This window comes from Microbacterium sp. oral taxon 186 str. F0373 (genome assembly GCF_000411455.1).
Lineage (GTDB): Bacteria > Actinomycetota > Actinomycetes > Actinomycetales > Microbacteriaceae > Microbacterium.
This window is the reverse complement of the sequence record NZ_KE150457.1, coordinates 500206-553743: the sequence shown is the minus strand read 5'-3', so window position 1 is coordinate 553743 and position 53538 is coordinate 500206. Positions and strand designations below refer to the sequence as shown.

General features: G+C 68.3%; 67 protein-coding genes, 1 pseudogene and 1 riboswitch (2 of these 69 cut by a window edge). Of the genes and pseudogenes, 54 read left to right on the top strand and 14 right to left on the bottom strand.

What is annotated here, in order from left to right:
- The 35 genes from rpsG to HMPREF1529_RS02440 all read left to right on the top strand — a co-directional run.
- Positions 1-78: the final stretch of a 30S ribosomal protein S7 gene (gene rpsG, locus HMPREF1529_RS02610; protein WP_005050524.1), read on the top strand. Its footprint begins 393 nt before the window's first position; only the last 78 of its 471 coding nucleotides appear in the window; its start codon lies beyond the left edge, outside the window; it ends in the stop codon at positions 76-78.
- Between the two features lie 83 nt (positions 79-161).
- Positions 162-2276, top strand: coding sequence for an elongation factor G (gene fusA / locus HMPREF1529_RS02605; RefSeq protein ID WP_005050523.1), 2115 nt, complete (start codon positions 162-164; stop codon positions 2274-2276).
- A 166-nt stretch (positions 2277-2442) separates the two neighbouring features.
- The gene (gene tuf, locus HMPREF1529_RS02600; protein ID WP_005050522.1) at positions 2443-3636 is read left to right on the top strand and encodes an elongation factor Tu; all 1194 of its coding nucleotides are present in this window, start codon (positions 2443-2445) and stop codon (positions 3634-3636) included.
- Positions 3637-3791: 155 nt separating this feature from the next.
- Positions 3792-4004 (top strand): Rv0909 family putative TA system antitoxin, encoded by a 213-nt coding sequence (locus tag HMPREF1529_RS02595; RefSeq protein WP_016463576.1) that lies wholly within the window; start codon positions 3792-3794, stop codon positions 4002-4004.
- Between the two features lie 921 nt (positions 4005-4925).
- Positions 4926-5234, top strand: coding sequence for a 30S ribosomal protein S10 (gene rpsJ, locus HMPREF1529_RS02590; protein WP_005050520.1), 309 nt, complete (start codon positions 4926-4928; stop codon positions 5232-5234).
- Positions 5235-5244: 10 nt separating this feature from the next.
- Entirely contained in the window at positions 5245-5904 is a 660-nt protein-coding gene (gene rplC / locus HMPREF1529_RS02585; RefSeq protein WP_005050519.1) for a 50S ribosomal protein L3, read from the top strand.
- Between the two features lie 2 nt (positions 5905-5906).
- Positions 5907-6569 carry a 50S ribosomal protein L4 gene (gene rplD / locus HMPREF1529_RS02580; protein WP_005050517.1) on the top strand — a complete coding sequence of 221 codons (663 nt, stop codon included), beginning with the start codon at positions 5907-5909 and terminating at the stop codon, positions 6567-6569.
- Complete coding sequence (rplW, locus tag HMPREF1529_RS02575; protein ID WP_005050515.1) at positions 6566-6868, top strand: 50S ribosomal protein L23; 303 nt, start codon at positions 6566-6568, stop codon at positions 6866-6868. Before rplD ends, rplW begins: the two co-directional genes overlap by 4 nt.
- Before the next feature lie 24 nt (positions 6869-6892).
- Positions 6893-7732: a 50S ribosomal protein L2 gene (gene rplB, locus HMPREF1529_RS02570; RefSeq protein WP_005050513.1), complete on the top strand. Its 840-nt coding sequence runs from the start codon at positions 6893-6895 to the stop codon at positions 7730-7732.
- Between the two features lie 12 nt (positions 7733-7744).
- Complete coding sequence (gene rpsS / locus HMPREF1529_RS02565) at positions 7745-8026, top strand: 30S ribosomal protein S19 (protein ID WP_005050512.1); 282 nt, start codon at positions 7745-7747, stop codon at positions 8024-8026.
- Positions 8027-8065: 39 nt separating this feature from the next.
- Positions 8066-8464: a 50S ribosomal protein L22 gene (rplV, locus tag HMPREF1529_RS02560; RefSeq protein ID WP_016463574.1), complete on the top strand. Its 399-nt coding sequence runs from the start codon at positions 8066-8068 to the stop codon at positions 8462-8464.
- Positions 8464-9225 carry a 30S ribosomal protein S3 gene (gene rpsC, locus HMPREF1529_RS02555; RefSeq protein WP_016463573.1) on the top strand — a complete coding sequence of 254 codons (762 nt, stop codon included), beginning with the start codon at positions 8464-8466 and terminating at the stop codon, positions 9223-9225. The genes rplV and rpsC overlap by 1 nt, the downstream gene beginning before the upstream one ends.
- Positions 9225-9644, top strand: a complete 420-nt coding sequence (rplP, locus tag HMPREF1529_RS02550; protein ID WP_016463572.1) for a 50S ribosomal protein L16 — start codon at positions 9225-9227, stop codon at positions 9642-9644. The genes rpsC and rplP overlap by 1 nt, the downstream gene beginning before the upstream one ends.
- On the top strand, positions 9644-9958 hold the full coding sequence (rpmC, locus tag HMPREF1529_RS02545) for a 50S ribosomal protein L29 (RefSeq protein ID WP_005050508.1): 315 nt from the start codon (positions 9644-9646) through the stop codon (positions 9956-9958). Before rplP ends, rpmC begins: the two co-directional genes overlap by 1 nt.
- Entirely contained in the window at positions 9958-10323 is a 366-nt protein-coding gene (gene rpsQ, locus HMPREF1529_RS02540; RefSeq protein ID WP_016463571.1) for a 30S ribosomal protein S17, read from the top strand. The genes rpmC and rpsQ overlap by 1 nt, the downstream gene beginning before the upstream one ends.
- 3 nt (positions 10324-10326) lie before the next feature.
- Positions 10327-10695, top strand: a complete 369-nt coding sequence (gene rplN, locus HMPREF1529_RS02535; protein WP_005050506.1) for a 50S ribosomal protein L14 — start codon at positions 10327-10329, stop codon at positions 10693-10695.
- Positions 10696-10700: 5 nt separating this feature from the next.
- Entirely contained in the window at positions 10701-11060 is a 360-nt protein-coding gene (gene rplX / locus HMPREF1529_RS02530; protein WP_016463570.1) for a 50S ribosomal protein L24, read from the top strand.
- Between the two features lie 2 nt (positions 11061-11062).
- The gene (gene rplE / locus HMPREF1529_RS02525) at positions 11063-11653 is read left to right on the top strand and encodes a 50S ribosomal protein L5 (RefSeq protein ID WP_016463569.1); all 591 of its coding nucleotides are present in this window, start codon (positions 11063-11065) and stop codon (positions 11651-11653) included.
- 87 nt (positions 11654-11740) lie between these two features.
- Entirely contained in the window at positions 11741-12139 is a 399-nt protein-coding gene (rpsH, locus tag HMPREF1529_RS02520) for a 30S ribosomal protein S8 (RefSeq protein ID WP_005050503.1), read from the top strand.
- Between the two features lie 6 nt (positions 12140-12145).
- Positions 12146-12682: a 50S ribosomal protein L6 gene (gene rplF / locus HMPREF1529_RS02515; protein WP_016463568.1), complete on the top strand. Its 537-nt coding sequence runs from the start codon at positions 12146-12148 to the stop codon at positions 12680-12682.
- A gap of 2 nt (positions 12683-12684) precedes the next feature.
- Positions 12685-13044: a 50S ribosomal protein L18 gene (gene rplR, locus HMPREF1529_RS02510; protein WP_005050501.1), complete on the top strand. Its 360-nt coding sequence runs from the start codon at positions 12685-12687 to the stop codon at positions 13042-13044.
- Between the two features lie 32 nt (positions 13045-13076).
- Positions 13077-13721, top strand: coding sequence for a 30S ribosomal protein S5 (rpsE, locus tag HMPREF1529_RS02505; RefSeq protein ID WP_269429743.1), 645 nt, complete (start codon positions 13077-13079; stop codon positions 13719-13721).
- Positions 13721-13906, top strand: a complete 186-nt coding sequence (rpmD, locus tag HMPREF1529_RS02500) for a 50S ribosomal protein L30 (protein ID WP_005050499.1) — start codon at positions 13721-13723, stop codon at positions 13904-13906. The genes rpsE and rpmD overlap by 1 nt, the downstream gene beginning before the upstream one ends.
- A complete protein-coding gene (gene rplO / locus HMPREF1529_RS02495) occupies positions 13906-14493 on the top strand; it encodes a 50S ribosomal protein L15 (protein WP_016463566.1) in 588 nt (195 codons plus the stop codon). Before rpmD ends, rplO begins: the two co-directional genes overlap by 1 nt.
- 109 nt (positions 14494-14602) lie before the next feature.
- Positions 14603-15940 (top strand): preprotein translocase subunit SecY, encoded by a 1338-nt coding sequence (gene secY, locus HMPREF1529_RS02490; RefSeq protein WP_016463565.1) that lies wholly within the window; start codon positions 14603-14605, stop codon positions 15938-15940.
- The gene (locus tag HMPREF1529_RS02485) at positions 15937-16527 is read left to right on the top strand and encodes an adenylate kinase (protein WP_005050496.1); all 591 of its coding nucleotides are present in this window, start codon (positions 15937-15939) and stop codon (positions 16525-16527) included. Before secY ends, HMPREF1529_RS02485 begins: the two co-directional genes overlap by 4 nt.
- Positions 16527-17357, top strand: a complete 831-nt coding sequence (gene map, locus HMPREF1529_RS02480) for a type I methionyl aminopeptidase (RefSeq protein ID WP_016463564.1) — start codon at positions 16527-16529, stop codon at positions 17355-17357. The genes HMPREF1529_RS02485 and map overlap by 1 nt, the downstream gene beginning before the upstream one ends.
- A gap of 387 nt (positions 17358-17744) precedes the next feature.
- Positions 17745-18422, top strand: coding sequence for a DsbA family protein (locus HMPREF1529_RS02475; protein WP_016463563.1), 678 nt, complete (start codon positions 17745-17747; stop codon positions 18420-18422).
- A gap of 167 nt (positions 18423-18589) precedes the next feature.
- On the top strand, positions 18590-18811 hold the full coding sequence (gene infA, locus HMPREF1529_RS02470) for a translation initiation factor IF-1 (RefSeq protein WP_005050493.1): 222 nt from the start codon (positions 18590-18592) through the stop codon (positions 18809-18811).
- A 73-nt stretch (positions 18812-18884) separates the two neighbouring features.
- The gene (rpmJ, locus tag HMPREF1529_RS02465; protein ID WP_005050492.1) at positions 18885-19001 is read left to right on the top strand and encodes a 50S ribosomal protein L36; all 117 of its coding nucleotides are present in this window, start codon (positions 18885-18887) and stop codon (positions 18999-19001) included.
- Between the two features lie 175 nt (positions 19002-19176).
- The gene (rpsM, locus tag HMPREF1529_RS02460; RefSeq protein ID WP_005050491.1) at positions 19177-19557 is read left to right on the top strand and encodes a 30S ribosomal protein S13; all 381 of its coding nucleotides are present in this window, start codon (positions 19177-19179) and stop codon (positions 19555-19557) included.
- A gap of 37 nt (positions 19558-19594) precedes the next feature.
- Positions 19595-19993, top strand: a complete 399-nt coding sequence (rpsK, locus tag HMPREF1529_RS02455; RefSeq protein ID WP_005050490.1) for a 30S ribosomal protein S11 — start codon at positions 19595-19597, stop codon at positions 19991-19993.
- 120 nt (positions 19994-20113) lie between these two features.
- Entirely contained in the window at positions 20114-21103 is a 990-nt protein-coding gene (locus HMPREF1529_RS02450; protein WP_005050489.1) for a DNA-directed RNA polymerase subunit alpha, read from the top strand.
- An 83-nt stretch (positions 21104-21186) separates the two neighbouring features.
- A complete protein-coding gene (gene rplQ / locus HMPREF1529_RS02445; RefSeq protein WP_005050488.1) occupies positions 21187-21765 on the top strand; it encodes a 50S ribosomal protein L17 in 579 nt (192 codons plus the stop codon).
- A gap of 113 nt (positions 21766-21878) precedes the next feature.
- Entirely contained in the window at positions 21879-22964 is a 1086-nt protein-coding gene (locus HMPREF1529_RS02440) for a GNAT family N-acetyltransferase (RefSeq protein WP_232212033.1), read from the top strand.
- Positions 22965-23001: 37 nt separating this feature from the next.
- Here the strand turns inward: HMPREF1529_RS02440 and HMPREF1529_RS02435 are convergent, their stop codons facing one another.
- On the bottom strand, positions 23002-24966 hold the full coding sequence (locus HMPREF1529_RS02435) for an acyltransferase family protein (protein ID WP_016463561.1): 1965 nt from the start codon (positions 24964-24966) through the stop codon (positions 23002-23004).
- 179 nt (positions 24967-25145) lie between these two features.
- Between HMPREF1529_RS02435 and HMPREF1529_RS02430 the strand changes: the two genes are divergently transcribed.
- From HMPREF1529_RS02430 to HMPREF1529_RS02410, 5 genes are all read left to right on the top strand, one after another.
- Complete coding sequence (locus tag HMPREF1529_RS02430) at positions 25146-26042, top strand: carbohydrate kinase family protein (RefSeq protein ID WP_016463560.1); 897 nt, start codon at positions 25146-25148, stop codon at positions 26040-26042.
- Positions 26043-26085: 43 nt separating this feature from the next.
- The gene (locus HMPREF1529_RS02425; RefSeq protein WP_005050484.1) at positions 26086-26397 is read left to right on the top strand and encodes a putative quinol monooxygenase; all 312 of its coding nucleotides are present in this window, start codon (positions 26086-26088) and stop codon (positions 26395-26397) included.
- Positions 26394-27269 (top strand): tRNA pseudouridine(38-40) synthase TruA, encoded by an 876-nt coding sequence (truA, locus tag HMPREF1529_RS02420; protein WP_016463559.1) that lies wholly within the window; start codon positions 26394-26396, stop codon positions 27267-27269. Before HMPREF1529_RS02425 ends, truA begins: the two co-directional genes overlap by 4 nt.
- 80 nt (positions 27270-27349) lie before the next feature.
- Positions 27350-28039, top strand: a complete 690-nt coding sequence (locus tag HMPREF1529_RS02415; RefSeq protein WP_016463558.1) for an endonuclease/exonuclease/phosphatase family protein — start codon at positions 27350-27352, stop codon at positions 28037-28039.
- An 87-nt stretch (positions 28040-28126) separates the two neighbouring features.
- Positions 28127-28978, top strand: coding sequence for a universal stress protein (locus HMPREF1529_RS02410; protein WP_016463557.1), 852 nt, complete (start codon positions 28127-28129; stop codon positions 28976-28978).
- Between the two features lie 79 nt (positions 28979-29057).
- Here HMPREF1529_RS02410 and HMPREF1529_RS02405 read toward each other — a convergent pair whose 3' ends face one another.
- A complete protein-coding gene (locus tag HMPREF1529_RS02405) occupies positions 29058-29564 on the bottom strand; it encodes an LPXTG cell wall anchor domain-containing protein (RefSeq protein ID WP_005050480.1) in 507 nt (168 codons plus the stop codon).
- 205 nt (positions 29565-29769) lie between these two features.
- On the opposite strand from HMPREF1529_RS02405, the gene HMPREF1529_RS02400 reads away from it, so the two are divergent.
- The 6 genes and pseudogenes from HMPREF1529_RS02400 (at position 29770) to HMPREF1529_RS02375 (ending at position 33427) form a co-directional block, all read left to right on the top strand.
- On the top strand, positions 29770-30411 hold the full coding sequence (locus tag HMPREF1529_RS02400) for a hypothetical protein (protein WP_005050479.1): 642 nt from the start codon (positions 29770-29772) through the stop codon (positions 30409-30411).
- Positions 30412-30500: 89 nt separating this feature from the next.
- Positions 30501-31232, top strand: coding sequence for a hypothetical protein (locus HMPREF1529_RS02395; RefSeq protein WP_005050478.1), 732 nt, complete (start codon positions 30501-30503; stop codon positions 31230-31232).
- Positions 31233-31527: 295 nt separating this feature from the next.
- Positions 31528-32412 (top strand): annotated as a pseudogene (locus tag HMPREF1529_RS02390) (UDP-glucose dehydrogenase family protein); the annotation flags it as partial.
- A 3-nt stretch (positions 32413-32415) separates the two neighbouring features.
- Entirely contained in the window at positions 32416-32805 is a 390-nt protein-coding gene (locus HMPREF1529_RS02385; protein WP_016463555.1) for a hypothetical protein, read from the top strand.
- A gap of 77 nt (positions 32806-32882) precedes the next feature.
- Entirely contained in the window at positions 32883-33086 is a 204-nt protein-coding gene (locus tag HMPREF1529_RS02380; RefSeq protein ID WP_016463554.1) for a DUF2510 domain-containing protein, read from the top strand.
- Positions 33083-33427 carry a G5 domain-containing protein gene (locus HMPREF1529_RS02375; protein ID WP_005050435.1) on the top strand — a complete coding sequence of 115 codons (345 nt, stop codon included), beginning with the start codon at positions 33083-33085 and terminating at the stop codon, positions 33425-33427. The genes HMPREF1529_RS02380 and HMPREF1529_RS02375 overlap by 4 nt, the downstream gene beginning before the upstream one ends.
- Before the next feature lie 133 nt (positions 33428-33560).
- On the opposite strand, the gene HMPREF1529_RS02370 is transcribed toward HMPREF1529_RS02375, so the two are convergent.
- The 8 genes from HMPREF1529_RS02370 to istA all read right to left on the bottom strand — a co-directional run bounded on the left by HMPREF1529_RS02370 (position 33561) and on the right by istA (position 42782).
- Positions 33561-34835 (bottom strand): LCP family protein, encoded by a 1275-nt coding sequence (locus HMPREF1529_RS02370; protein ID WP_016463553.1) that lies wholly within the window; start codon positions 34833-34835, stop codon positions 33561-33563.
- Between the two features lie 91 nt (positions 34836-34926).
- Positions 34927-35346, bottom strand: coding sequence for a hypothetical protein (locus HMPREF1529_RS02365; protein ID WP_005050432.1), 420 nt, complete (start codon positions 35344-35346; stop codon positions 34927-34929).
- Positions 35339-36130 carry an MgtC/SapB family protein gene (locus tag HMPREF1529_RS02360; protein WP_005050431.1) on the bottom strand — a complete coding sequence of 264 codons (792 nt, stop codon included), beginning with the start codon at positions 36128-36130 and terminating at the stop codon, positions 35339-35341. Before HMPREF1529_RS02360 ends, HMPREF1529_RS02365 begins: the two co-directional genes overlap by 8 nt.
- 97 nt (positions 36131-36227) lie before the next feature.
- Positions 36228-37472 carry a magnesium transporter MgtE N-terminal domain-containing protein gene (locus tag HMPREF1529_RS02355; protein WP_232212032.1) on the bottom strand — a complete coding sequence of 415 codons (1245 nt, stop codon included), beginning with the start codon at positions 37470-37472 and terminating at the stop codon, positions 36228-36230.
- A 45-nt stretch (positions 37473-37517) separates the two neighbouring features.
- Complete coding sequence (locus HMPREF1529_RS02350; RefSeq protein ID WP_005050429.1) at positions 37518-39155, bottom strand: Nramp family divalent metal transporter; 1638 nt, start codon at positions 39153-39155, stop codon at positions 37518-37520.
- 236 nt (positions 39156-39391) lie between these two features.
- Positions 39392-39559: riboswitch (M-box (ykoK) riboswitch) on the bottom strand.
- A gap of 151 nt (positions 39560-39710) precedes the next feature.
- Positions 39711-40166, bottom strand: a complete 456-nt coding sequence (locus tag HMPREF1529_RS02345; protein WP_016463550.1) for a hypothetical protein — start codon at positions 40164-40166, stop codon at positions 39711-39713.
- A gap of 145 nt (positions 40167-40311) precedes the next feature.
- Positions 40312-41115 carry an IS21-like element helper ATPase IstB gene (gene istB, locus HMPREF1529_RS02340; RefSeq protein ID WP_016463549.1) on the bottom strand — a complete coding sequence of 268 codons (804 nt, stop codon included), beginning with the start codon at positions 41113-41115 and terminating at the stop codon, positions 40312-40314.
- A complete protein-coding gene (istA, locus tag HMPREF1529_RS02335) occupies positions 41112-42782 on the bottom strand; it encodes an IS21 family transposase (protein WP_016463548.1) in 1671 nt (556 codons plus the stop codon). The genes istB and istA overlap by 4 nt, the downstream gene beginning before the upstream one ends.
- Positions 42783-42877: 95 nt before the next feature.
- On the opposite strand from istA, the gene HMPREF1529_RS02330 reads away from it, so the two are divergent.
- On the top strand, positions 42878-43096 hold the full coding sequence (locus HMPREF1529_RS02330) for a hypothetical protein (protein WP_016463547.1): 219 nt from the start codon (positions 42878-42880) through the stop codon (positions 43094-43096).
- Between the two features lie 107 nt (positions 43097-43203).
- Positions 43204-44514, top strand: a complete 1311-nt coding sequence (locus HMPREF1529_RS02325; RefSeq protein WP_005050423.1) for an HNH endonuclease signature motif containing protein — start codon at positions 43204-43206, stop codon at positions 44512-44514.
- A gap of 42 nt (positions 44515-44556) precedes the next feature.
- Here the strand turns inward: HMPREF1529_RS02325 and HMPREF1529_RS02320 are convergent, their stop codons facing one another.
- On the bottom strand, positions 44557-44961 hold the full coding sequence (locus tag HMPREF1529_RS02320; protein WP_231477016.1) for a DUF4406 domain-containing protein: 405 nt from the start codon (positions 44959-44961) through the stop codon (positions 44557-44559).
- 46 nt (positions 44962-45007) lie between these two features.
- On the opposite strand from HMPREF1529_RS02320, the gene HMPREF1529_RS02315 reads away from it, so the two are divergent.
- Positions 45008-45763, top strand: coding sequence for a DeoR/GlpR family DNA-binding transcription regulator (locus HMPREF1529_RS02315; RefSeq protein WP_005050420.1), 756 nt, complete (start codon positions 45008-45010; stop codon positions 45761-45763).
- Between the two features lies 1 nt (position 45764).
- Here the strand turns inward: HMPREF1529_RS02315 and HMPREF1529_RS02310 are convergent, their stop codons facing one another.
- Positions 45765-46859 carry a sensor histidine kinase gene (locus HMPREF1529_RS02310; RefSeq protein WP_016463546.1) on the bottom strand — a complete coding sequence of 365 codons (1095 nt, stop codon included), beginning with the start codon at positions 46857-46859 and terminating at the stop codon, positions 45765-45767.
- A 235-nt stretch (positions 46860-47094) separates the two neighbouring features.
- Between HMPREF1529_RS02310 and HMPREF1529_RS02305 the strand changes: the two genes are divergently transcribed.
- Both HMPREF1529_RS02305 and HMPREF1529_RS15485 read left to right on the top strand, forming a co-directional pair.
- Entirely contained in the window at positions 47095-47817 is a 723-nt protein-coding gene (locus HMPREF1529_RS02305; RefSeq protein WP_005050418.1) for a response regulator, read from the top strand.
- 56 nt (positions 47818-47873) lie between these two features.
- Entirely contained in the window at positions 47874-49025 is a 1152-nt protein-coding gene (locus tag HMPREF1529_RS15485; protein WP_232212031.1) for a sensor histidine kinase, read from the top strand.
- Here the strand turns inward: HMPREF1529_RS15485 and HMPREF1529_RS02295 are convergent.
- On the bottom strand, positions 48931-49800 hold the full coding sequence (locus tag HMPREF1529_RS02295; protein WP_005050415.1) for a CPBP family intramembrane glutamic endopeptidase: 870 nt from the start codon (positions 49798-49800) through the stop codon (positions 48931-48933). The two genes, HMPREF1529_RS15485 and HMPREF1529_RS02295, sit on opposite strands and share 95 nt — an antisense overlap.
- Before the next feature lie 326 nt (positions 49801-50126).
- Between HMPREF1529_RS02295 and HMPREF1529_RS02290 the strand changes: the two genes are divergently transcribed.
- On the top strand, positions 50127-50384 hold the full coding sequence (locus tag HMPREF1529_RS02290) for a hypothetical protein (RefSeq protein WP_016463544.1): 258 nt from the start codon (positions 50127-50129) through the stop codon (positions 50382-50384).
- Complete coding sequence (locus tag HMPREF1529_RS02285) at positions 50381-51076, top strand: response regulator transcription factor (protein WP_016463543.1); 696 nt, start codon at positions 50381-50383, stop codon at positions 51074-51076. Before HMPREF1529_RS02290 ends, HMPREF1529_RS02285 begins: the two co-directional genes overlap by 4 nt.
- Before the next feature lie 151 nt (positions 51077-51227).
- Here the strand turns inward: HMPREF1529_RS02285 and HMPREF1529_RS02280 are convergent, their stop codons facing one another.
- Positions 51228-51707 carry a VanZ family protein gene (locus tag HMPREF1529_RS02280; RefSeq protein ID WP_016463542.1) on the bottom strand — a complete coding sequence of 160 codons (480 nt, stop codon included), beginning with the start codon at positions 51705-51707 and terminating at the stop codon, positions 51228-51230.
- A 136-nt stretch (positions 51708-51843) separates the two neighbouring features.
- Between HMPREF1529_RS02280 and HMPREF1529_RS02275 the strand changes: the two genes are divergently transcribed.
- A protein-coding gene (locus HMPREF1529_RS02275) for an ATPase (RefSeq protein ID WP_232212096.1) crosses the window boundary here: on the top strand, positions 51844-53538 show its 5' portion. Its footprint extends 3 nt past the window's final position; only the first 1695 of its 1698 coding nucleotides appear in the window; it begins with the start codon at positions 51844-51846; its stop codon lies beyond the right edge, outside the window.

Sequence of the window (53538 nt, the reverse complement as noted above, 5' to 3'; positions counted from 1 at the left end):
GGTGCCGCGGTCAAGCGCCGCGAAGACACCCACAAGATGGCCGAGTCGAACCGCGCCTTCGCGCACTACCGCTGGTAACCAGCGGCGATTCGGTGGCCGGCCGGGTACGCACCCGGCTGGCCACCCCACGACATCCGTCACACCACACGTAAGGACACCCCGTGGCACAAGAAGTGCTCACCGACCTCAACAAGGTCCGCAACATCGGCATCATGGCGCACATCGATGCCGGCAAGACGACGACGACCGAGCGCATCCTGTTCTACACGGGTGTCAACCACAAGCTGGGCGAGACCCACGACGGCGCCTCGACCACCGACTGGATGGAGCAGGAGAAGGAGCGCGGCATCACGATCACGTCCGCCGCCGTGACCTGCTTCTGGAACAAGCACCAGATCAACATCATCGACACCCCCGGACACGTGGACTTCACGGTCGAGGTCGAGCGCTCGCTGCGCGTCCTCGACGGCGCCGTGGCCGTGTTCGACGGCAAGGAGGGTGTCGAGCCCCAGTCCGAGACGGTGTGGCGCCAGGCCGACAAGTACGACGTGCCCCGCATCTGCTTCGTCAACAAGATGGACAAGCTGGGCGCCGACTTCTACTTCACCGTCGACACGATCGTGAACCGCCTGGGCGCCAAGCCCCTCGTGCTTCAGCTTCCGATCGGCGCCGAGAACGACTTCGTGGGCGTCGTCGACCTCGTCGAGATGCGCGCACTGGTGTGGCCCGGCGACGCCAAGGGTGATGTGACCATGGGCGCCAAGTACGAGGTCCAGGAGATCCCGGCCGACCTCGCCGACCGTGCTGCCGAGTACCGCGAGAAGCTGCTCGAGACGGTCGCCGAGTCCGACGAGGCGCTGCTGGAGAAGTACTTCGGCGGCGAGGAGCTCACGCTCGCCGAGATCAAGGGCGCCATCCGCAAGCTCACCGTCGCCGGTGACCTGTACCCGGTGCTCTGTGGCTCGGCCTTCAAGAACCGCGGTGTGCAGCCGATGCTCGACGCGGTCGTGGACTACCTGCCCTCGCCCCTGGACGTTCCCGCCATCGAGGCGCACGACCCCAAGGACGAAGAGAAGGTCATCGAGCGTCACCCCGACGCCAACGACCCGTTCGCCGCGCTGGCGTTCAAGGTCGCGGTGCACCCGTTCTTCGGTCGCCTGACCTACATCCGTGTCTACTCGGGTCACCTCGACTCGGGCGCGCAGGTCATCAACTCGACCAAGGGCAAGAAGGAGCGCATCGGAAAGATCTTCCAGATGCACGCCAACAAGGAGAACCCCGTCGACGCGGTCACCGCGGGCAACATCTACGCCGTGATCGGGCTGAAGGACACCACCACCGGTGACACCCTCGCCGACCCGAACGAGCCCGTCGTCCTCGAGTCGATGACCTTCCCCGAGCCCGTCATCGAGGTCGCCATCGAGCCGAAGACCAAGGCCGACCAGGAGAAGCTGGGCACCGCGATCCAGAAGCTGGCCGAAGAGGACCCGACCTTCCGCACCGAGCTGAACCCCGAGACCGGCCAGACGGTCATCAAGGGCATGGGCGAGCTGCACCTCGACATCCTCGTCGACCGCATGAAGCGCGAGTTCAAGGTCGAGGCCAACGTCGGAAAGCCCCAGGTGGCCTACCGCGAGACGATCAAGAAGGCCGTCGAGCGTCACGACTACACGCACAAGAAGCAGACCGGTGGTTCGGGTCAGTTCGCGAAGATCCAGTTCGCGATCGAGCCGCTCGAGGTCACGGCCGACAAGACGTACGAGTTCGAGAACAAGGTCACCGGTGGCCGCATCCCGCGCGAGTACATCGAGCCGACCAACCAGGGCTTCCAGGACGCGATGAACGTGGGTGTCCTCGCCGGCTACCCCGTCGTCGGTGTCAAGGCGATCCTGCTCGACGGTGCCTCGCACGACGTCGACTCGTCCGAGATGGCGTTCAAGATCGCCGGTTCCATGGGCTTCAAGGAGGCCATCCGCAAGGCGAACCCCGCCATCCTCGAGCCGCTCATGGCGGTCGAGGTGCGCACGCCCGAGGAGTACATGGGCGATGTCATCGGCGACCTGAACTCGCGTCGTGGCCAGATCCAGTCGATGGAGGACGGGTCGGGCATCAAGATCGTGCGCGCCCTCGTCCCGCTGTCGGAGATGTTCGGCTACATCGGCGACCTGCGCTCGAAGACCTCGGGTCGGGCCGTGTACTCGATGGAGTTCGACTCGTACGCGGAGGTCCCCAAGGCCGTCGCCGACGAGATCGTCCAGAAGAACAAGGGCGAGTAACCCTCTGGGATGCTGTGCGCCGAGCCTTCTGCGTAGACCGCTTCGCGCACAGCATCCGCACAAACTGAATACAGACCCAGTCGTCTAGACTGACACCCATCCCCGTAGAGCACCGGTCGCAATCCAGCGACCGGAACCTCTACATGAACGTCCTGAGGAGGACCCAGTGGCCAAGGCCAAGTTCGAGCGGACCAAGCCGCACGTCAACATCGGAACGATCGGTCACGTCGACCACGGCAAGACCACGCTCACCGCTGCGATCTCGAAGGTGCTCGCCGACAAGTACCCGTCGGCGACCAACGTGCAGCGTGACTTCGCGTCGATCGACTCGGCTCCCGAAGAGCGTCAGCGTGGTATCACGATCAACATCTCGCACGTCGAGTACGAGACCCCGAAGCGCCACTACGCGCACGTCGACGCGCCCGGCCACGCCGACTACATCAAGAACATGATCACCGGTGCCGCTCAGATGGACGGCGCGATCCTCGTGGTCGCCGCCACCGACGGCCCGATGGCTCAGACGCGTGAGCACGTGCTGCTCGCCAAGCAGGTCGGCGTGCCCTACCTGCTGGTCGCGCTCAACAAGAGCGACATGGTCGACGACGAGGAGATCCTGGAGCTCGTCGAGCTCGAGGTCCGTGAGCTGCTCAGCTCGCAGGACTTCGACGGCGACAACGCTCCCGTCGTCCGCGTCTCGGGCCTGAAGGCTCTCGAGGGCGACGAGAAGTGGGTCGAGTCGATCGTCGAGCTCATGAACGCCGTCGACGAGTCCATCCCGGACCCGGTGCGCGACAAGGACAAGCCGTTCCTCATGCCCATCGAGGACGTCTTCACGATCACCGGTCGTGGCACCGTCGTCACGGGCCGCGCCGAGCGTGGCACGCTGGCCATCAACTCCGAGGTCGAGATCGTCGGCATCCGCCCGACGCAGAAGACGATCGTCACCGGTATCGAGATGTTCCACAAGCAGCTCGACGAGGCCTGGGCCGGCGAGAACTGTGGTCTGCTGCTTCGCGGCACCAAGCGTGACGACGTCGAGCGTGGTCAGGTCGTCGTCAAGCCGGGTTCGGTCACGCCGCACACCGACTTCGAGGGCACCGCGTACATCCTCTCCAAGGAGGAGGGTGGCCGTCACAACCCGTTCTTCACGAACTACCGCCCGCAGTTCTACTTCCGCACCACCGACGTCACCGGCGTCATCACGCTGCCCGAGGGCACCGAGATGGTCATGCCCGGCGACACCACGGAGATGACGGTCGAGCTCATCCAGCCGATCGCCATGGAAGAGGGCCTCGGCTTCGCGATCCGTGAGGGTGGCCGCACCGTCGGTGCCGGTACCGTCACGAAGATCCTGAAGTAAGCACTTCACATCGACGATGCCCCCGGGAGCCCTGCGCTCCCGGGGGCATCGTCGGCTTCTGGGGGGCCTGCCCCCTAGGCAGCCGGCGTGTGCGCCGACAGAATGTCTTCAGCGCCGCTGCCGCGCCGCATCGATCGAGCAGGAGGGGGACGGCCATGGGGCTGGACGACATCGTGAATCAAGGCAAGCAGTTCCTGGAGCAGAACAAGGACAAGATCGACGAGGTGATCCACTCCGACAAGGCGGAGGAGGTCAGCGACGGCGTGCTGGACGCGGCGGCCGACTTCGTCAAGAAGGTCGCTCCCGATCAGTTCGACGGCAAGGTCGACGAGGTGCGCGACCAGGTGGATGGTGCGATCGGCAACTGAGTCGCGAACGGATCCGACGATCGGATGAGGGGTGGATGCCGCGGCATCCACCCCTTCGTCGTACCGTGTCGAAAACGAGATCAAAACCGGCTTGACGCTGGGTCGTGCACCCTCTAGCGTCAGCAGTGGTCAGTACGACGCCGGGGGGCTGAAAACCGACTGAATGAACTGTGGGGGTTCGTTCCGCCGCATCGCGCAGAGTCTGCGCGTGTGCACGGTGACAGGTTGTGGGGGCATGAGCGCTGCTCGTGGATGTATGGGGGATGCTGTTCGGGGGACCCGAGCGCACTCGTCGCGGTTCGGCGTTTCCGACCGCGTCTCCCTGGCTCCTGCCGGCGATGGACGATTCGCCGTCGATGTGGATGCCGGGGGGCGTCCTCATCGCGGTCGTCCGCGCCTGCGCGTCGTCCTGAACGCTGCGCCATCGCGTCGGGGGGACGCGGCGCGCTGAGACCCGGGGCGCGCGGTCGGGGGGTCGCGCGTCCCGCGGAGACCGGGAGGGGTGGGCTTTCCCCAAGGGCCCACCCCTCCCCTTTTTGTGTCTGCCGCGCACGGCGAGGGACCAGGGCAACGCCCGGCATCCCGGCGCGACACGCCCGGGTTTGCGACACGCCCGGCGGACACGTAGACTAGACCAGTTCCACATTCCTGCGTGCGCGTCAGCGACGTGCGGGATCACTGCCAGGGCAGTGCATAGGCGGCGCATCCTCTTCGGAAAAGCGCACTGACCTAGGCCGCGGGCAGCAGAACAACACAATCCGATCTCTCCTGGAAACAGGATTCGCCCGCGTGCGCGCGAACGATCGGAACTGACATCAGAACAGTGGTGCGCAAGTGCCCGGCACAACCCTGTGCCATGTGCGTCCAATGCCCCCTGAGCGATCAGGGCAGGTACGACGCGAGAAAGAGAGTGAGCAGACAATGGCGGGACAGAAGATCCGCATTCGCCTGAAGTCGTATGACCACGAGGTCATCGACACGTCGGCGCGCAAGATCGTCGACACGGTGACCCGCGCAGGCGCCACCGTTGTGGGCCCCGTGCCCCTTCCGACCGAGAAGAACGTCGTGTGCGTCATCCGGTCGCCCCACAAGTACAAGGACAGCCGCGAGCACTTCGAGATGCGCACCCACAAGCGCCTGATCGACATCATCGACCCGACGCCCAAGGCCGTCGACTCGCTGATGCGTCTCGACCTCCCGGCCGACGTCAACATCGAGATCAAGCTCTGAGGTCCCGGTCATGGCACACATCAACGAAAAGGTTTCCAAGGGCCTGCTCGGCACGAAGCTCGGCATGACCCAGGTCTGGGACGAGAACGGCAAGCTCGTTCCCGTCACCGTCATCGAGGTGGCCCCCAACGTGGTCACCCAGGTGCGCACGCCCGAGCGTGACGGCTACAACGCCGTTCAGATCGCCTACGGCCAGATCGACCCCCGCAAGGTCAACAAGCCCCAGACGGCCCATTTCGAGGCCGCGGGTGTGACCCCCCGCCGCCACCTCACCGAGGTGCGCACCGCGGATGCCGCTGACTACTCACTCGGTCAGGAGCTCACCGTGGACGCCACCTTCGAGGCCGGCCAGCTGGTCGACGTCGTCGGCACCAGCAAGGGCAAGGGCACCGCGGGTGTCATGAAGCGTCACAACTTCAAGGGTGTCTCCGCCTCGCACGGTGCGCACCGCAACCACCGCAAGCCCGGCTCCATCGGCGCCTCGTCGACGCCGAGCCGCGTCTTCAAGGGCATGCGCATGGCCGGCCGTATGGGTGGCGAGCGCGTGACCGTCCTCAACCTCACGGTGCACGCCGTCGACGCCGAGAAGGGTCTGCTGCTCGTCAAGGGCGCCGTCCCCGGTGCGCGTGGCCGCATCGTCTACGTCCGCAACGCAGTGAAGGGTGCCTGATCATGGCTGACTCGACTCTCGCGCTCGACGTCCACAGCCCCAGTGGCAAGAAGGCCGGCTCGGTCGCCCTTCCCGCTGCGCTGTTCGACGTCAAGACGAACATCCCGCTGATCCACCAGGTCGTCGTCGCGCAGCTCGCGGCGGCTCGCCAGGGCACGCACTCGACCAAGCGTCGTGGCGAGGTCTCCGGTGCCGGCCGCAAGCCCTTCAAGCAGAAGGGCACGGGTAACGCCCGTCAGGGCTCCATCCGCGCGCCGCACATGACCGGTGGTGGCATCGTCCACGGTCCGAAGCCGCGCGACTACTCGCAGCGCACCCCCAAGAAGATGATCGCCGCCGCCCTCCTGGGCGCGCTGAGCGACCGTGCTCGCGGTGGTCGTCTGCACGTGGTGGACTCCTTCGGCATCGAGGGCGCCCCGTCGACCAAGGCCGCTGCGGCCGTCCTCGCCGAGCTCGCTCCGACCAAGAACGTCCTGGTCGTCATCGAGCGCGGTGACGAGCTGGCGGTCAAGAGCGTGCGCAACCTCGCGTACGTCCACGTCCTCAGCTTCGACCAGCTGAACGCCTACGACGTGCTCGTCTCCGACGACATCGTCTTCACCAAGGCCGCCTACGACGCGTTCGTCGCGTCCAAGAGCGCCACCACCGAGGAGGTCTCGGCATGAACGTCTCCGTCAACAAGGACCCGCGCGACATCATCCTGAAGCCGGTCGTCTCGGAGAAGAGCTACGGGCTCATCGACGAGGGCAAGTACACCTTCCTGGTGGACCCGCGCTCCTCGAAGACCGAGATCAAGCTCGCGATCGAGAAGATCTTCGGCGTCAAGGTCGCTGCGGTCAACACGCTCAACCGCGCGGGCAAGTCCCGCCGCACCCGCTTCGGCACCGGCAAGCGCAAGGACACCAAGCGCGCCATCGTCACGCTCAAGTCGGGCACCATCGACATCTTCACGGCCGTCGGCTGACAGCTGGGATAGAGGACAACCAACATGGCTATTCGCAAGTACAAGCCCACGACCCCGGGTCGCCGCGGTTCGTCGGTGGCCGACTTCGCCGAGATCACGCGATCGACGCCCGAGAAGTCGCTGCTCCGTCCGCTGTCGAAGACCGGTGGTCGCAACAACCAGGGGCGCATCACCACGCGTCACATCGGTGGCGGTCACAAGCGTCAGTACCGCGTCATCGACTTCCGTCGCAATGACAAGGACGGCGTCAACGCCAAGGTCGCGCACATCGAGTACGACCCCAACCGCACCGCGCGCATCGCGCTGCTGCACTACGTGGACGGCGAGAAGCGTTACATCCTCGCTCCGAACAAGCTGCAGCAGGGCGACATCGTCGAGTCCGGTGCGGGCGCTGACATCAAGCCGGGCAACAACCTGCCGCTGAAGAACATCCCCACCGGTACCGTGATCCACGCGATCGAGCTCCGCCCCGGCGGCGGCGCGAAGATGGCGCGTTCGGCCGGTGCGTCGGTTCGCCTGGTCGCCAAGGACGGCCCCTACGCGCAGCTTCGTCTGCCGTCGGGCGAGATCCGCAACGTCGACGCGCGCTGCCGCGCCACGATCGGCGAGGTCGGCAACGCCGAGCAGTCGAACATCAACTGGGGCAAGGCCGGCCGCAACCGCTGGAAGGGCATCCGCCCGACCGTCCGCGGTGTCGCGATGAACCCGGTCGACCACCCGCACGGTGGTGGTGAGGGCAAGACGTCCGGTGGACGTCACCCCGTCTCTCCTTGGGGCCAGGCTGAGGGTCGCACCCGCCACGCCAACAAGGAAAGCGACAAGTACATCGTCCGTCGTCGCAACGCCGGCAAGAAGCGCAAGTAGGAGTAGAGGAAGATGCCTCGCAGCCTGAAGAAGGGCCCCTTCGTCGACGAGCACCTGCTTCGCAAGGTCGTCTCGCAGAACGATGCCGGCACCAAGAACGTCATCAAGACCTGGTCGCGCCGTTCGATGATCATCCCCGCCATGCTGGGACACACCATCGCCGTGCACGACGGACGCAAGCACATCCCCGTGTTCGTGTCCGAGACCATGGTCGGTCACAAGCTGGGCGAGTTCGCGCCCACCCGCACCTTCCGCGGCCACGAGAAGGACGACAAGAAGGGTCGCCGCCGCTGACGCGGTGGCGTTCCTAGAGAGGACTAGAGGAGGAGAGAAATGGTGGATTCCATCGCACGCGTCAAGCACATCCGCGTGACCCCTCAGAAGGCTCGTCGTGTCGTCGCGCTGATCAAGGGCAAGCAGGCTCAGGAGGCCCTGGCCATCCTGAAGTTCGCGCCCCAGAGTGCCAGCGAGCCGATCTACAAGCTCGTCGCCGCTGCGGTCGCCAACGCCCGTGTGAAGGCTGACAAGGACGGCGAGTTCCTGGACGAGCAGGACCTGTACGTGCGCAACGCGTACGTCGACGAGGGCACGACGCTCAAGCGTTTCCAGCCCCGTGCACAGGGCCGCGCCTTCCAGATCAAGAAGCGCACGAGCCACATCACCGTCGAGCTCGCGACCCCCGAGGTCGATGAGGCCGCGGCCGGCTCCACGAACAAGAAGGCGAGCAAGTAATGGGACAGAAGGTCAACCCGTACGGCTTCCGCCTCGGCATCACCACGGACCACGTGTCGCGTTGGTTCTCCGACTCCACGAAGCCGGGACAGCGTTACGCCGACTACGTGGCCGAGGACGTCAAGATCCGCAAGCTCCTGCAGACGCAGCTGGACCGCGCCGGCGTGAGCGGCATCGAGATCGAGCGCACGCGTGATCGCGTCCGCGTCGACATCCACACCGCCCGCCCCGGCATCGTCATCGGCCGCCGCGGCGCCGAGGCCGAGCGCATCCGCGCCGACCTCGAGAAGCTCACGGGCAAGCAGATCCAGCTGAACATCCTCGAGGTCAAGAACCCCGAGGCCGACGCCCAGCTGGTCGCCCAGGGCATCGCCGAGCAGCTCTCCGCCCGCGTGGCCTTCCGCCGCGCGATGCGCAAGGGTCTGCAGGGCGCACAGCGCGCCGGCGCCAAGGGCATCCGCATCCAGGTCTCGGGTCGTCTCGGCGGCGCCGAGATGAGCCGTTCGGAGTTCTACCGCGAGGGTCGTGTGCCGCTGCACACGCTGCGCGCGAACATCGACTACGGCTTCTACGAGGCCAAGACCACCTTCGGCCGCATCGGTGTGAAGGTCTGGATCTACAAGGGCGACCTCACCAACAAGGAGCTCGCTCGCGAGCAGGCCAACGCGCCGAAGGCACCCCGCGGTCGTGACGACCGTGGTGGCGACCGTCGTCGCGCGCCCCGCAACGAGGCGCCCGTCGCAGAAGGAGCATCGGCATAATGCTTATTCCCCGTAAGGTCAAGTACCGCAAGCAGCACCACCCGGGTCGCGCGGGCCAGGCCACCGGCGGCACGAAGGTCTCCTTCGGCGAGTTCGGCATCCAGGCCCTCACCCCCGCGTATGTGACCAACCGTCAGATCGAGTCCGCTCGTATCGCGATGACGCGTCACATCAAGCGTGGCGGCAAGGTGTGGATCAACATCTACCCCGACCGTCCCCTGACCAAGAAGCCGGCCGAAACCCGCATGGGTTCCGGTAAGGGTTCGCCGGAGTGGTGGGTCGCCAACGTCAAGCCGGGTCGCGTCCTGTTCGAGGTCGCGGGCGTCAACGAGCAGCTCGCTCGCGAGGCGCTCACCCGTGCAATCCACAAGCTGCCCCTGAAGGCACGCATCATCAAGCGCGAGGAGGGCGACGCGTAATGGCCGTCGGAACCAAGACGCTCGCTCCGAGCGAGCTGGACACGTTCGAGGACCAGCGCCTCGTCGAAGAGCTGCGCAAGGCCAAGGAAGAGCTGTTCAACCTGCGCTTCCAGTCGGCCACCGGCCAGCTCGAGAGCCACGGCCGCATCCGCGCCGTCAAGCGCGACATCGCGCGGCTCTACACCGTGATCCGCGAGCGCGAGCTCGGCATCCGTGCCACGCCCGCCCCCGTCGAGGTCGCGTCCAAGGCGAAGAAGACCAAGGCCAAGAAGGCGGATGACGCTGCCGAGGCCACGAAGGAAGAGGCCGAGTGATGGCTGAGACCACCGAGAAGAAGGCCGCCAAGAAGGCGCCGGCCGCCGAGGCCGTCGTTCAGGCGCCCGCTGCCGGTCACGAGTCGGCTGCCCATGACGTGCGCGATGCGGACGCCCGTGGCTACCGCAAGTCGCGTCGTGGCTACGTCGTCAGCGACAAGATGGACAAGACGATCGTCGTCGAGGTCGAGGACCGCGTGAAGCACCCGCTGTACGGCAAGGTCATCCGTCGCACGTCGAAGGTCAAGGCCCACGACGAGCAGAACAGCGCCGGCATCGGCGACCTCGTGCTGATCAACGAGACCCGGCCGCTCAGCGCCACCAAGCGGTGGCGCCTGGTCGAGATCCTCGAGAAGGCGAAGTAAGAAATGATCCAGACTGAGTCCCGCCTCAAGGTCGCCGACAACACCGGCGCCAAGGAGCTGCTCACGATCCGTGTGCTCGGCGGCTCCAACCGCCGTTATGCCGGTCTCGGCGACATCATCGTCGCGACCGTCAAGGACGCGATCCCCGGCGGCAACGTCAAGAAGGGCGATGTGGTCAAGGCCGTCATCGTCCGTACCAAGAAGGAGGTCCGTCGTCCCGACGGCTCCTACATCAAGTTCGACGAGAACGCCGCCGTCATCCTGAAGAACGACGGGGAGCCCCGCGGCACCCGCATCTTCGGACCGGTCGGTCGTGAGCTTCGTGACAAGAAGTTCATGAAGATCGTGTCGCTCGCACCGGAGGTGATCTGACCCTCATGGCCAAGATCAAGAAGGGTGACCTCGTTCAGGTCATCACTGGCAAGAAGCAGGACAAGGGCGGCGACCGCGGCAAGCAGGGCAAGGTCCTCGACGTTCTCGTCGAGCAGAACCGCGTCATCGTCGAGGGCGTCAACTACGTCACGAAGCACAACCGCGTGGGCCAGTCCCAGCGCGGCACCAGGACGGGCGGCATCGAGACGATGGAATCCCCGATCCACATCTCCAACGTCGCCCTCGTCGACCCCTCGACCAAGAAGCCGACCAAGGTCGGTCACCGTGTCGAGGAGCAGACGAAGGATGGCGTGAAGCGCACCGTCCGCGTGCGCTACGCGAAGAAGAGCGGCAAGGACCTCTGAACATGAGCAGCACCACTGCCGCGGCGGCTGGCAAGATCCAGCCCCGCCTGAAGCAGAAGTACCAGGACGAGATCAAGAAGGCCCTGCAGGACGAGTTCGGCTACGCCAACGTCATGCAGATCCCCGGGATCGTCAAGGTCGTCGTGAACACCGGTGTCGGCGAGGCAGCTCGCGACTCCAAGGTGATCGACGGTGCGGTCGACGACCTCACCAAGATCACCGGCCAGAAGCCGGTCGTCACGAAGGCCCGCAAGTCCATCGCGCAGTTCAAGCTGCGCGAGGGCCAGGCCATCGGTGCGCACGTCACCCTCCGCGGTGACCGTGCTTGGGAGTTCCTGGACCGTCTCGTGAACCTCGCCCTGCCGCGTATCCGCGACTTCCGCGGCCTGTCGCCCAAGCAGTTCGACGGTCACGGCAACTACACGTTCGGTCTGCAGGAGCAGTCGGTCTTCCACGAGATCAACCAGGACAAGATCGACCGCGTCCGCGGCTTCGACATCACGATCGTCACCACGGCGAAGACGGATGACGAGGGCCGGTCGCTGCTGCGCCAGCTGGGCTTCCCGTTCAAGACGGACGAGAACCAGGCCTGACACCCCCCGACCTCTCCGGTCGGTCCATCAAGAAGGTCGGCTGTCGTGTAACGGCATCCGAAACCGCTGAACAAAGGAAACCAAGAAATGACGATGACAGACCCGGTCGCTGACATGCTGACCCGTCTGCGCAACGCGAACTCGGCGCACCACGACTCCGTGTCGCTGCCGAGCTCGAAGCTCAAGACCCACATCGCCGAGATCCTCCAGCAGGAGGGCTACATCTCCGGCTGGGAGGTCTCCGACGCTCGTGTCGGCCAGACCCTCACCCTCACGCTGAAGTACGGCCCGAACCGCGAGCGGTCGATCGCCGGCATCAAGCGCGTCTCGAAGCCCGGCCTGCGCGTGTACGCACGCTCGACCGAGATCCCCAAGGTCCTCGGCGGCCTGGGCGTCGCGATCCTGTCCACCTCCTCCGGTCTTCTCACCGACCGCCAGGCAGAGCAGAAGGGCGTGGGTGGGGAAGTCCTCGCCTACGTGTGGTGATCTGACATGTCGCGTATTGGACGTCTTCCCATCGACATCCCCGCCGGCGTGACCGTTTCGGTCGACGGCCAGGATGTCACGGTCACGGGCCCGAAGGGCGAGCTCGCGCTCTCCGTCTCCAAGCCCATCGAGGTCAAGGTCGAGGAGAACCAGGTTCTGGTCTCCCGTCCCGACGACGAGCGCGAGTCGCGTTCGCTGCACGGACTGACCCGCACCCTGATCAACAACAACATCATCGGCGTCACCCAGGGCTACACCAAGGGCCTCGAGGTCGTCGGCACCGGTTACCGCGTCGCGCAGAAGGGGACGGCGGTCGAGTTCGCGCTCGGCTTCTCGCACCCCGTGCTGGTCGAAGCACCGGCCGGCATCACGCTGACCGTCGAGGGCAACAACAAGCTCACCGTCAGCGGCATCTCGAAGCAGGCCGTCGGTGAGGCCGCCGCGAACATCCGCAAGATCCGCAAGCCCGAGCCCTACAAGGGCAAGGGTGTGCGGTACGCGGGCGAGGTCGTTCGCCGCAAGGCCGGAAAGGCTGGTAAGTAATCATGGCTGTCAAGTCGAAGAGCGACGCGCGTTCGCGTCGTCACCTGCGCCTTCGCAAGAAGGTCGTGGGCACCGAGGCCCGTCCGCGCCTTGTCGTCACCCGTTCGGCCCGCCACGTCTTCGTCCAGCTCGTGGACGACAGCAAGGGCGTGACCGTCGCGTCGGCCTCGACTCTCGAGTCGGACCTGCGCACGTTCGACGGTGACAAGACCGCCAAGGCCCGCAAGGTCGGCGAGCTCGTCGCCGAACGCGCCAAGGCGGCCGGCTTCTCGGACGTCGTGTTCGACCGCGGTGGCAACCGCTACGCGGGCCGTGTCGCAGCGATCGCCGAGGGCGCCCGCGAGGGAGGTCTGAACCTGTGAGCGATGCAACTACTCAGAATGTGGAGAACGAAGTGACCGAGCAGGCTGCGGCCACCGCTCCCGTCGAGCGCGAGGCCCGCGAGCCCCGTCGTGGCGGTCGCGAGCGCAACCCCAACCGCGACCGTGGTTCGCGCGACGCCGAGAAGAGCCAGTTCCTCGAGCGCGTCGTGACGATCAACCGCGTGTCGAAGGTCGTCAAGGGCGGTCGCCGCTTCAGCTTCACGGCGCTCGTCGTCGTGGGCGATGGTAACGGTCTCGTCGGCGTCGGCTACGGCAAGGCGCGTGAGGTTCCCCTCGCCATCTCCAAGGGTGTCGAAGAGGCCAAGCGCAACTTCTTCCGTGTGCCGCGCACCGGCTCGTCCATCCCGCACCCGGTGCAGGGTGAGGCCGCTGCCGGTGTCGTGCTCCTGCGTCCGGCTGCCGCCGGTACCGGTGTTATCGCCGGTGGTCCGGTGCGCGCCGTGCTCGAGTGCGCCGGCATCCACGACGTGCTCTCCAAGTCGCTCGGTTCGTCGAACACGATCAACATCGTGCACGCGACCGTCGAGGCGCTGAAGCAGCTCGAGGAGCCTCGTGCGGTCGCCGCTCGTCGCGGTCTCGACTTCGACCAGGTGGCTCCGGCCCGTCTGATCCGTGCCGAGGCTGACGCCGCGGCCGCTGCGAAGGTAGGTGCCTGATGGCCGCGCGTCTCAAGGTGACCCAGGTCAAGTCCAAGGTGAGCGAGAAGCAGAACCAGCGTGACACGCTGCGTTCGCTCGGCCTGAAGCGGATCGGCGACTCGGTCGTCCGTCCCGACGACGCGCAGACGCGCGGCTACGTCAAGGCTGTCGCCCACCTCGTCAAGGTTGAGGAGATCGACTGATGGCCGAGAAGGCTGAGAAGGCGACCGAAGAGGTCGCTGTGAAGAACACCGAGAAGAAGGCCGCCGTCAAGCCGGCTGCCAAGAAGACCGCCGAGAAGCCGGCCGCGAAGAAGGCTCCCGCCAAGAAGGCGGATGCCGAGGTGTCGCGCCCCGGTGTGCTCAAGGTCCACCACCTGCGTCCGGTCCCGGGCTCCAACACCGCGAAGACCCGTGTCGGTCGCGGTGAGGGCTCGAAGGGCAAGACCGCCGGTCGTGGCACCAAGGGTACGAAGGCCCGCTACCAGGTGAAGGTCGGCTTCGAGGGCGGCCAGATGCCGCTGCACATGCGTACGCCGAAGCTGCGCGGGTTCAAGAACCCGTTCCGCGTCGAGTACCAGGTGGTCAACCTCGACAAGCTGGCTGAGCTGTACCCGGCCGGTGGCGATGTCACCGTCAGCGACCTCGTCGCCAAGGGCGCCGTGCGCAAGAACGAGAAGGTCAAGGTGCTCGGCACCGGCGACATCTCGGTCAAGCTCACCGTCGCCGTCGACAAGGTCTCGGGTTCGGCCGAGCAGAAGATCGTCGCCGCGGGCGGTTCGGTCAAGTAATTCCACGGCAGGGGCCGGAGGCGAGCCTCCGGCCCCTGTTGCCGTACTCTGGAAGCGGTGTCCTCGGACCCGCATCGAGACACCGGTCAGCTCTCTGGAGGAAATCCCCTTGTTCAGCGCCGTCAGCGCCATCGCGCGGGTCTTCCGCACCCCGGATCTCCGGCGGAAGATCTTCTTCACCCTCGCGATCATCGCCATCTATCGCCTTGGCGCGCACGTTCCGGCGCCCTTCGTGAGCTTCCCGAACGTCCAATCCTGCCTCCAGCAGACGGGCTCCGCGAGCGAGGGTCTCCTCTCGCTCGTGAACCTCTTCTCCGGCGGTGCGCTGCTCCAGTTGTCGATCTTCGCCCTGGGCGTCATGCCCTACATCACGGCGACGATCATCGTGCAGCTGCTGCGCGTGGTCATCCCGCACTTCGAGGCGCTGTACAAGGAGGGCCAGTCCGGCCAGGCGCGGCTGACCCAGTACACCCGCTACCTCACGATCGCCCTCGCGCTGTTGCAGTCCACGACACTTGTCACCGTGGCGCGCTCGGGTCAGCTCTTCGGCACGACCGGCATCGCCGAGTGCAACGCGCTGCTCACCAACGACGTGTGGTGGGCCCAGCTGCTGATGATCATCACGCTGACCGCCGGCACCGGCCTCATCATGTGGTTCGCCGAGCTCGTCACCGAGCGTGGCGTGGGCAACGGCATGTCCATCCTCATCTTCACCTCGATCGCGGCGCAGTTCCCGGCGGCCATGTGGGCCATCGCCACGTCGCGCGGTTTCGAGGTCTTCCTCCTCGTGCTTGCCGTCGGCATCGTCGTCGTCGCCCTCGTCGTCTTCGTCGAGCAGTCGCAGCGACGCATCCCGGTGCAGTACGCGAAGCGCATGGTCGGTCGCCGCACGCTGGGCGGCACCAACACGTACATCCCGATCAAGGTGAACATGGCGGGCGTCGTTCCGGTCATCTTCGCCTCGTCGCTGCTGTACATCCCGGCTCTCATCGCCCAGTTCAACCAGACACCGGACGCCAACGGCAACATCCCGGGCTGGGTGACCTGGATCCAGCAGTACCTCACCAAGGGCGATCACCCGCTCTACATGCTGCTGTACTTCCTTCTCATCGTCGGGTTCACCTACTTCTACGTTGCGATCACCTTCAACCCCGTCGAGGTCGCCGACAACATGAAGAAGTACGGCGGGTTCATCCCCGGCATCCGTGCCGGTCGTCCCACGGCCGAGTACCTCGACTACGTGCTGACGCGCATCACGCTGCCCGGCTCGATCTACCTCGGCCTCATCGCGCTGCTGCCGCTGGTGGCGCTCGCGACCGTCAGCGCTAACCAGAACTTCCCGTTCGGCGGCGCGTCGATCCTCATCATCGTCGGTGTGGGTCTGGAGACGGTCAAGCAGATCGACGCCCAGCTGCAGCAGCGCCACTACGAAGGGCTGCTGCGATGACCGCTGCGCGACTGCTCATCATCGGACCGCAGGGCTCGGGCAAGGGCACCCAGGGCGTGCGCATCGCCGATGCCCTCGGCATTCCCGCTGTCTCGACGGGGGACGTGTTCCGCGCCAACGTCAAGGAAGGCACGGAGCTCGGCCTGAAGGTCAAGGCGATCATCGACGCCGGCGACCTCGTGCCGGACACCCTGACGGGGGAGATCGTCCGCGACCGGCTCGCTCAGGCGGATGCCGCGAACGGCTTCCTGCTGGACGGCTACCCGCGCAACCTCGGCCAGGTCGGCGACCTCGACGGCTTCCTCGATGAGCGGGGCGAGCCGCTCACGGCGGTGATCGAGTTGGTCGTGCCGCGCGACGAGTCCATCCAGCGGCTGTCGCTGCGGGCGACCGAGCAGGGCCGTGCCGACGACAACGCCGAGTCGATCGCGAAGCGTCTGGCCATCTACGAGTCCGAGACCGCGCCGATCCTCGATCTCTACCGCGAGCGGGGCATCGTCGATCAGATCGACGGCGTCGGGTCGCTGGACGAGGTCTACGCCCGGATTCAGGCCGCGCTGGAAGCTCGCGGCATCGCCGCCTCCTGATGGGACTTCGTCGCTCCTTGTACAAGACGCCGGCGCAGCTGCGCTCGATGGTCGAGCCGGGCCTGATCACGGCGGCCGCGCTGGATGCCGTGCGTGCACTGATCGCCCCGGGCGTGACCACGGCTGAGCTGGATGCCGCGGCATCCGAGGTCATCCTCGCCCGCGGTGCCGAGTCGAATTTCCAACTCGTGCGCGGGTACCGGCATACGACGTGCATCTCGGTCAACGACCAGGTCGTCCACGGCATCCCCGGGGAGCGGGTGCTCGAAGCGGGCGACATCGTCTCGATCGATGCGGGGGCGCAGTTCAAAGGCTGGAACGGCGACTCGGCGATCACCGTCGTCGTTCCCGGCGGGGACCCGGCCGTACGGGCATCGCGCGAGCGGCTCTCGCAGGTGACTGAAGGGTCGCTCTGGGCGGGCGTGGCCGCGCTCGCGTCGGCGTCGCGCGTCGGCGAGATCGGCGACGCGGTCCAGGGCTACATCGAGCGGTCGGGGGAGAGCTACGGCATCCTCCGCGATTACGTCGGTCACGGCATCGGCCGGCGGATGCACGAGGGGCCGACGATCTTCAACTATCGGGTGTCCGACCTCGGCCCCGCGGTGCGTCCGGGCCTGTGCGTCGCGATCGAGCCGATGATCACCGCCGGCTCTGAGGAGACCTTCGTCGAGGACGACGATTGGACGGTCACCACCGTCGACGGCAGCGACGGCAGTCACTGGGAACACAGCGTCGCGGTGCACGAGAACGGCATCTGGGTGCTGACCGCCGCCGACGGCGGCGCGGCGAGCCTCGCCCCGTTCGGCGTCACACCCACCCCCATCGCCTGAGCGCTCTCCTCCCCGCGAACCGCCCTCCTCCCCGCGAACCGCCATCCTTCGCGCGAGCCGACATCATCCTCGGCGCCGCAGCATTTCGGTTCGGCGCCGCAATAGCGGCTCGCGGGGTGCGTGAAGGCTCCTCCCCAGGGCACCCCACCGCGCGCGTTCGGCATCCATCCGCAACGCTGACGAGTCACGCCGAGCTACGACGAACGTGCCGAACCGACGCGAAAGGGCGTGCGAGGACATGGCGGCTCGCGGAAGAGATAGCGGTTCGGCACGGGCGGGGGGGGGGGGGGGGGCGAAGTCACGGCTTTCACGGGCAACGCATAAGAGTGCGTGAGCCACAATGGTAGGACGGCGGCGACAGCCGCATATCGGAGAGGCATCGAGGTTATGGCGCAGGCAGCAGCGGGTAAGAGGAACTGGTTCGCGATCTGGGTGAGCGTGGCGGCCGTCGTCGTGGTCGCGCTGGTCATCGGCCTTGTCGTGTGGATGAACAACGTCAGCTCCGGACCCGGCGCGCAGCCTTCGTCGAGCAACATCAACACGGATACCGGTGCGATCTCCTTCGGCAGCGGCCCCGACGTCGTCGACACCTACGTCGACTTCATGTGCCCGATCTGCAACCAGTTCGAGAAGACCGAGGGCGAGACGATCAAGCAGCTCGTCTCCGACAACAAGATCACCCTCAACATCCACCCCGTGTCCATCCTCGACCGTGCGTCGCAGGGAACGAAGTTCTCCAGCCGGTCGGCCAGTGCGATGTTCGCCGTCGCCGAGGCGGACCCCGCCAACGCCTATGCGTTCATGGAGGCGATGTTCCAGAACCAGCCGCAGGAGAGCTCGCCCGGTCTCTCGGACGACCAGATCGTCTCGATCGCCAAGGGCGCGGGCGTCAACGTCACGAGTGATCTCGAGAAGGCGATCACCTCGGGCAAGTACATCAAGTTCGTCCAGGCGCACGGTCTGCCCGACGGTGCCAAGGGGACACCGACGCTGGTGGTGAACGGTGCTTTCGTGAACGTCACCTTCAACCCGCAGACGGACATCGTCGCCAACCTCAAGGGCTGACGACGTGATGCGCGTCTGAGACCTGTGAGAGGGCCGCGCGGCAGTTTGCCGTGCGGCCCTCTATCACGTACACTGGATCTTTGGTGCCTTGCGCCTTCATTGGCGTGTCGCCGCACCACATCCCACTCACCGCAGACCGACCGGTCTGCTCAAGCGTCAGCGAGGCTATGGCTAAGAAAGACGGTGTCATCGAAATCGAGGGCGTCGTGTCAGAAGCGCTGCCCAACGCGATGTTCCGCGTTGAGCTCACCAACGGACACAAGGTACTCGCCACGATCTCCGGCAAGATGCGGCAGAACTACATCCGCATCATCCCCGAAGACCGCGTCGTCGTGGAGCTCTCGCCCTACGACCTCACGCGCGGTCGCATCGTCTACCGCTACCGCTAGACCGGTCGAGAAGTAACGAGCGGGCGGATGCCGCGGCATCCCGTCCGACTCGAAGACAGCGAACAGGAAAATCATGAAGGTCAACCCCTCCGTCAAGCCCATCTGCGACCACTGCAAGGTCATCCGTCGCCACGGTCGCGTCATGGTGATCTGCAAGTCGAACCCGCGTCACAAGCAGCGCCAGGGCTGAGTCGCTCGCGGCTCGAGGACGCGTGAGGCCCGCAGGGCCGAGCCGACACCTCACGACGAAGACACAACTCAATACGCACACAGGCAGGATCAGAACCTCTTCGGAGGGGACACCTCGGGGCGGAGGCCCGGGCACCGATCCTGCTCCACACCTCCACTACTCCTAGGAGAACCGCATGGCACGTCTTGCCGGCGTTGACATCCCGCGTGACAAGCGCGTGGTGATCGCCCTCACGTACATCTACGGCATCGGCCGTACCCGTTCGGTCGAGATCCTCACGGCCACCGAGATCGACGAGTCGATCCGCGTCAAGGACCTCACCGACGACCAGCTGGTCGCGCTGCGCGACCACATCGAAGGCAACTACAAGGTGGAGGGTGACCTTCGCCGCGAGGTCGCCGCCGACATCCGCCGCAAGGTCGAGATCGGCTCGTACGAGGGTCTGCGTCACCGCCGCGGCCTTCCGGTGCGCGGTCAGCGCACCAAGACCAACGCGCGTACCCGCAAGGGCCCGAAGCGCACCGTCGCCGGCAAGAAGAAGGCCGGCCGCAAGTAAGCGCGGCCCCCCGGTACAGGTTTAGGAGAACAGACACATGGCACAGGCCAAGACTGCTGCGCGCAAGCCGCGTCGCAAGGAAAAGAAGAACATCGCGCTGGGCCAGGCCCACATCAAGTCGACGTTCAACAACACGATCGTTTCGATCACCGACCCCTCGGGCGCCGTCATCAGCTGGGCGTCCTCGGGTGGAGTGGGCTTCAAGGGCTCGCGCAAGTCGACCCCGTACGCCGCCGGCATGGCCGCCGAGTCGGCTGCCCGCCAGGCCGCCGAGCACGGTGTCAAGAAGGTCGACGTCTTCGTGAAGGGCCCGGGTTCGGGCCGCGAGACCGCGATCCGCTCGCTGCAGGCCGCCGGCCTCGAGGTGGGGTCGATCTCCGACGTCACCCCGCAGGCGCACAACGGGTGCCGCCCGCCGAAGCGTCGCCGCGTCTGACTTCCGGGCCGGGTGCCCCCGTGTGACGGGCGGCACCCGGCATCCGTCGTCTTTGAAAACTCAACACCTCTTGCAATCGCACGTGTCATATAGCGGGCACGTGACGGAAAGGAACACATAGTGCTCATTGCACAGCGTCCCACTCTGACCGAGGAGAAGATCGGCGAGTTCCGCAGCCGCTTCGTCATCGAGCCGCTGGAGCCCGGCTTCGGCTACACGATCGGCAACGCGCTGCGCCGCAGCCTGCTGTCCTCGATCCCCGGCGCGGCTGTCACCAGCATCCGCATCGACGGCGTGCTGCACGAGTTCAGCACCATCCCGGGCGTGAAGGAGGATGTCACCGAGATCATCCTCAACATCAAGCAGCTGGTCGTCTCCTCGGAGCGCGACGAGCCGATCACCGCGTACCTGCGCAAGACCGGCGCCGGTGAGGTCACCGCTGCCGACATCTCCGCTCCGGCGGGTGTCGAGGTGCACAACCCCGAGCTGGTCATCGCGACGCTCAACGACTCGGCGAAGTTCGAGCTGGAGCTCACGATCGAGCGCGGCCGCGGCTACGTGTCGGCCACGCAGAACCGCAACGAGTACGCCGAGGCGGGTCAGATCCCGATCGACTCGATCTACTCGCCCGTCCTGAAGGTCTCGTACCGCGTCGACGCGACCCGTGCCGGTGAGCGCACCGACTTCGACAAGCTCGTCCTGGACGTCGAGGCCAAGCCGTCGATCTCCCCGCGGGATGCCGTCGCGTCGGCCGGTCGCACGCTCACCGAGCTGTTCGGTCTCGCCCGTGAGCTGAACGTCGAGGCCGAGGGCATCGAGATCGGCCCCGCGCCGGTCGCCGAGGTTCTCACCAACGAGCTGTCGATGCCGATCGAGGACCTCGATCTGTCGGTGCGTTCGTACAACTGCCTCAAGCGTGAGGGCATCAACACGGTGTCCGAGCTGGTCGCCCTCTCCGAGACGCAGCTGATGAACATCCGCAACTTCGGTCAGAAGTCGGTCGACGAGGTGCGCGACAAGCTCGTCTCCCTCGGCCTGTCGCTGAAGGACTCGGTCCCCGGGTTCGACGGTGCGCACTTCTACGGCGGCTACGACGACGAGGCCCTCTGAGCCTCGGCGCTCGGAACGGCAAGACCTTCTGCGCGCACCGGCCCCGACCGGTTCGCTGACCTTTTCCCTCTGGAGTAACTGACATGCCCAAGCCCACCAAGGGTCCCCGCCTCGGAGGCGGCCCCGCCCACGAGCGTCTGCTGCTGGCCAACCTGGCCTCGGCGCTGTTCACCCACAAGTCGATCACGACGACCGAGACCAAGGCCAAGCGCCTGCGTCCGCTCGCCGAGCGCATGGTCACCTTCGCCAAGCGCGGCGACCTGCACGCGCGTCGTCGCGTGCTGTCCGTGCTCGGCAACAAGGATGCCGTCCACGAGCTGTTCGCCGAGATCGCGCCGCTGGTTGCCGAGCGTGAGGGCGGCTACACCCGCATCACGAAGATCGGCAACCGCAAGGGTGACAACGCGCCCATGGCCGTGATCGAGCTCGTCCTCGAGCCGGTCAACCCGAAGCCGAAGTCGGCCAAGAAGTCGGCTGCGGCCGCTCCGGTCGCCGCCCCGGCCAAGGATGAGGACGAGGCCGCCACGGACGCCGTCGCCGAGGCCGACGAGGCTCAGGATGCCGCAGACGAGGTCGCCACGGACGACGCTGCTGCCGCGGGCGCCGAGTCGCCCGAGGAGGGCGCCGCCGCTGAGGCTGCCGCCGAGGACGCTGCGAAGTAATCAGGCTGTCTTTCGAGAAGGCCCGTACCCGTCAGGGGTGCGGGCCTTCTCTCTGTGTGTCTCGTCCGGCTCTCCCCGCGCGCAGCCCGCACGTCGCAGCTACAGTGGCGTGGGTGAGTGAGTTGTCTCTGAGTGGGCGCATCGACGAGTTCCGACGTCGTGCGGGGTCCGACTGCGGCCCTGAGCTGCCGCGGCACCCGGAAGTCGCGTCGTGGCGCACCGCGACGGTGGAGGACATCGATGCGATCCACGCCGTGATGGTGGCGGCCGAGCGCGTCGACCACCCGACGTGGACCACGCCGCGCGAGGACGTCGCCGATACGTTCGATCTTGCGCACATCGACCACTCCCGCGACTCGGTGCTGGCGTTGGATGCCGCGGGCGCGGTGATCGCCTTCGGCAGCTCGTTCCTGCACCCGTCGCGCGAGGGCGCCCTGAACGTGCACCTGTCGGGTGCCGTGCTGCCCTCGCTCTGGCGCCGGGGGATCGGGCGTGCGGTGTTCGGCTGGCAGTACGCGCGCGGACTGGAGCAGCTGGCAGAGGCCGCACGCGCCCTCCCTGATGCGCCGGATGCCGAATGGACCGCTCAGCTGCGGGTGTACGCGGAGGAGCACAACCTCGGCAACCAGAGGCTCGCCGAGTCGGCGGGTCTGGCTGCGGAACGCTGGTTCGCGACGATGCTGCGCGATCTGGCGGGCGGCGCGCCGGACGTGGCCCTCCCGGAGGCCGCGCGGGAGAGCGGGATGCGTATCGTCACGTACTCGCATGACCGCGATGAGGACACCCGTCTCGCGCGCAACGATGCCTTCCGTGATCACTGGGGGAGCCTGCCGAGCCAACCCGCGCCCTGGGCCAAGTTCGTCGGTGGCGAGTTCTTCCGTGCCGATCTGTCCCGACTGGTCGTCGGGCACGACGGGGCCATTGCGGCGTTCTGCCTCGCGTCGGTGAATGACGACGACTGGGCGAGTCTCGGCGCCTCGAACTCGTACATCGACCTCATCGGTGTCGTTCGGGCGCACCGCCGACAGGGGCTGGCTCCCGCCGTCGTCGCGGCGACGCTGCAGGCGATCGCGGACGCGGGGCTGGAAAAGGCGGTGCTCGACGTTGATACGGCCAGTCCGACGGGCGCCGACGCCCTGTACAAGGGCCTCGGCTTCGTGGCGGACGAACGATCCGTCGCCCTGGTCGCGCACATCTGACACGGGCGCGGCGCGCGCCGGCGGCATGGGGTGCGGCTCAGGACGGGGGCGCGGCGGCGAGCGTCCGGCTCGTCGCCCAGCGGATCAGCTGCACCTGGTAGCGCGTCTGCGCGCGCTGGTTGGCCACGGCATCCACGGCGTGGGTGACGGTGTCGGCGTAGATGTGCCCACCGGTCTCGCCCGGGTGGATGCCGTCGCCGGCGAGCACATCGGTGCGCGGCGCGATCGCACCGGACCAGTCGGCGATGACGACGCCGGGGTGGCTTGCCGCGAACGCGGTCAGCTCGGCGTTGACGCCGGGGATCCAGTCACGAGGAGCGAACGCGGTGACCAGCACGAGCGTGCGTTCCCGGCCGACGCGGTCGTAGATGTCCTGGAGTGCCTGAGTGTCCACGGGGCCATTGGTGCCGAGGCCCACGACGACGTAGTCGCGCAGGGCGCCCTGATCGGAGAGTCGGTCGATGATCTTGCTGCCGGCCCACATCGAGCGCGACACCTCGGCGTCGATCTGCACACCCGGCAGCTCGGCGAGCAGGCCGCCGGCCGAGGCGAGCATCACCGAGTCGCCGACGGCCGTCACCCGGTTGCCGCTCACGGTGACGGGCGCCGGAGGCAGCGGCTCGCCGTCGGGGCCCTCCGTCGCTGTGGGCGTCGGCGTGGGCACGGGGGCATCGGCGCTGTCCGACGGCGGGGTGGGGGCGGCGGATGCCGCGTCGAGCGCGCGCTGGCCCGCCTCGACCACCGCCTGGCTCGAGCTGACCTGCGGTGAGGCGGCGACGGCGGCCGTCGTGCCGCCGAGAACGAGGACCCCGACGCCCACGGTCGCGATCGCCCCGAAGCGCCGTGACGGCGTCGAGTGAAGGCGCGCCCACAGTGCCCGCCCGGCTCCCCGGAACCCGAGCCGACGGACGGGCTGTTCGAGCAGGCGGAAGGAGGCTGCGGACACGGTCAACGTGAGCACGGCGGCGCCGAGCCCGACGGCGACCGGGACGGACTGCTCGAGGAAGCCGCCGGTCGTCGCCACCGCGAGCAGCACGACGACGGGCCAGTGCCACAGGTAGATGCCGTAGGAGCGTTCGCCGATCCAGCGCAGCGGCGCGACGTCGAGGGCGCGCCCGAGCCATGAGCCGGCGTGCGTCGCCGCCGCGATTGCGACCGCTGTCAGCGCGCTTGCAGCCGCCGGGACGAGTGGGTACTGCTCCGCGCCGTCCGGCACCGCTCCGACGACGACGATGCCGAGCACACTCGTGGCCCCGATGACCGCGGTCCAGGCGGGAACGACGCCGCCGATCGATTCGCGCGCCGACGCACTCCCGGCGGTGCGTCCCGCCAGCGCGAAGGCCAGCGCGACGCCGATCAGCAGACCGAAGGCGTGGGTGTCGGTGCCGTAGTACGCGCGCGTCAGGTCGACCGCGGCTGATCCCGCCCCCGCGACCGCGAGCTGTGCGGCCCATGTCAGGGACGCTGCGGCCAGGACCAGAGCGACCGCGGCGCGCATGCCGCGGCGCGGGAGCAGGAGGAAGACGGGCAGCAGCAGTGGCCAGAGCACGTAGAACTGCTCCTCGACGGCGAGCGACCAGAGGTTCCGCAGGAGCTCGGGCTGGGTTCCCGCGAAGTACGACGCCCCGGCGGAGAGGGATGCCCAGTTGGAGGAGAACGTGATCGCGCCGAGCACCTGCCGCCCGAGTCCCAGCAGAACATCGCCACCGACGAGCCAGGCGACGCTCGCGCTCACGGTGACCACCACGGCGAGCGCCGGCAGGAGCCGGCGGGCACGGCGCGACCAGAAGGCGAGGAGGGCGATGCGCCCGGTGCGATCGTGTTCGCGCAGCAGCAGCGACGTGATGAGAAAACCCGAGATGACGAAGAAGACGTCGACGCCGACGAAGCCGCTGTGCAGCACCCAGCCGGGGAACAGGTGATACACGACGACGAGCATGACGGCGAGCGCGCGCAGGCCGTCGAGGCCGGCGTAACGCGGTACCGGAGGGGGGGAGGTCATGGCGGGCGCTGAGGTTCCGTGGTGGTTCCGTCGGGTTCCGTGCGGGCGCCGCGCCGGCCACGTCGGGTCGGCGCGAGCGGATCTTCCAGTGTACGTACCCTCCCTGAACGCGAAGGGTCCGCCGCATCGCCCGCTGATGACGGGCGCGCACGCCGCGTGCGGTGCGCCAGACTGGTCACATGGATACGGATGTGCTGGTCATCGGTGAAGCGCTCATCGACATCGTCGGGAGCGCCGAGGGTGACCGTGAGCTCGTGGGCGGCAGCCCTGCCAACGTCGCCGTCGGCCTTGCGCGTCAGGGACACGCCGTTCGTCTTCTGACGCGGCTGGGGCGCGACGAGCGCGGAGAGCGCATTGCCGCCCAGATCACCGAGTCGGGCGCCCTCGTCGACGAGGCGTCGTGGACGGATGCCCCGACGTCCACGGCCCGTGCACGACTGCGTTCCGACGGTTCCGCGGAGTACGAGTTCGCGATCGACTGGGCCGTGCCGACGGCATCCCTGGAGGGGACGCGTATCGTCCACACCGGTTCGATCGCGCTGTTCCTCGAGCCCGGCGGCAGCGCCGTGCTGGAGGTGCTGCGCCGCGCTGCCGACACCGGTGCCGCGCTCGTCACCCTCGACCCGAACATCCGGCCCGCGCTGGTCGGCGCGCACGAGGTCGCGCGGGCGCGCTTCGCGCAGGCGGCGGCATCCGCCGATCTGGTGAAGCTCAGCGACGAAGATGCCGCATGGCTGTATCCGGGTCTGGACGCCGAGTCCGTGCTGCATCAGATCGCAGCCTACGGGCCCCGCCTGACGGTCATGACGCGCGGTGGCGAGGGAGCGATTGGGCTCGGGCCCGGCGGCGTGAGCGCCGTCGATGCGCTGCCTGTCACGGTCGCCGACACGATCGGCGCGGGCGACGCGTACATGGCGAGCCTCATCTCCAGCGCGCTGGACGAGCCCGCGATCTTCGAAGACGCCGCCTCCTTCACCGCGGCCCTTCGCCGTGCCGCCGTCACCGCCGGCATCACCGTCTCGCGCGCCGGTGCAAACCCGCCCACCCGTGCCGAGGTGGACGAGCGCCTCGGCTGAGCCCGGCCACGTACGTCCACACCCAGAAGAGAGGTCCCCTCCCATGACCGTCGTCGTCACCGCCGTCTTCCACCCCGTCGAGGGTCAGCGCCCCGCGCTCATCGAGGCGCTCAGCGCCGCCATGCACGCTGTCCACGCCGAGGACGGATGCCTCCTGTACGCCATCCACGCCGCCTCGGACGGGACGGTCGTCATGATCGAGAAATGGGCCGAGCCCGCCGCCCTCGCCGCGCACGCACAGGGCGACGCCGTGAAGGCTCTGCAGGCCGCCGTCGCCGGCCTGGTGACCGGGCCCGCCGAAGTCGTGACGATGACCCCGGTGCCGGCCGGCACGCAGTCCCAAGGCGCTCTGTGACGGCGGACGGCGTGGTCACCGATCCGCCGGGAGGCGTGCGTCTGCGCCTCGATCTCGCCTACGACGGCACCGACTTCCGCGGGTGGGCGCGTCAGCCGGGCCTGCGCACCGTCCAGGGCACGCTCGAAACGGCGCTGGCTCGTGTGCTCGGCGGTGATCCGCAGCTGGTCGTGGCCGGCCGAACCGATGCCGGTGTGCATGCGGCCGGGCAGGTCGCTCACCTCGATCTCACCGATCGGCAGCAGGAGCGCCTGGCCGCGAGCCGCGCCGGCACCGCCGAGGCGCTCGCCGCCCGCATCAACGGCGTGCTCGGCGCGTATCCCGACGTCGCGGTGCACCGTACCGCCGTGGCACCGGACGGATTCGATGCGAGGTTCTCGGCCGTCTGGCGCCGCTACGAGTACCGCATCGCCGATCGCACCGCCGGATACGACCCCCTCGAGCGGGTGCGCACGACCAGCGTGAAGGCCGCGCTGGACGTGGAGGCGATGGATGCCGCCGCGCGGTCCCTCATCGGTCTGCACGATTTCGCGGCGTACTGCAAGTGGCGGGAGGGGGCGACGACCATCCGCACCCTGCTGGAGTTCGGTTGGCATCGAGATGATCGCGGCATCCTGATCGCGCGTGTGAAGGCCGACGCGTTCTGCCACACCATGGTGCGCGCCCTCGTCGGCGCGTGCGCGGCGGTCGGCGAAGGGCGTCTGCAGGTCGCGGACGTCGCCGCGATCCGCGACGGCGGGGTGCGCACCAGCGACGTCAAGGTGCTCGCGGCCCGCGGACTCACCCTCACCGCCGTCGGGTACCCCGCCGACGATCTGCTCGGCTCACGCGCCGCGCAGACTCGCGCACGCCGCAGCTTGGACGCCGGCTGAGGCGTCAGGCCCCGGCCGGTGTCAAGACGGAGCAGATTCCTAGGACCGCCGCCTAGGCTGAGAGCGACGGAAGGCGGGGGATGAAGGTCATCTCGTACAACCTCAACAAGCACAAGGCGATCGGCGAGCTCGGCGAGCTCGTCGAGAGCACCGGGGCAGACATCCTCTGCCTGCAGGAGGCGGTCTCCAGCGACCTGCCTTTGGAGATCGGCGATCTCCACCTGGCCGAGGCGACGGCACGCAACCGACTGGGGCTCGCGCTCTACTACCGGCGGAGCATCTTCGAGCAGCGCGAGGTACGCTCCCTCGCGCTGAAGAAGTCGCTGCACGACCGCGTGCTCAAGCCCGCGGAGGAGCGCATGCTGGCCGTGCGGCTGCACGACATCGACCTGGGCCGAGAGGTCATCGTCGCGAGCTTTCACGCCGCCCCGCTGACGGCGCTCAACTCCCTGCGGCGCAAGCAGATCCAGGCGGCGCTGGAGGAGCTCTCCAGCCTCGGTCCCGACCTGCCGATCCTCATGGTCGGTGACTACAACTATCCGGTGTTCAAAGAGAACCTAGGCCAGCACGTGCGTGAGTCCGGGTACGAGCTCACGCTGAGCGATGCCCGCACCTACACGCGTTACAAGTTCTTCCGCGGCCACTACGACTTCGCCACGAGCGTGGGTTTCGACATCGCGACGATCACGACGCTGCCGCAGGGCCGCAGCGACCACCTCCCCATTCTGATCACCGCCGAGCCGCGCGCCCTGGCCCCGCGGGAGCCCTGACCCCTCCCATTGTCACGGCCCGCGACCCTGCGGCCGTGGGTGCCGCGGCGTAACGTGGAGGCACCGATCCCAACGGAGGGACGAATCATGGTCGAGAAGATCGTCGTGGCTGTGACGGGAGCACCCGTCTCCGAGCGTGCGGTGCGGTGGGCGCTGCAGCGGGCACAAGCCGCTCCGCCCGGTTCGCAGGGCATTGAGCTGGTGTCGATCGTCGGGGGAGCGCTCGGCGCGGTGGGCGAGGCCGAACTGATCGCGCAGGCCGTCGCCGACACCGAGGCGGTGCTCGAGCGCCTGGCGGCGCCGGTGAGGGATGCCGGGATCACCGTCATGACGCGCGTGGAGACCGGCAACCCCGTCGCCCGCCTCATCGACGCCAGCGTCAATGCCTCGCTGCTGGTGCTCGGCAGCGACTACCGCGGGCCGGGTGACGGACCGGCGCGCGGTGCCCACGGCATCCGCATCGTCGCCGGGGCCGCCTGCCCGGTCGTGGTGGTGCCCGATGCGGCACTCGTCGGTCGGCACGGGGTCGTCGTGGGCATCGACGGGTCGCCGGTGTCGGAGCATGCGCTGCGGTTCGCGGCGCGTGAGGCCGACCGGCTGGGCGAGCCGCTCACCGCGGTCAGCGTCTGGACGCCCATCGAGGCGCCCCGTAACGGACTGGCCGTCTACCCGGAGATGTACCTGTCGAACATGCAGGCCGCCACGGAGGAGATGCTGGCGGTGGCCCTCGCCGGGCTGGCCGTGGATTTCCCGGACCTGGTCGTCGAGCGCGTCGTGGAGCGCGGCTACCCGTCGCGCGTGATCGCCTCGCGCGGCCTCACCGCTCGCCTCGTCGTCGTCGGCACGCACGGTCGGGGCGCCGTCGCCCGCTTCCTGCTGGGCTCGATCAGCCAGGAAGTGCTGTCGCGGCTGCCCGCCGTGACCGCGGTGGTCCGCTGACGACGCGCATTCTGCCGACAAGGAGAGAGCCTTCCCGGCCGTGACCGGGAAGGCTCTCTCCTTGTCGTTCTGTCGTGCGTCAGGCGTTGCTCTCCTGGCGGTTGCGACGGACCGTCGCAGCCACGGCGACGGTCGCACCGGCGAGGACGAGAGCGCCACCGCCGACCCAGATGCCGAGAAGCGACTCGCTGTCGCCACCCGTCGAGGGAAGGGTGCCGCTGCCGGCCTCGGACGAGGCGCGCGCGCCGGTCGCGGAGAGGGTCCACGAGGCGCCCGCCGGCGGCGTGCCGACGACCGTCGCCGTGGCGACACCCGAGGAGTCGGCAGTCTTCGTGGTGCTCGCCGAGGTGACGGCGAACTTGACGGCCGCGATGTTGGCGCCGGTGACGCCTTCGCCCACGAGGGTGAAGGTGACGGTCGCGCCGGGCTGGAACCCGGCCACGGGGACCGGGCCCGGGCTCGTCACGGTGATCGTGACGGTGTCGGGGCCGGTCGGGGTGTAAGCCTGTGCCATTGCCGGGGCGGCGAAAACCAGCCCTGCGGCGATCGCGACGGAGGCCGCGACCTTGGAGAAACGGTGCTTCATGAGTGCCTGCTTTCGAATCCGGTCTGGGGGTACCTGATGATCCGCTCGTTCCGTATATCCGGTCTTGATGCAGATGGGGGGATGGAGATTGAAGCGGTATGGTGGTGCTGATGCTCTCCCGAGTATTCCCTAGGGGTCTACCGGATTGCAAACTCTTGCGGTTTCCGATATGTAAATGTTTCGCGACGTGAAGGAGACCTGCCGGATGGAACGCCCCGGGAGGCGCACAGCGAGCACCGTGCGTCGCCGGCGCGGCCTGATCGCCGCGCTCGCCGCGCTCGTTGTGGTGTTTCCGCTGGTCGGTTGCGGACCCGCACCGTGGGTCACGCCGGCGACGACACCCGCGCCGACGCTGACGACGTCCGTCCCCGTTCCGACGCCGGTCTCCAACGACCTGTCGGGCGGATCGACCCAGCGCACGCTCACGGCGGGCGCGGTCTCGGCTGCCGTGAACTACTGGTCGACGTTGCGGATGGATCGCTGGACACCGGCGGCGATCAAGCCGATCAGTCTGTCGATGGTGACCACGATCACCCCCAATGACGGGCAGAAGGTCTATCTTCAGCGCGCCACGATGACGGCGATCCCCGCGAACGCGTCTCAGACATTCGCGCCGCTGGAGGCCCAGGTGGATCAGGCCACGGTTTCCCCCGGATACCTCGTGCTGTCGCCGTACAGCTACTCCAACACCTTCAACGTCGGCGCCGTTCCGGCCGAAGCCACCTACGTCACCGTGCAGTTCGACTACGACTTCCTCGTGCAGACGACGCCCACCTCGACCGAGTTCGCCAAGCAGACCGCGAGTGACACCCTCACGATCGCGATCGCCGCGCAGAACGGCGGCTGAGCGCGTCTTCCGCAAGATCGTGTAAAGACCGTGTCGAGGTTTCCCTGACTCGGACGTCTGCGCGATCTTTCGCAGATAGCGTGTGGATCATGCTTCCCGCCCCCTCCCGTCCCCCTCGCTTGCGCGCCCTCGGCGCGGCCGCCGCGGGCCTCGTGGTGCTGGCCTCTCTGACCGGCTGCACCCAGATCGCCAGCGTCTTCAACGGTCTTCAGCAGAACGCGGTGGCCACGCCCGCCCCGCGGCCGGCCGTCACTCAGGCGGTCAGCATGCCCTACGACTCGAAGTTCACCTACGACGGGTCGGTATCGCTGTCCACCGACGTCGCAGACGGGCTCGAGGTGCGCCTGGACGTCTGGGCTGCCGATCCGAAGCGCACCCAGGAGTGGGCACCCAACAACGACAAGACCTTCGGCTTCGCTGTCAACGTGGTCGATCACCGCGTCGATGAGAAGGCGGTGCTCACGCAGAAGCGTCGTGTGTACCTGTCGATGGTCAGCATCACCTCGCAGGTGTCGCAGTCGACGATCGGCCAGCAGCAGATGATGTCACCCTTCCAGTTCTCGGCCGACCCGCGCACCCTGGTGCCGTCCGACACGATGCGCTCGGACCGCGGCCTCTTGCTGAACACCTTCCAGGGTGGGCTGCTGGTGCCGGCGACGACGATCCACCAGCTGCCCGCCGACACCTACGGAATCACCCTCCAGTTCGCCCTGCAGGTGTGGGTGGAAGGAACGGCCAACACGGATACCAGCTTCCAGCAGCAGACCGTCTACCAGGTTCTTCCGATCGCCATCTTCTCCCCGACCAACCCCACTCAATAGTCTGTTGTCCACACCGACACGAGGTACACCGTGAGCACGCCCTTCGACACTGGCCGGCAGGCCGCCGCCGGACCGCAGGTCCGTGTGGCTCCCTTCGCGGTGCCGCCGGCGCCGCCGGCGCAGCCGTACGGTCTCCCCGTGCCGCAGGAGTCTTTCCACCCCGCGGAGCTCACGCCTCCCGAGTTCGACGACTTCTCCTCCGTGCTCGAGCACACCACCGTGCATCGTTCGACCATCGGGTGCGTCGTGCCGGCGTACAACGAGGAGGAGTCGATCGCCGACGTGCTGCGCTCGCTGGAACCCCGAGTTCCTCCGCGAGGGCTACGCCGTACAGGACACCGTCGACCCCGACCGCCTCGTCGCGGGCGTGCCGGCCGGCGAAGAGGGCGAGATCGCGGCATCCGTCCTGCGTGAGGTCTACCACCCCTCGGTGGCCAAGGGCTCGCCGTTCATCGTCACCGACTATGCGACCGCCGAACTCGTCAAGGTGTCGGCGAACGCCTTTCTCGCGACCAAGATCAGCTTCATCAACGCCATGGCCGAGATCGCTGAGGTGACCGGAGCCGACGTGACCCAGCTCGCCGACGCCATCGGCCACGACGCCCGCATCGGTCGACGCTTCCTCGGCGCCGGCATCGGCTTCGGCGGCGGATGCTTGCCGAAGGACATCCGCGCGTTCTCCGCTCGGGCGGAAGAGCTCGGACGCGGCGAGTCTGTCGCGTTCCTTCGCCAGGTCGACGAGATCAACCTGCGCCGTCGCGAGCGCGCTGTGCAGCTGGTCGTCGACGGGCTCGGGGGATCGGTGTTCGAGAAGAAGGTGACGGTGCTCGGTGCCGCCTTCAAGCCGCACTCCGACGACATCCGCGACTCTCCTGCCCTCGACGTGGCCGTGCGCCTACATGGGCTCGGTGCGACCGTGACCGTGACGGACCCGGCGGCGATTGAGAACGCACGCCGCATCCACCCCCAGCTCACCTACGTCGAAGACCGTGACGAGGCCATTCGCGATGCCGATGCGCTCGTGCTCGTCACCGAATGGGATGAATACCGTCGTCAGCTGCCTCCCGAGCACGCGTCGTCGCTCGCGCGTGGACGCGTGGTCGTCGATGGTCGCAATGGGCTCGACGCGGCCGCGTGGCGCGCTGCAGGGTGGGCGTACTACGGGATGGGGCGGCCGTAAGCCGTGACGTTCATCGCAACGATCGTGCTGGCGTTGGCCTCGGTTCTCCTGGTCTTCGCTGACGGCCCGATCTCGCGTCGACGCGACCGCGACAAGATCCCACCGCTCTCGCCGGTGCTCAGCGGGTTGTCGGCGGCCGCGTCGATCGTCGCCATCGTCGCTGCGGCGATCAGCATCGCGCGCGCCTTCGATCCGGCTGCGCGGCCGGACGACGACCTCGCGATCGCGGTGACCATCGTCGCGTTCGTCGCGTTCGTCTGCGGGTTCGCGCCGGCCCTCGCCGCGGTGCGCCCCCGCAATCCTCAGACCTGGGGCACCTGGATGACCACCATCGCCTTTCTCGCGTCCGGTGCGGTGTTGACCATCGGCGCCGCGAGCGATCTGGCCGCCTGAGGATTTTTTCACGGTACCGCTCCCATTGCCGTGATCACGCGGGTGGGAGTACGTTCTGATCGAGCTGGGGAGAGTCGATGGCGAACGCGCAACCGGGGTGGTATCTCGACCCGAACAAGGCGGACACGGTCCGGTGGTGGGACGGGGCGGCGTGGACCGCGCACGTCGCCGAGAAGACCGGGGCCGCGGCATCCGCAGACCCTGTGGTGACCGCAGCGGCGAAGGCTCCGCGGCGGGGCCTGTCGCGCCGCACGAGCATCATCGTGCGTTCGTCGCGATGACCGGGACGGCAGCGGCATCCACCCCCACCCGCACACCCACGCCGACGCGCACGCCGGTCATCACCACCCGTGACGAGGCCGTCACCGAAGCCGTGCCGTTCGAGCGCACCTCGGTAGATGACTCCACGATGCCGCAGGGGCAGACAGCCATCACGACCGTCGGACAGAACGGTGAACGCACAGGCACCTACCGCGTCACCCTCACCGACGGAAAGGAGACGAAGCGCGAGCTCGTCTCCGACGCCGTGACCGTGCCGCCCGTCACCGAGGTCACCTCCGTCGGCACGTACGTCGAGCCGGCCGCCCCGCCGCCTCCCGCCGCCGCGCCCGGTGGCTGCTGAGAATGTCAACTCGACTCGGTACCGGCATGTCGGCTTGATCCGGGACCATGCTCGATGCTTGGTGTTCGGAGGAATGCGGGTGCGCCAGCGTTCGTCGGGCGCCAGCGGGAGTCCGCTCGCTGTCAGCGGTCGTTCAGTTGACGCAGGGGATGGCGCCGGATTGCATGGGCTGCTGGGAGTTCGTGTAGCTCGCCGGTCCCATGCTGGTCGGCTGGGTGTTGACGGGCGTCGATGCGGTCGAGTGAGGGGATGCCGACGCGGTCGGCGCGGGCGGAGCGGGCGTGGGCGTTGGTGGGTGGAGAAGTCCGGCGACGGTGGCCTGGATCTTCTTCACGTCGACGATGTTCACGCTCTCCCCGCCGATTGTGCCGAAGCGTTCCACGGGCAGGGTCTGGAAGCTGATGCCTCCGCCGGAGAAGTGCTGCATGTCCGAGGCGAGCGACAGAAGGTCCAGGCCTTGGTCGAGGGCGATGTACTGCTTGGCGGTGTCGATCAGGGTCTGCAGGGTGCCGAAGTTGGTGAACGTCGCCGCGTTACGCAGTTTAACGGCGAGGGAGACCATGAACGCCTGCTGTCGGCGGGTGCGGTCCAGGTCGGTCAGGAACACGCCCCGGTATACGGTGTCGCGGCGCTGACGCACGAACGACATCGCCTGCGACGCGGTGAGTTGCTGCATCCCGGCGGGGAAGTTCGCGCCCGAGTACTTCGGGTCCGCTGTCGCGTGGTTCAGGCAGACCGTGATCGGCTGGACGGCCTGCGCGACACGGTAGAACGCCGCCATGGTGACCTCGACGAAATGATCGATCCGCACCCCGCCGAGGAACTGCGACACCGCGCGGATCTCCGCCTCGCGTGCCGCATCGCGCGCCTGCTGATACGCGTCCGCCTTCGACAGGCCCTGCTTCAGCAGGACGGGGAGCTTCGCGGACAGTTCCCGCCCGTACGCTTCCTTGATCTTGCCGTGCGAGACACCGCCGATGTTGCCCGCGTATTGGACATAGTCATCGCGCGGGATGGATATCCCCACCGCCGGACCGCCGCCGGCGGGGATGTGGATGTAGAGCAGGACGTTCGTGTTGTACCCACCGACGGACGCGTCTTCAGCGTGGATCGCGTTGTAGATGTCCTGCGGGTACGGGTTGCCATTCTCATCGACCCGACTGTCCAGACCCATCACTAGTATGTTCACCTCGCCGGTGTCCTGCGCCACACCCGGCGCCGCGGTCTGCCCCGTGCCGGCGGGCATCGCGATCGCGGACCGGTGGATGCCCGTGTTCAGACTCACCAAGTTGAGGACCACGACTGCGACCCCGGCGAGCAGGACGATGACGACCGCCCCGGCGATCAGAGCGACAAGACGTCGCCGGTTGCGGCGGACACGGGCGGAACGAACGACACGACGCGACACCCACCGATCATGCAGACATGAACCTGTGAGGAAGTCGAATGTTTCCGGCACTGGACGGGCTGGCTCCAATCGGCACCCGATCAGCGCGCCGTCAGCGCGTCCTGGCCCGCATCCATCGATCGAACGCGTACACCACGGCGTCGCCCCCGGCGATCGTGCCCTCCAGGCGGGCGGGCGCGATGATCCGCAGGAAGGCGTCGAGCAGTTCGGCGGGCGCGACGATCAGGATGTGGGTGCGGCTGAGCAGGAGGGGTGTGAGGTACTCGGTGAAGTAGTCGCCGGCCTCCTTCATTTCGTTGAGCGAGTTCTGGATGCGGGTTCCCTCGACGGTGGTCGTGATGACCTCGTCGGGGAGGTGGTGCAGGCCCGACATGAGGGTCTTCGCGGTCACATCCGACGGTATCCGGTCGGCCACGATGATGAGGTCCGGTGAGATGCGGCCGGCAAGAGCCTTGATCGCGGCCTCGCCGGCTCCCTCGGCGAGGAGGGCGAGCATCCCGAAGTCACTCATCGCGCGTCCTCCTCGTGATCGCCCGCAGGGCGCTGCCGCGCGTCGGTCGCCCGTTCCCCTCGTCATCGCCGATCGGAGCTGGATCTTCCGACCGCCATGACAGCCCGCGCACCCCGGGCTCGAGCGACAGGCGCGTCACGATGCCGTCGAGGAGCGTGGCGGCGTGGCCTTCGACGAGCAGTTCAGCCTCGAGCTCCTCGATCTCCTGCCCCTTCCCGCCGCTGTCGTCGAGGTGGCTCGTCATGCCGTGCACGACGACGTCGGGCGAGTCGAGAGCGGCGGACAGGCGGGCGCGCAGTTCGGCTTCCCTCCGCTCCACGACCCGGACGGTCAGCCTGTACGCACCCACCGTCTCGCTCTTGGCTGCGGGGGCGCGGTCGACGAGTCGGCCGAGCGGGCGCAGCAGCAGGTGGATCGCCAGCACGAGGCCGGTCGTGGCGAGGGCGGGGATGACGTGTCCTCCCGCGGCCTGGCAGCCGACCGCGGCGGAGCACCAGAGGGTGGCGGCGGTGTTCAGCCCCTGCACGGTGAACCCTTGCCGGAGGATCACCCCGCCACCGAGGAAGCCGACGCCGGAGACGACGTAGGCGGTGATCTGCAAGGACGCCTGGGGCACGCCGACTTGGATGCCGTAGAGGACGAACGCGGCGGCGCCGAGGGCGACGAGCGCTTGGGTGCGCAGACCCGCGGTGCGGGACCGGTACTGCCGTTCCAGTCCGATGAGCATGCCGCACCCGCCGGCGAGGAGGAGGCGGAGGATGAAGTCGAGGTTGGTCAGCGTCATGGGACGCTCCTTCAGGGTCGTCGAAGTCAGCCCCGACCTGATCCAGGCAGGGCCGGGGGTGACTTCGGAATGATGATGCCGGTGGAGGCCGGGCGGGTCAGCTGCTGCGGGTGCGGCGTTCGCGCTGCCGCCAGTCCTCGGGGATCGCCTCCTCGAGCGCGTCGTCGACGGTGATGACGCCGAGGATGTGCTCAGTGTCGTCGACGACGGGGACAGACAGCAGGTTGTAGTCGGCCATGACGTTGACGACCTCGATGATGTCGTCCGTGGGCACGAGGCTCACCGGCTCGGCCTCCGCCACGTCGCGCAGGAGTGCGGCGGGGTCGGCGCGCAGGAGTGCGACCAGGTCGACCGACCCTGCGAGGCGCCCGGTGTCGTCGACGACGTAGACGACCGCGAGGGACTGCGGCTGCTGTGCGTCCGCGGCGCGGACGGCGCTCCTCGCTTCCTGGACAGTGACGTCCTCGCCGAGGGCGAGGTATTCGACGCCCATGAGGCCGCCGGCTGTCTTATCCTGGTAGGTCATCAGGCGGAGCACGTCCCGTCTTTGCGTGGGCGGCAGCGCGTCGAGGACCGGCTGGCGGCGTTCTTGCGGAAGGTCGAGGATCGCGTCGACGACGTCGTCGGCGTGCATGCGGCTGAGCACGGCGGCGATGTCGGCCGTGTCGCGGGCTTTCAGGACTTGCGCCTGGTCGTTGTCGTCGAGTTCCTCGATGACGTCGGCCTCGAGCTCGGGGTCGGTGTGCAGGTGCTCGAACAGATCGTCTCGCTCCCGGGATGACGCGGCCTCGATGAGGTCGGCGATCTGCGCGGGCCGCAGACCGCGCAGCCGCTTGAAGCGGGAGCGTGCCGCGGCGGACGGCTCGTGGCCGATGAGCGCCTCGAACGACTTCCAGTCCCGGAAGGCGTGGGCGCCGTGCCCGCGGCGCGAATACCAGGGCCGGGCGTGCACGTCGAGCGCGGCGGCGACCCACCCGCCGGGAATGCTGTCGATCGCGACATCGTAGGCGCGTACCAGCCGGGCGTTGTCGACGTCGATGAGCCGGTGGCCGAGCACCGCCTCTTTGAGGAGGACCTCGCCGTCGCGGCGTTCGAACGGGCGCAGGTCGAGCTTCGCCGTATCGAGCACGACCCGGTCGTCGTCGAGGGCTTCGATGTTCACCGCGGGGACAAACACGGCGGTCGACCCGACCCGGGCCACCAGCCCGGTCACCGCCGGGTAGCCTTCCGGGCCGAGGCGGACGATCACGTCGGCGAGAACGCCGATCTGGTTGCCTTTGGCGTCCTGGATCGGCTGTCGCAGCATGCCCGACAGGAGCGTCCGGGGACGGGTGGTGGTCATGATTGCATCGTTCATCTGTCTCACCGTTCTTTCAAGACCAGCAGTTCAGTGCCCGAGGGCGAGTTGGATGACACGGACGATGACGAGGATCATCGCGATCAGCAGGTAGATGCGCAGCACGCTCAGCCCGAGCCGCCGCCCGGTGGACAGCTTCGGCGGGTTCAGCAGCGCGATAGGAGGCATCCGCCACGAGGCGCGCGCGCTGCGCGGAACCTCGTCCGGGTCGCTGCGCGCGGGGCGACGGACCCGGGCGACTGCGAACCCGACACCGGTCAGCATCGAGAGCACGGCGCCGGCGACGAGGATCATGATGATCTGGTCACCGCTGATGTCCGGGAAGATGACACTCGCCGTCAGCACCAGGGAGAGGATGACGAGCACCGCGATCACGGCGGAGGTGAAGATGTTCAGCCGCCGCCCGTTCACCCATGGGCCGAGCACCTCCTTGTCGTTGCACAGCAGCAGCAGAAAGACGGTGGCCGAGGGCAGCAGCACCCCGGCGAGGACCTGCACCCCGACCGTGATCAGACCCAGCGGGCTGCCCGGGATGACGACGATGATCGCGGAGACGATGAGCAGCCCGGCGAACGCGGCGTAGAAGCCCTTCGCATCCGACACCTTGCGGTGCAGCGAGTGCTTCAACCCGAGCGTGTCGCCGAGTGCGTACGAGGTGGAAAGGCCCACCGCGGCCGCACCGATGATGGATGCGTCGATCAGGGCGATGGCGAACAGGATGCCGGCGACCCGGCCCACATACTTTCCGATGCCGGCGGCGACCCCGCCGGCGTCGGTGAAGTTCCCGAACTCGGGGGTGCCGGCGAACACCGCGGCGGACACCGCGATGAGGATCGTCGCCCCCACGATGACGATCACGATGCCGATCCACAGGTCGGCCTTCTCGTAGTTCATGAACCGCGGCGTGATCCGCTTGTCGATGATGTACGACTGCTGGAAGAACAGCTGCCACGGCGCCACGGTGGTGCCCACGATCCCGATGATCAGCAGCATCACCGTCGACAGCTCGGCGCCGGGCGGGAAGCCGGGGATGAACCCGTGCGCGACCTCCGCTGCGGAGGGGTGTGCCAGGAATGCGAGCGGGACGAGAATGAGGGACCCGAAGATGAGGAACATGCACAGCCGCTCGAACCGGCGGAACGACCCGGTGCTCACGGCGGCGACGATCACGACCGCGGCGATGATCACGCCCGGCACCTCGGGAAGTCCCAGATAGCTCAGCCCCAGGCTGATGCCGATGAACTCGGTGATGATCGTCAGCGCGTTCAGGATGAACAGGTCGATGACACTGAACGCGCCCCAGAACTTCCCGAACCGCTCGAGGATCAGCCGGGCATGCCCGACCCCGGTCACCGCGCCCAGGCGCAGAACCATCTCCTGGTTCACGTAGAGGACCGGCACCAGCAGCAGCAGCACCCACAGCAGTGCGGTGCCGTAGTTCTGCCCCGCCTGCGTATACGTGCCGAACGCGCCGGCGTCGTTATCGCCGACCATGACGATCAGGCCCGGCCCGACGATCGCCACGAGGGTGCGCAGCTTCGCGGACAGCTTCGTGCGGGGCGCCGTGTCATCGAGCTGGATCGTGCCGAACGCGCCCTCGATGTTCCCCACGTGGGCGGAGTCGAGCACCGCGTGCTGCTGCGTCGGTGGAGTGTTGGTGGTCGTCATGATGCATCGCTTTCTCACCCCGAGTCGGGTGGGCATGGAAGCGGACCCCCAGGCACGGTCGATCAACGACCGCACGGAGGGCACGGAAGAAGACGGCAGGCGAAGAGGCCCGCCCAGGCAGCCCGAGTGGGCGTCTAGAGGAAGAAGGGGGGCGTGCGGAACGCCCAACTATCGTGATCGCTCATCGCTCACCTCCCCGATCGGATTCCTCGCACCTTGAGGCTCGTCGATACGACTCAGCCTCTCCACGTAAGACCTTTGGCACTTCGTGACGTCACCCGGGAGCGGGAGCCAATCGGGGCGACCCCTTAAGCCGGGGAAGCCTGTCCTGACCCGGAGCGTCTCTCGACGTATGGGGTCGCTGGCGTGTGTTCACGAAGGAGCCTCAGCTAACGATCGGCGCCTAACGCGTCAAGTGTAGGCCACGGACGGCGCGACTTCGTCCCCGAAGGCCGAATCCGGTGCCCCGAAATTCTGGGAACCACTGAGCGGCGGACACGCAACCCGCAGCTGCGGGGCCGACGGATGGGCCCCTCCCCCCGCTCGGGCCGGCGCTCAGGATTTCCGGTTCTCCAGCTCGTCGAGGATCTTCACCTGGTTGGCGAGGATCGTCATCTGCTGATCCTGCAGATTCGCCAGATACGTCAACGTCCGATGATCCGCCTCCGCCTTCGCATCCTGCTGCGCCTGGATGACGTTCTGACCGACCATGATCACCGGCAGCAGCACCAGCTGCAGGAAGTTCTGCGAGATCCACGCCACCAGCGTGATCATGCTCGGCGCGATGATCCACGCCGGGAAGTAGTGCTTCAAATCTGGATTGATGGACACCAGGATCGCCGGCAGCGACAACAGCGACAACAGCGCGAACAGGTACGCACTCCACATCGAGCCCACACTGTTCGTGATCTTCAACGCCAGGCTGTCGTTGAACCGTGCCACGGCCGACCGCTCTGTGCGCAACAGCTCCCGCGGGTGCTGAACATTCACATTCCGCTGCTGATCACTCATTGCCGCATCGTACGACCCGAACGCCCCGCATACCTTGTGGCCTGCGCGGCTCGCGAGTTATGCGGACCTAGAGTCGTTCCCGATATTGCCCTGGGTGACGGGTCGCCGATCAAGCCGACGACAGCCGCGCGCTGAACGCACGTTGTCAGCTTCCCTGTTGGCGGGTGTGGTTGAGACGGTAGGAGTCGGTGCCGGTTTCGATGATGGTGCCGTGGAAGGTGAGCCGGTCGACGATCGCCGCGCACAGCCGCGGGTCGGTGAAGGTGCGGGTCCATTCGCTGAACGACTGATTCGTCGCGATGGCCACGGACGCCTTCTCTTCACGTTCGGTGAGGACCTGGAACAGGAGCTCGGCGCCGCGTTTGTCGAGTTCCATGTAGCCGAGCTCGTCGATGATGAGCAGGTCCACGCGCCCATAGCGTGCGATCGTCCGGGCCAGTTGCATGTCGTCGGCGGCTTCGACGAGTTCGTTCACGAGCCGGGTGGCGAGGGTGTATTTCACGCGGAATCCTTTCTCCGCGGCGGCGGTGCCGAGCCCGATCAGCAGATGGGACTTCCCCGTGCCGCTATCGCCGATCAGGCAGAGCGGGTCGCCGCGGCGCACCCAGTCTCCGCCGGCGAGGGTGTTGATCGTGGCGGAGGTGACGTTGGGGTTCTGGTCGTAGTCGAAGTCGTCGAGGAACTTCGGCCGCGGGAACCCCGCGGACTGCACGCGGCGGATCGTGGACCGGCGGTCCCGATCGTCGACCTCGGCGAGCAGCAGCTCAGCGAGGAATCCGATGTAGGATAGCTGTCCCTTCTCCGCCGCAGTCGCCGCCTCGGCCAGCACCGCCCGCATGGTCGGCAGCCGCAACCGGCGCAGGGCGCTGTCGACCGCGGCGGCGGCGGCCTCGTCGGTCATCGGGCGCCGGCGGCGCAGGACCGGGGACACAGACGTGGTGGTGGTCATGCGGGGTGTGCTCCTTCAGTCGTTTCATGCGCTGTGGTCTTCGCGATGCGGCGTTTCAGCAACTCGTTGTACCCGGCGACCGAGGGCGCAGGGCGCCGATCTGCGCGTAGCCCGGCGATCACAGCGAGCGGGTCCATCAGACGGCGCTGCGTGAGTGACACGACGTTCGCCGTCACCGTCGATGCGCGTGCCGCATCGGTGCGGTCCGTCATCGTGGGGTCAGCCGCCGCGGCACGGCGGGCTTCGATCGCGACGACCTCGGCAAGCACCGACCCGACGTTCAACGCTGCGCGGATCCCGGCGACGACCGCCGCAGCGGGAATGTGGCGGTGCAGGAGGAGCACGTCGATCAGCTCCCGGGTGCCGAGCCCGTCGCCGTTGACCCGGCGCGACGCGTCCCAGAACGCCTCATGCTCGGCCGTGAGCGCACCTGATGCGCGGGCGTGGGCGAGGACGGTGGAGCCGGCGAGAGCGCCGGGTTTGAGTTTGAGGACCTCCAGGTAGTGGTCCAAGACCACGGCCTGACCGTTGCGGACCGCGACGCGTTCGTGCCGAGCGACCAGGCGGTGCCCGTCGAAGATGAGCACCTCCGACGCCCGCAGGATCGCCCGCACCCGCCTCCCGATCAGCGACACGGGCACGGAGTACTTCGCCTGCCGGATCGTGACCAGGGCCGCATGATCGACCATCGGCGACAATGGCTGCCCAGGCTCGAACCCGTCCACCGGCAACGGTGTCAACCGCGGCCGTTCACGTTCCCAGTCCTGCCCCACCGTGGTCAGCCGGCCGGTGATCCGACGGCCGCTATCACGCGCGTCGCAGCGGCGGATGTACTCGTTGAGCTCGTCGAACGACTTCACCTTCGGAACCGGGGTCAGCCAGGTGCGACGGAACCGACCGACCTCGCCCTCGACCCCGCCCTTCTCGTGCGCACCGTCGATGCCGGGTTCGCAGTAGAACGCGTCGAACCCGTAGTGCGAGCGGAACAGCGCCCACCGCTCGTTCTCCTCCCGGCGGCGGCCGACGCTGAGAACCTTCTTCACCGCCTGCCCCAAGTTGTCGTACTTGATCTGCATCGTCGGCACCCCGCCGAGTTCCTCGAACGCGGTCACGTGGCCTTCGAGGAACGCTTCCTGCGACAGCGTCGGGTAGACCCGGTGAATGGCCTTCCCGGAGTGCGACATCCGGAACACGAACAGGAACGCCTTCGTCCGCACCCCCGCGAGGTCGATCCACAGCTCCCCGAAATCGACCTCGGCTTCCGCGCCTGGAGCGTGCTCCTGCGGGATGATCGCCGCGCCGGCCAGGCGCCCGGCTTCGATCTCGATCTGCGGGCGCCGAATTCGCACGTAGTCCCGCACCGACGGGTAACCGACATCGGCGTCGTGCTCGTCGATGAGCCGGTTCCAGATCCGTGTCGCCGTGTGACGCTGCTTGCGCGGCGCGGTCAGATCTTCCCGCAGCATCTCGTCGATCACCGTCTTGAAAGGGCCGAGCTTCGGCGCGACGCGCTCGGGGACCTTCCTCGTCGGTGGCACCGCGGACACCAGCGCCTGCCGCACCGTGTTCCGGCCGACGCCATACCTGGCGGCAAGCTTCCGCGTTCCTAGCCCCTCGAGGCGATGATCACGCCTGATCCGCGCGAACAAATCCACCCGACTCCCCACCCGACCACCTCCGTCTCCGTGCTCCCAGCGAGCACGAGACAAGCGATACAGGCGGTCCCGAATCAGACCGACACGACGCTCCGACAACGCGCGGGGTGGTCCCGAATCAGAGTGACAAGGCGGTCCCCAACCACGCTGACACACTCAGCTGCGACCCGAACTACGCCGACGCCTGCGTGCCCATCGCGAGCGACGTCGACTGCGCGGGCGGAAAGGGCAACGGTCCCGCCTACTTCGACGGCGTCGCCCGCGTCGTCGGCCGCGACATCTACAAGCTCGACGGTGACGGAGACGGCTGGGCCTGCAACGGCTGACGCGTCGCCAGCTGCCAGGCGGTGCCGTCACATCGAGAAGGCGCCCGCCCTTCCCGAGGAGTCTCTTCATTCGAATAAATGTCCGAAGGTGTCGCTACACTGGAGGCATGGAAGAGATCGCGCCGATGAGCGAAGACAGCGACCAGCTGTCCGCGCTCGCGTCTCTCGTCGCCGACACCGAGACGGTGCTGGCGGCGGTCTCGGCGGCGCAGGTGGCTGAAGTGAAGCTGCTGGCGCGAGCCGGGCAACTCGCCGAGCGTCAGGCTGCCACCCAGCGGGGCTCGGTGCGCGTGCACGACATGGCCCTGCGTTCGATCGCCGCCGAACTCGGGGGAGTGATGCGAGTGACCGACCGCACCGTGCAGCAGCGCATCGGCGAGGCGCGTGAGCTCGTCGAGAGCTACCCCGCCACCCTCGACGCCTGGGAGAGCGGGCGCCTCACTCGCGCTCACGTACGGGTGATCATGGATGCCGGGGCGCCCGTGCCTGCCGATCGCCGGGCCGAGTTCGAGGCGGAGGCGATCCGGCTGTGCGCCGGCGACACGCCCAACCGCGTGCGTTCTGCCGTCGAGATCCTCGCCGAACGCTGCGCCGAGCGCTCGTTCACCGAACGGCACGCAGAAGCGAGCCGCGGCCGACGGGTGCGCGTGGTGCCGGGCGCCCAGGGCATGTCCGACCTCATCGCGACGGTTCCGACCGTCATTGCGGAGGGGGTCATGGACCGCCTCACGCAGCAGGCGACGGTCATCATCGATGCGCGCACCCCCGACGACGACGACCCGCGCACGACCGATCAGGTGCGTGCCGACGTGCTCAGCGACCTTCTCCTGACGGGCGCGCCGGCGCTCGATCCGACCGCCTCCGGCGACGGGCCGGGAACGCTCGGTGCGATCCGCGCCCAGGTGCAGGTCATCGTGCCGGCCCTCATCCTCCTCGGCGCCGACGAGGGGCCCGTCGACCTGGTCGGGCGCGCACCCATCGACGCCGACACCGCGCGGTGCCTCGCTGCCGAGACCCACTCGCTCGCGCGCGTGCTCACCGATCCCGTCGACGGCACCGTCATCGCGGTCGACAGGTACCGCACCGCGGGACCGCAGCGGCGATTCCTGCGCGCCCGCGACCAGCACTGCCGCTTTCCCGGATGCCGCCGCGCGGCCATCCGCTGCGAGATCGACCACACCATCGACCACGCCCGGGGCGGACCCACCGCCCTGGGGAACCTCGCCCACCTGTGCCAGCGACATCATTCGATGAAGCAGTTCACCGCCTGGACGGTGCGACAACACCCCGGGGGAGTCCTGGAGTGGACCTCGCCGACCGGTCGCCTCTACCGCGAGGACGCACCCATCCCACCGGTCACGTTCGTCATGAGTCCCGCGCCACCGCCGGCGATGGCCGATTCCGTACCGCCGTTCTGATCCGCGCACGTCCGTCCGGCGTTCCCGCGCGGTCCGGTCGCCTCAGGAGTGCGGCGCGGCCGCCTCCGACGAACCCGGCGCCACCACGCCCGGCACATCCTCGAGGGCGTAATACACCGGCAGCCCGCGCGACTCGGCGATCGCGACATCCTGATCCGCACCGCGCGACTCTCCCGGCAGACGCAGCACCGCGTCGCAGCGCTGCAACAGGCGCTCCGCCGTCGGATACATGACCTCCGCGGCCAGCGGATCGGTCGGGCCCGTCGCCCCCGCACTCTCGAGCACCGGAAGCGCCACCCATTCGCCGATCATGGGCACATGGCCGGCCCGAAACAGCGGCCACGCCGCCGTCTCCAGCCGCTTCAGGTTCTGCGCCATCAGCGCGGGGTCACCATCGGTGCCAGACGCGTAGGGCCCGGCGATCAAAATCATCAAAGACGCGGTCATGTCGGTTACACTACGACATAACGTGCAAAAACAAGAAAGAACGTGAATGCTCGCCGCTGCTCGCAAAGACCTCCTCCTCGACCGCCTCCGCCGCGATGGTCGCATCGTCGCCAAAGAGATCGCCGCCGAACTCGGCCTCTCCGAAGACAGCATCCGTCGCGACCTCCGCGACCTCGATGCCGCCGGTCTCGCCGTACGCGTCTACGGCGGCGCCCTGCCGGCCTCGCCCGCGGTCGTCGACTACGCCGCCCGCACCGCCGTCGCCCCCGACAGCAAACGTCGTGTCGCCGCCGTCGCCGCATCCCTCATCGAGCCCGGCGCCACCGTCATCCTCGACGGCGGCACCACGAGCCTCGCCCTCGTCGACGCGCTCCCGCGCACCCAACCCGGCACGATCATCACCCACAGCCCCACGATCGCCGCTGCCCTCCTCGACCACGCCGTCGACGTCTTCCTCATCGGCGGCCAGCTGTTCAAGCACTCCGCCGTCGCCTGCGGAGCCGCTGCCGTCGAAGCCGCCGGCCGCATCAGTGCCGACCTCTTCTTCCTGGGCGTGACCGGCATCCATCCCACCGCCGGGCTCACCACCGGCGACGCCGACGAAGCCGCCATGAAACGTGCGCTCGCCGGCCGCGCCGCCGACACCTACGTGCTCGGCAGCGACGAGAAGATCGGCACCGCCTCTCGTTACGGTGTGCTCGACCTCGACGCCGTCACCGCGATCATCGCCGACGTCTCCGACGCCGACCCGACCGCGCGCGAACTCGCCGCGCGTGGCCTCACCCTGCTTCACGCGCGCTGACTCAGACGGCGATCATCACGAGGCTCGCGATCGTGCCGACCGGATGATCCGGCCGCACCGACAACGTCGCCTGATTCGCCCGCACGGCATGGCGAGGAGCCAACGCCGGGTCTCGCGTCGTCGTGCGGTGATCGTCCGCGCCCATGAGATGCGCCAGCTGGCGCCGTCGCTCGTCGTCGCTCGTGTGCACGCCGTCGTCGGCCACCGAGACCGTCGTGCGGTGATGATCGCGATGCGCTCGCACCACGATTCTGCCCGCCGTCCGGCAGTGACCGATGGCATACGACAGCAGGTCAGCGAGCACCTGACGCAGCTCGGTCTGTTCGAAGCGCACGCTGCCACAGCCCTCATCGATCACGTGCAGCGCCACGCCCCGCGCCGCCGCGACGCCGAGGAACACGCCGCACACGTCCGAGAGCGCCGCCGACACGTCGCTCGGGGGGATAGAGCGCGCGGTGTCTTCCCGTGCCGTCCGGAACAGATCATCGACCATGTCGACCAGCTGCTGCGTCGCCCGGCTCAGCCGTCCGCCGATCTCGCCGGCTCGGGTGTGCGACTCCAGAAGATCGGCATAGCCCGCCACCGTCGTCAGATGCCCGCGCAGGCGGTGCGCCGCATCGCGGAGGAAGTCGTCGCGGATCCGTGACGCCTCGAACACGGTCGTCATGTCCCGCGCCACGATCACCGCACCTTGCCGGGCCCCGCGCTGATCCCGGAACGGGCGGGCAGCGATCGACATCGCGCGCTGCTCCACCCCTTCACCCACCCACGTCGTGTACGGAATCGCATTGCCTTTCGAGGCCACCTCACGCAGCAGCTGCGGCCCCAGCGCGATGGGCGTGACCCGATCGGCGTGGAAGAAGCGCAGGTCACGGTACTCCGCGCCGGCGCTCAGCTTCTCGGGCAGACCGGCCCGTGCGAACGCCGCGCGCGCCGGATCGTTCAGGCGCCGGGGGATGCCGCGCTCATCGGTCACGATCACCGCTTCGCCGACGATCTCGTTCAGCGTCGACAGGACGAGCGGTCCGTCCTCGCAGGCACGGCGTGACCGGCGGCCCCAGCCGCGCGCCGCCGATCCGGTTCTCCTGCTCGCCATGCTCATGGGTCCTCGTTCCGTGCTCGCCACGGTGTGCTGCCCCCTCGACGGTTCTAGCAGACGGCGTCGCCGGCCCCCGAGCGCATCGGTGGCCACGGTAGGTGGAATCACCGACCCGTTGTGCGCTCCGGTGCGCGAAGTTGCCGTCTTCTTCGCCATTTGCGGACGGTGAGTCTGATAAGTGCGTGAAGATAGTCGTCGGCGGGGGGCCACTCGACAGGAGAACGCACATGCCATGCCCGCGCCCCCGATCGCTCCGCCCCCACCCGACCCCGCGATCGTGACAGGGCAGCTCTCCATCCTCGACGTCATGATCGTCGAGGATCAGCCCCTCTTCCGCGAGATGCTCGCCGTGCTGCTGGCCGACCAGAACGGTTTGCGGGTCCGCGCTGTCGCCTCCTCGACGGAGAGTGCCCGTCACGTCGACGTGCGCACTCTCGACGTCGCCCTCATCGACCTTCGCCTGCCCGACGGCGACGGCATCCGGCTGGGCAGGGAACTCCGGCTGCGTCGCCCGGGTCTCGGCATCCTCGTGCTCTCCGCGTCCGACTCGATCAGCACCCTCCTCGACGTCCCCGGCAGTGAAGCCGCCGGGTGGGGCTTCCTCTCCAAGAACTCCTCGCTGTCGGCATCCGCACTCGTCTACGCCATCCGCGCCGTCGCGGCGGGGCGTACCGTGCTCGACCCGGCCATCCGGGCCCAGCGCGAGATCCGCCGCAACAGCCCGCTCACCCGGCTCAGCCGGCGACAGCGCGAAGTCGTCGCTCTCGTTGCCGACGGCTTGACCAACGCGGCGATCGCCGACCGACTGGGAATCTCTCCCCGCTCCGTCGACGCGCACCTCAACGCGGCCTACGGCCTGCTGGGCATCCCGGCCAGCCGTGAGCGCAACCCGCGCGTCGAAGCCGTACGCAGCTACCTGCAGCACACCACGTCGTCCTGGACCTCGGCGGGATGACCCGGTCGCGCCCCTCGCGCGACTCCCGCGCGGATGCCGGGACCGACCATCGGATCGTGCTGGTCGCGACCGCCGCCGCCACGCTCGCGGTCACGATATACACCAGCCTGCAGGCGTGGCTGCTCAACGGCTGCACTGCCGCCCAGGGTGTCGGTGTCGAGGTCTGGGCAGCGGTGGGCGCGGCCGTCGTCGCGCCCGTCGTCATGCTCTCCGCCGTCCACGTCCTGCGGCCCGAGCGCTACGGCTACCTCGCGCGGTTCCTGTCCGTCGTGGCGATCGCGGTCGGCGCGGCGCTCACACTCGCAGCCGCTCGAGCGGCGCTCGCGGCGCTTCTCGCCCCGGATGCCGTCGCGCCGGCCCGCATCGGCGAGTACATCAGCGCCACGGTGGCGGCGGCGTGCGCGGTCGGCCTCGGCCTCGTGCAGGTGGACGTGGCGCGACGCATCCGCCACGCCGAACGGGAGCAGTCGATCGCCCAGGCCCGGGCCGCCGGCCTGGTCGCCGAACTGCAGGAGGAAGAGCTGCGCCTGCGCTACGAGCTCGCCGAGACGATCCACGGCAGCGTACAGGGCACCTTCGTCGTCATGGAGGCGCGACTGCGGCATCTGGCACTGTCGGCGCAGCACGCCGATGCGGGCATCGCCGGCGAGCTCCACGCCGTCGCGGCCCAACTCGAACGGCTGCGCGAGAAGGAACTGCGCGCCCTCAGCGGAAGGCTCTACCCCGTCGACCTCGAGCGCGGACTTGCCCCGGCCGTTCGCGCGCTCGTCGTGCGTCTTCCGCCGTCGGTCGCCGTCACGGCGCCCGATGACGCCGTCTTCGCGGCTTTCGAGAGTCGCCTCTCCCACGAAGCGCGCGTTCTCGTGGTGCGTGTCATCGAGGACGCCTTCTCCAACGCACTGCGCCACGGTTCCGCCGACCACGTCATCATCACGGCGCGCGAGAGCGGCAGCACCCTGCACGTCGTGGTCAGCAACAACGGCTCAGCGCCCCCGGCGACACCGTCGCTGTCGGGGCTGGCGCGCCTCCGGCGACGCGCGCAGGTGCTCGGGGGAGAGCTGGTGCTCGCGCCGCGCCACGGGGGGCGTTCGCCCTCGGGAGCCCGTTTGGCGCTCACGCTCCCGATGCTGAGCGTGGAAAACGCCCGGCGGGCCGCGGCATCCGCCGGCGCCACAGCAGCACAGCGCACACCGCCCCCTGCACCATGACGACGGCGCTGATCGTCGACGCGATCACGCCCGCAGACTGATCCGCCGCGGTCAGCAGATCGAAGCCGGCGTGCCAGAGCACCACGGGGACGATGCTCCACCGTGCGCCGGCCGTCATCCACGACAAGACGAACGATCCGAGCACGAGGGCCAGCATCCAGCCGACGATGCCGGCGCCCATCGCCTGATACGTCGGGTTGAAGAAGAACGCCGGACCGTGCCACACGATCCAGACCGCGGCGACCAGCACCGACGCCCAGAACACCGATACGCGCTCCGCGAGCACGGGAAGCAGCCATCCGCGCCACCCGGCCTCCTCACCGAGGCCGAACGTCGCCGCCCAGACCAGTGCGACCAGCGGCCAGGCAAGGCCCGGCAGCTTGCCGGTGGTGCCGAAGGCGGCCGGGTCGGGCCAGCCGCCGGCGGCGAAGGCGGCGGTGAAGAAGCCGATCAGGTAGTACAGCGCCGGCATCCCCAGCGCGGCGAACCACCAGAATCCGCCGAACCGCAGTCGCAGGATGCGTCGTGCCCACCGCGCCACGGCCGTCGGTCCCGCCGCGAACCAGGTCGCCGCCACTGCTCCGACCGCCGGTCCCACCGACGCGACGAAGAACGTGGCCGGCACGGTGTCGAGCGTGCCCGACGGCGCTGCGCGCGCGTCGACGAGAAGCGGCAGCCACAACCCCCAGGTGATGGCGAAGGTGACGCCCAGGAACACCGCCACGGTGCCGCGCCGTGCGGGCGCCGCGATCCCCGCCGGTGGGTACGCGCTCATGCGTCGAGTCAACTCCGCCCCTCGCGGCGCAGCCAGCGGCCGTGGCCGTGACAATCTGCCCAGGCGGGAACGCTCCCACGGCGACCAGCCGACCCCCCGGGCACCTTGCCGGTACGTGCTTTCGCGTAAAACTCTCGTGAAATCGCGGATATCGGACGATGCGCTCTTTCGCGCTGCGACACAATGATGCTGCGCCCGGTCTTGGGGCCGGCGCGACCCATCCGTTTCTGGGAACGGAGCACTTTCTGCAGCGCTGCGCCTCCCCCTCACAGGATGCGCTGGGCCTGCGGCGAGCGGGGTCGGATCCTGGGGAAAGAGGAATGACGATGAGTCGAGCCGGCGACGCTCGCATTGTGGAGATCTACGTCAACGCCCACTGGCAGCCAGCGCCCTCCCGCCGTTACCTCGACCCGCCCACGGCCCGCCAGTTGCGCGCCGAGGGGATCACGATGGTGCGTGTCGCTCCCAGCCTCTGGAGCCGCATCACCGGCCGCGCCGCCGGGCTTGCCGGCCGTGACATCTCCGTCGCCCGATACCTCGCGACCACCACGCACCGCGGCGGCGACGCCACCGCCCGGGCGTGATCGACCGGCCGCGCTCCGTGCGCGTCCTCGTCGTGGAAGGGCAACCCCTCCTTCGCGACCTGCTCGCACGCCTCATCGATCAGCAGTCGGGCATGCGTGCCGTCGCGCTCTGCGACTCTGCCCGCACGGCGATCGAGGCGACCGAACGGGCGATCGACGTGGCCCTCATCGGTCCGCACGTCCCGGGCGGGGGCGGTGTCCCGCTCGGTGAAGCACTGCGTGCCCGCTCGAGCCGGCTCGGCATCGTCGTGCTGGCGGCGCCCGAGGCGCGCGATCGTCTGCGTCATGGGCCGGCGGAGGACGCTGCCGGCTGGGCCGTGCTCTCCAAGAACCTCTCGCTGACATCCCCCGCTCTCATCTACGCCCTCAGGTCGGTCGCCGCCGGGCGTCGCGTACTCGACCCCGCCATCCGGGCGGAGAGCGTCGAATGGCGCGAGAGCCCCCTCTGCCGCCTCAGCGCCCGTCAGCGCGAGGTGCTCGCCCTCGTCGCCGAGGGGCTCAGCAACACGGCGATCGCCGGGCGGCTCGCCCTCTCGCCGCGCTCGGTCGAAGCGCACCTGCGGGCGGCCTACGCCGTGCTCGGCGTCGGGTCCGACTCCGCGCGCAACGCCCGAGTGGATGCCGTGCGCGCGTATCTCGCGCACGGGGGATCGGAGTTCGCGAACGCGGTGGGTGAGATTCCTCTCATATAGCCCCACGAGTCGCCTCCGGTGGTCGATGATGGGCGTGCCCCATCCCCATGCGGTGACGAACCCCAGATGTCACCACGGGAAGGCGGTCGCCCTGCCCCTGCCGGGGGGCTGGCGCGGGGCGACCGCATCCCTCCGTCCGACGGTCGAGCACTTACGTCGTCGGACGGTCCGTCCGCGCCCCGGCGAGCGTCTCCGCGAAGACCGCGAGCACGATGCCCAGGCAGGCCCCGGCCGTGTTCGCGATGATGTCGAGCACGCTCGGCGTCCGCGCGGACAGCGCGATGGCCTGTCCGGTCTCGATCGTGACGGTCGTGAGGAAAGCGATCGGCATCACAAGCCAGCGGTCGCGCGCGAGGATGAGCGTCAAGAGGAACCCCAAGGGCACGAACAGCAGGATGTTCGCCCCGAACTCGATCCGCGCGTAGGTCAGGAGCGGGAAGACCCGCGTCACCGCCCGCAGCAGCGGCCCGGCGCCGGAGTCCACGGGCGCCGGCCAGAATGCGATCAGCGCGAGGGCGATCACGTATGCGGACAACCACGCCCGGGGGCTGCGTACCGACCGCGTCACCGTCGGGCGCCACCGCTGCACGTGAGGCGCCGACAGGGGTGGACGCCCGTGCGCTCTCGCCATGGCAGCTTCCCTTCTTTCGGGTCGCCCCTTCACGACGAAAATCCGTGCTGGATTATAAGAACAAACCTCTCCCCTATATGTAGACGAATGGCTACACTGACTACTACTTGGGGGTAGGAATGGTGGGGTGCAGCTGATGGCCCGTAGCGGTCCGCGCGCGGTCAACGTCGTGCCAGCGTACTGGGATACGGCAGGCAGTGGTCGCTTCTTCACGCGATGGAGCGCCGTCGCGTCGTTGCCGGTATCGACACTCCTGCTCGTCCCCGTCGTCCAGGGCACTCGTGACGGCTATGTGCAAGGCATCGCCGCGGCTCTGCTCAGTTGGGTCGTGCTCGCCCTTCCCGTTCTCGTTGTGGCCGGCGCAGAACGTCGAATGCGTGATCACCGCTCTCGTGCCATCCTCGTCGCCGTCACGCTCCTCGTCGTCGCCATCGTGCGCCCGATACTCAACGAGACGTTCGTCCACGTCCTCTTCGGTGGCCGCTCCGGCGGCGTGTGGGCAGCGCGCATCGGCACCAACATCATCGTGGCGTTCGGGCTGTTCACCCTCGTCGCGATCATCACGACCCAGTATCAGCAGACTCGTGCAACCGCCGACCGTCTCGCCCACGCCCTGGGTCGCCTGGAAGCCGCGACGGGGCAGGTCGTCACCGACGATCGCGACGCCCGGCTCGTCATCCGTGGCATCGTCGCGGAGCTTCGTGCCGAACGTGACGCGATGCTGGCACGGGACGTCGACTTCGACGCCGTGCGCGACTTCTCCGAACGCGTGCGCGCCGCGAGTCACCGGCTGGAGGAGATGGCCGCGGGCAGTGCACCGGTTCCCGCACTGTGGGCGCCCCTCTCGCGCACGGCGCGACGCCGTCACGGGCTCGAGCGCCTCCAGCCGACGCCACTGCTGTGGGTCGGAGCGCTCTACCTCCTCATGAGCGCGCCGTATCTGCTGACGGTGGGAGACGTCTTCGACGTGGTCATCGCGGGCGTCGCCATCTTCCTGCTCGATCTCGCCGCCGGTGCCGTGCTTCGCGCATTGCCGGGCGACGTCCGCCGTGGCCGAGGAGCGATCTTCCTGCTCGTCTGGATGCTGGCCGGCATGACCGCCGCGGTCGTGGGGCGTCTCCTGCTGCCGGACACCGGAGCGCTGATGATCATCCCCGTGTTCGCGATGCCGCTGGCAGCCATCGTCCTCTCGCTCGCCATCGACACGTATCGCTGGGCTCGCACCGACGAGGTCGACGCCACCCGCGAACTCGCCCGTGCCGCGGTCGACTTCGCCGACCGTGTGCGTCGCGCGCAGGCGCCGTTGCACCACGCGGCATCCACCCTCCACGGGCGCGTGCAGGGGCGCTGCGTCATCTTCGCCGCCCGCGTCGACGAGCACGCGCCGACGGCGGACGACATCGCGCAGTTCCGTCTCGAGACCGACCGGGCGCTCGACGAGGTGCTCATCCCCGCGGGCACGTCGGAGATCGACACCGTCGGAGCGTTGCGGCGGATGCTCGCGGGATGGGAGCCGATCATGGCGCTGGAGACCCGCATCGACGACGCGGCCGCGTCGGCCGTGGACGGCGCCGACGCCGCGCCCATCGTCTCGGAGGTCGTCAACGAGGCCCTCGTCAACGCGGTCAAGCACTCCGGTGCGCGCGCCGCGCGGATCGACATCTCCACGGATGCCGGGGGAGACCTCCACGTGCGGGTTGCGTCGGCCGGAGAACTGCCGCGCGCCGTCATGCCCATACGACCGTTTGCGGGACGCACGCTTCTCTATCAGGACGGGGCGGAGGTCGTCCTCGAGTCGACCCTGCCGGCCACCCTGATCGCCGCCCACGCC

What these genes read in the sequence shown, in the direction of transcription:
- HMPREF1529_RS02315 (WP_005050420.1), top strand. Translation starts at nt 45,008, where the DNA reads ATGCTCGCCGCTGCTCGCAAAGACCTCCTCCTCGACCGCCTCCGCCGC.
- HMPREF1529_RS02415 (WP_016463558.1), top strand. Translation starts at nt 27,350, where the DNA reads ATGAAGGTCATCTCGTACAACCTCAACAAGCACAAGGCGATCGGCGAG.
- HMPREF1529_RS02375 (WP_005050435.1), top strand. Translation starts at nt 33,083, where the DNA reads ATGACCGGGACGGCAGCGGCATCCACCCCCACCCGCACACCCACGCCG.
- HMPREF1529_RS02405 (WP_005050480.1), bottom strand. Translation starts at nt 29,564, where the DNA reads ATGAAGCACCGTTTCTCCAAGGTCGCGGCCTCCGTCGCGATCGCCGCA.
- rpmC (WP_005050508.1), top strand. Translation starts at nt 9,644, where the DNA reads ATGGCCGTCGGAACCAAGACGCTCGCTCCGAGCGAGCTGGACACGTTC.
- rpmJ (WP_005050492.1), top strand. Translation starts at nt 18,885, where the DNA reads ATGAAGGTCAACCCCTCCGTCAAGCCCATCTGCGACCACTGCAAGGTC.
- HMPREF1529_RS02360 (WP_005050431.1), bottom strand. Translation starts at nt 36,130, where the DNA reads ATGACGCTGACCAACCTCGACTTCATCCTCCGCCTCCTCCTCGCCGGC.
- HMPREF1529_RS02305 (WP_005050418.1), top strand. Translation starts at nt 47,095, where the DNA reads ATGCCCGCGCCCCCGATCGCTCCGCCCCCACCCGACCCCGCGATCGTG.
- map (WP_016463564.1), top strand. Translation starts at nt 16,527, where the DNA reads ATGGGACTTCGTCGCTCCTTGTACAAGACGCCGGCGCAGCTGCGCTCG.
- infA (WP_005050493.1), top strand. Translation starts at nt 18,590, where the DNA reads ATGGCTAAGAAAGACGGTGTCATCGAAATCGAGGGCGTCGTGTCAGAA.
- HMPREF1529_RS02295 (WP_005050415.1), bottom strand. Translation starts at nt 49,800, where the DNA reads ATGAGCGCGTACCCACCGGCGGGGATCGCGGCGCCCGCACGGCGCGGC.
- HMPREF1529_RS02280 (WP_016463542.1), bottom strand. Translation starts at nt 51,707, where the DNA reads ATGGCGAGAGCGCACGGGCGTCCACCCCTGTCGGCGCCTCACGTGCAG.
- rplF (WP_016463568.1), top strand. Translation starts at nt 12,146, where the DNA reads ATGTCGCGTATTGGACGTCTTCCCATCGACATCCCCGCCGGCGTGACC.
- HMPREF1529_RS02400 (WP_005050479.1), top strand. Translation starts at nt 29,770, where the DNA reads ATGGAACGCCCCGGGAGGCGCACAGCGAGCACCGTGCGTCGCCGGCGC.
- rpsH (WP_005050503.1), top strand. Translation starts at nt 11,741, where the DNA reads ATGACGATGACAGACCCGGTCGCTGACATGCTGACCCGTCTGCGCAAC.
- rplO (WP_016463566.1), top strand. Translation starts at nt 13,906, where the DNA reads ATGGCCGAGAAGGCTGAGAAGGCGACCGAAGAGGTCGCTGTGAAGAAC.
- rplB (WP_005050513.1), top strand. Translation starts at nt 6,893, where the DNA reads ATGGCTATTCGCAAGTACAAGCCCACGACCCCGGGTCGCCGCGGTTCG.
- HMPREF1529_RS02355 (WP_232212032.1), bottom strand. Translation starts at nt 37,472, where the DNA reads ATGACCACCACCCGTCCCCGGACGCTCCTGTCGGGCATGCTGCGACAG.
- rpsK (WP_005050490.1), top strand. Translation starts at nt 19,595, where the DNA reads ATGGCACAGGCCAAGACTGCTGCGCGCAAGCCGCGTCGCAAGGAAAAG.
- HMPREF1529_RS02365 (WP_005050432.1), bottom strand. Translation starts at nt 35,346, where the DNA reads ATGAGTGACTTCGGGATGCTCGCCCTCCTCGCCGAGGGAGCCGGCGAG.
- HMPREF1529_RS02350 (WP_005050429.1), bottom strand. Translation starts at nt 39,155, where the DNA reads ATGACGACCACCAACACTCCACCGACGCAGCAGCACGCGGTGCTCGAC.
- rpsJ (WP_005050520.1), top strand. Translation starts at nt 4,926, where the DNA reads ATGGCGGGACAGAAGATCCGCATTCGCCTGAAGTCGTATGACCACGAG.
- rpsC (WP_016463573.1), top strand. Translation starts at nt 8,464, where the DNA reads ATGGGACAGAAGGTCAACCCGTACGGCTTCCGCCTCGGCATCACCACG.
- HMPREF1529_RS02290 (WP_016463544.1), top strand. Translation starts at nt 50,127, where the DNA reads ATGAGTCGAGCCGGCGACGCTCGCATTGTGGAGATCTACGTCAACGCC.
- rpmD (WP_005050499.1), top strand. Translation starts at nt 13,721, where the DNA reads ATGGCCGCGCGTCTCAAGGTGACCCAGGTCAAGTCCAAGGTGAGCGAG.
- HMPREF1529_RS02320 (WP_231477016.1), bottom strand. Translation starts at nt 44,961, where the DNA reads ATGACCGCGTCTTTGATGATTTTGATCGCCGGGCCCTACGCGTCTGGC.
- HMPREF1529_RS02325 (WP_005050423.1), top strand. Translation starts at nt 43,204, where the DNA reads ATGGAAGAGATCGCGCCGATGAGCGAAGACAGCGACCAGCTGTCCGCG.
- rplN (WP_005050506.1), top strand. Translation starts at nt 10,327, where the DNA reads ATGATCCAGACTGAGTCCCGCCTCAAGGTCGCCGACAACACCGGCGCC.
- HMPREF1529_RS02345 (WP_016463550.1), bottom strand. Translation starts at nt 40,166, where the DNA reads ATGAGTGATCAGCAGCGGAATGTGAATGTTCAGCACCCGCGGGAGCTG.
- rplQ (WP_005050488.1), top strand. Translation starts at nt 21,187, where the DNA reads ATGCCCAAGCCCACCAAGGGTCCCCGCCTCGGAGGCGGCCCCGCCCAC.
- rplE (WP_016463569.1), top strand. Translation starts at nt 11,063, where the DNA reads ATGAGCAGCACCACTGCCGCGGCGGCTGGCAAGATCCAGCCCCGCCTG.
- HMPREF1529_RS02430 (WP_016463560.1), top strand. Translation starts at nt 25,146, where the DNA reads ATGGATACGGATGTGCTGGTCATCGGTGAAGCGCTCATCGACATCGTC.
- rplR (WP_005050501.1), top strand. Translation starts at nt 12,685, where the DNA reads ATGGCTGTCAAGTCGAAGAGCGACGCGCGTTCGCGTCGTCACCTGCGC.
- rpsQ (WP_016463571.1), top strand. Translation starts at nt 9,958, where the DNA reads ATGGCTGAGACCACCGAGAAGAAGGCCGCCAAGAAGGCGCCGGCCGCC.
- HMPREF1529_RS02595 (WP_016463576.1), top strand. Translation starts at nt 3,792, where the DNA reads ATGGGGCTGGACGACATCGTGAATCAAGGCAAGCAGTTCCTGGAGCAG.
- rplW (WP_005050515.1), top strand. Translation starts at nt 6,566, where the DNA reads ATGAACGTCTCCGTCAACAAGGACCCGCGCGACATCATCCTGAAGCCG.
- HMPREF1529_RS02410 (WP_016463557.1), top strand. Translation starts at nt 28,127, where the DNA reads ATGGTCGAGAAGATCGTCGTGGCTGTGACGGGAGCACCCGTCTCCGAG.
- rpsM (WP_005050491.1), top strand. Translation starts at nt 19,177, where the DNA reads ATGGCACGTCTTGCCGGCGTTGACATCCCGCGTGACAAGCGCGTGGTG.
- HMPREF1529_RS02395 (WP_005050478.1), top strand. Translation starts at nt 30,501, where the DNA reads ATGCTTCCCGCCCCCTCCCGTCCCCCTCGCTTGCGCGCCCTCGGCGCG.
- HMPREF1529_RS02425 (WP_005050484.1), top strand. Translation starts at nt 26,086, where the DNA reads ATGACCGTCGTCGTCACCGCCGTCTTCCACCCCGTCGAGGGTCAGCGC.
- rplD (WP_005050517.1), top strand. Translation starts at nt 5,907, where the DNA reads ATGGCTGACTCGACTCTCGCGCTCGACGTCCACAGCCCCAGTGGCAAG.
- HMPREF1529_RS02380 (WP_016463554.1), top strand. Translation starts at nt 32,883, where the DNA reads ATGGCGAACGCGCAACCGGGGTGGTATCTCGACCCGAACAAGGCGGAC.
- HMPREF1529_RS02435 (WP_016463561.1), bottom strand. Translation starts at nt 24,966, where the DNA reads ATGACCTCCCCCCCTCCGGTACCGCGTTACGCCGGCCTCGACGGCCTG.
- HMPREF1529_RS02485 (WP_005050496.1), top strand. Translation starts at nt 15,937, where the DNA reads ATGACCGCTGCGCGACTGCTCATCATCGGACCGCAGGGCTCGGGCAAG.
- rplX (WP_016463570.1), top strand. Translation starts at nt 10,701, where the DNA reads ATGGCCAAGATCAAGAAGGGTGACCTCGTTCAGGTCATCACTGGCAAG.
- rplV (WP_016463574.1), top strand. Translation starts at nt 8,066, where the DNA reads ATGGTGGATTCCATCGCACGCGTCAAGCACATCCGCGTGACCCCTCAG.
- istB (WP_016463549.1), bottom strand. Translation starts at nt 41,115, where the DNA reads ATGACCACCACCACGTCTGTGTCCCCGGTCCTGCGCCGCCGGCGCCCG.
- rpsS (WP_005050512.1), top strand. Translation starts at nt 7,745, where the DNA reads ATGCCTCGCAGCCTGAAGAAGGGCCCCTTCGTCGACGAGCACCTGCTT.
- rplP (WP_016463572.1), top strand. Translation starts at nt 9,225, where the DNA reads ATGCTTATTCCCCGTAAGGTCAAGTACCGCAAGCAGCACCACCCGGGT.
- rplC (WP_005050519.1), top strand. Translation starts at nt 5,245, where the DNA reads ATGGCACACATCAACGAAAAGGTTTCCAAGGGCCTGCTCGGCACGAAG.
- HMPREF1529_RS02310 (WP_016463546.1), bottom strand. Translation starts at nt 46,859, where the DNA reads ATGGCGAGCAGGAGAACCGGATCGGCGGCGCGCGGCTGGGGCCGCCGG.
- HMPREF1529_RS02475 (WP_016463563.1), top strand. Translation starts at nt 17,745, where the DNA reads ATGGCGCAGGCAGCAGCGGGTAAGAGGAACTGGTTCGCGATCTGGGTG.